The organism is Arcobacter sp. s6, from assembly GCF_040884245.1.
In the GTDB taxonomy this organism is placed as follows: domain Bacteria; phylum Campylobacterota; class Campylobacteria; order Campylobacterales; family Arcobacteraceae; genus Aliarcobacter.
Genome location: NZ_JBEVTN010000001.1, coordinates 57,672 through 115,342 on the forward strand (window position 1 = coordinate 57,672; position 57,671 = coordinate 115,342).

General features: G+C 25.8%; 47 protein-coding genes (2 of these 47 cut by a window edge). 15 read left to right on the forward strand and 32 right to left on the reverse strand.

Going from position 1 to position 57,671, the window contains the following annotated elements; all coding sequences use genetic code 11:
- Together mfd and ABVS04_RS00295 are read right to left on the reverse strand one after the other, a co-directional pair.
- Window positions 1-1,370 carry the 5' portion of a transcription-repair coupling factor gene (mfd, locus tag ABVS04_RS00290; protein WP_368028647.1) on the reverse strand. The gene continues 1,618 nt to the left of window position 1, outside the view, so only the first 1,370 of its 2,988 coding nucleotides appear in the window; the start codon lies at window positions 1,368-1,370; the stop codon falls past the left edge of the window.
- The gene (locus ABVS04_RS00295; protein ID WP_368028648.1) at window positions 1,370-1,675 is read right to left on the reverse strand and encodes a hypothetical protein; all 306 of its coding nucleotides are present in this window, start codon (window positions 1,673-1,675) and stop codon (window positions 1,370-1,372) included. The genes mfd and ABVS04_RS00295 overlap by 1 nt, the downstream gene beginning before the upstream one ends.
- 147 nt (window positions 1,676-1,822) lie before the next feature.
- On the opposite strand from ABVS04_RS00295, the gene ABVS04_RS00300 reads away from it, so the two are divergent.
- Window positions 1,823-2,062 (forward strand): hypothetical protein, encoded by a 240-nt coding sequence (locus ABVS04_RS00300; RefSeq protein ID WP_368028649.1) that lies wholly within the window; start codon window positions 1,823-1,825, stop codon window positions 2,060-2,062.
- A gap of 5 nt (window positions 2,063-2,067) precedes the next feature.
- Here the strand turns inward: ABVS04_RS00300 and ABVS04_RS00305 are convergent, their stop codons facing one another.
- A complete protein-coding gene (locus ABVS04_RS00305; protein ID WP_368028650.1) occupies window positions 2,068-5,220 on the reverse strand; it encodes a DUF3427 domain-containing protein in 3,153 nt (1,050 codons plus the stop codon).
- 15 nt (window positions 5,221-5,235) lie between these two features.
- Window positions 5,236-5,946: a DUF445 domain-containing protein gene (locus ABVS04_RS00310; RefSeq protein ID WP_368028651.1), complete on the reverse strand. Its 711-nt coding sequence runs from the start codon at window positions 5,944-5,946 to the stop codon at window positions 5,236-5,238.
- Between the two features lie 123 nt (window positions 5,947-6,069).
- Here ABVS04_RS00310 and ABVS04_RS00315 point away from each other — a divergent pair, with 123 nt between their 5' ends.
- On the forward strand, window positions 6,070-7,782 hold the full coding sequence (locus tag ABVS04_RS00315; RefSeq protein ID WP_368028652.1) for a lysophospholipid acyltransferase family protein: 1,713 nt from the start codon (window positions 6,070-6,072) through the stop codon (window positions 7,780-7,782).
- Between the two features lie 2 nt (window positions 7,783-7,784).
- Here ABVS04_RS00315 and ABVS04_RS00320 read toward each other — a convergent pair whose 3' ends face one another.
- The 4 genes from ABVS04_RS00320 to ABVS04_RS00335 form a co-directional block, all read right to left on the reverse strand.
- Window positions 7,785-8,912, reverse strand: a complete 1,128-nt coding sequence (locus ABVS04_RS00320) for a PepSY-associated TM helix domain-containing protein (protein WP_368028653.1) — start codon at window positions 8,910-8,912, stop codon at window positions 7,785-7,787.
- A 108-nt stretch (window positions 8,913-9,020) separates the two neighbouring features.
- Complete coding sequence (locus ABVS04_RS00325; protein ID WP_368028654.1) at window positions 9,021-10,994, reverse strand: TonB-dependent receptor; 1,974 nt, start codon at window positions 10,992-10,994, stop codon at window positions 9,021-9,023.
- Window positions 10,995-11,074: 80 nt separating this feature from the next.
- Window positions 11,075-11,209, reverse strand: coding sequence for a hemin uptake protein HemP (gene hemP, locus ABVS04_RS00330; RefSeq protein WP_368028655.1), 135 nt, complete (start codon window positions 11,207-11,209; stop codon window positions 11,075-11,077).
- A gap of 214 nt (window positions 11,210-11,423) precedes the next feature.
- Complete coding sequence (locus ABVS04_RS00335; RefSeq protein ID WP_368028656.1) at window positions 11,424-12,059, reverse strand: Crp/Fnr family transcriptional regulator; 636 nt, start codon at window positions 12,057-12,059, stop codon at window positions 11,424-11,426.
- Between the two features lie 106 nt (window positions 12,060-12,165).
- On the opposite strand from ABVS04_RS00335, the gene ABVS04_RS00340 reads away from it, so the two are divergent.
- Genes ABVS04_RS00340 through ABVS04_RS00360 form a run of 5 tightly spaced genes read left to right on the forward strand, consistent with a single transcriptional unit; the run spans window position 12,166 to window position 18,009 of the window.
- Window positions 12,166-12,945, forward strand: a complete 780-nt coding sequence (locus tag ABVS04_RS00340; RefSeq protein ID WP_368028657.1) for an ABC transporter permease — start codon at window positions 12,166-12,168, stop codon at window positions 12,943-12,945.
- Window positions 12,936-13,685, forward strand: coding sequence for an ABC transporter ATP-binding protein (locus ABVS04_RS00345; protein WP_368028658.1), 750 nt, complete (start codon window positions 12,936-12,938; stop codon window positions 13,683-13,685). Before ABVS04_RS00340 ends, ABVS04_RS00345 begins: the two co-directional genes overlap by 10 nt.
- Window positions 13,682-14,923 carry an NnrS family protein gene (locus ABVS04_RS00350; protein WP_368028659.1) on the forward strand — a complete coding sequence of 414 codons (1,242 nt, stop codon included), beginning with the start codon at window positions 13,682-13,684 and terminating at the stop codon, window positions 14,921-14,923. The genes ABVS04_RS00345 and ABVS04_RS00350 overlap by 4 nt, the downstream gene beginning before the upstream one ends.
- Window positions 14,924-14,959: 36 nt before the next feature.
- Window positions 14,960-15,937 carry an ABC transporter substrate-binding protein gene (locus ABVS04_RS00355; protein ID WP_368028660.1) on the forward strand — a complete coding sequence of 326 codons (978 nt, stop codon included), beginning with the start codon at window positions 14,960-14,962 and terminating at the stop codon, window positions 15,935-15,937.
- Between the two features lie 11 nt (window positions 15,938-15,948).
- Entirely contained in the window at window positions 15,949-18,009 is a 2,061-nt protein-coding gene (locus tag ABVS04_RS00360; protein ID WP_368028661.1) for a TonB-dependent receptor plug domain-containing protein, read from the forward strand.
- Between the two features lie 78 nt (window positions 18,010-18,087).
- On the opposite strand, the gene ABVS04_RS00365 is transcribed toward ABVS04_RS00360, so the two are convergent.
- From ABVS04_RS00365 to ABVS04_RS00375, 3 genes are all read right to left on the reverse strand, one after another.
- Window positions 18,088-18,483, reverse strand: a complete 396-nt coding sequence (locus ABVS04_RS00365; protein ID WP_368028662.1) for a hypothetical protein — start codon at window positions 18,481-18,483, stop codon at window positions 18,088-18,090.
- The gene (locus ABVS04_RS00370; protein ID WP_368028663.1) at window positions 18,477-20,030 is read right to left on the reverse strand and encodes a PepSY-associated TM helix domain-containing protein; all 1,554 of its coding nucleotides are present in this window, start codon (window positions 20,028-20,030) and stop codon (window positions 18,477-18,479) included. The genes ABVS04_RS00365 and ABVS04_RS00370 overlap by 7 nt, the downstream gene beginning before the upstream one ends.
- A 308-nt stretch (window positions 20,031-20,338) precedes the next feature.
- Entirely contained in the window at window positions 20,339-22,300 is a 1,962-nt protein-coding gene (locus tag ABVS04_RS00375; RefSeq protein ID WP_368028664.1) for a TonB-dependent receptor, read from the reverse strand.
- Window positions 22,301-22,374: 74 nt separating this feature from the next.
- On the opposite strand from ABVS04_RS00375, the gene ABVS04_RS00380 reads away from it, so the two are divergent.
- The 4 genes from ABVS04_RS00380 (at window position 22,375) to ABVS04_RS00395 (ending at window position 26,547) form a co-directional block, all read left to right on the forward strand.
- Window positions 22,375-23,088: a DNA-binding response regulator gene (locus tag ABVS04_RS00380; RefSeq protein WP_368028665.1), complete on the forward strand. Its 714-nt coding sequence runs from the start codon at window positions 22,375-22,377 to the stop codon at window positions 23,086-23,088.
- Window position 23,089: 1 nt separating this feature from the next.
- Complete coding sequence (locus tag ABVS04_RS00385) at window positions 23,090-24,916, forward strand: histidine kinase dimerization/phosphoacceptor domain -containing protein (RefSeq protein WP_368028666.1); 1,827 nt, start codon at window positions 23,090-23,092, stop codon at window positions 24,914-24,916.
- 77 nt (window positions 24,917-24,993) lie between these two features.
- Window positions 24,994-25,971, forward strand: a complete 978-nt coding sequence (locus ABVS04_RS00390) for a DUF438 domain-containing protein (protein WP_368028667.1) — start codon at window positions 24,994-24,996, stop codon at window positions 25,969-25,971.
- Between the two features lie 12 nt (window positions 25,972-25,983).
- A complete protein-coding gene (locus ABVS04_RS00395) occupies window positions 25,984-26,547 on the forward strand; it encodes a hypothetical protein (RefSeq protein WP_368028668.1) in 564 nt (187 codons plus the stop codon).
- Here ABVS04_RS00395 and ABVS04_RS00400 read toward each other — a convergent pair.
- The gene (locus tag ABVS04_RS00400) at window positions 26,537-26,728 is read right to left on the reverse strand and encodes a hypothetical protein (RefSeq protein WP_368028669.1); all 192 of its coding nucleotides are present in this window, start codon (window positions 26,726-26,728) and stop codon (window positions 26,537-26,539) included. The genes ABVS04_RS00395 and ABVS04_RS00400 overlap by 11 nt on opposite strands.
- Before the next feature lie 143 nt (window positions 26,729-26,871).
- Between ABVS04_RS00400 and ABVS04_RS00405 the strand changes: the two genes are divergently transcribed.
- From ABVS04_RS00405 to ABVS04_RS00415, 3 genes are read left to right on the forward strand one after another with little or no spacing between them, the layout of a single operon-like run.
- Complete coding sequence (locus ABVS04_RS00405) at window positions 26,872-27,588, forward strand: TonB family protein (RefSeq protein ID WP_368028670.1); 717 nt, start codon at window positions 26,872-26,874, stop codon at window positions 27,586-27,588.
- A 5-nt stretch (window positions 27,589-27,593) separates the two neighbouring features.
- Entirely contained in the window at window positions 27,594-28,103 is a 510-nt protein-coding gene (locus ABVS04_RS00410) for a MotA/TolQ/ExbB proton channel family protein (RefSeq protein ID WP_368028671.1), read from the forward strand.
- The gene (locus tag ABVS04_RS00415; protein WP_368028672.1) at window positions 28,100-28,486 is read left to right on the forward strand and encodes an ExbD/TolR family protein; all 387 of its coding nucleotides are present in this window, start codon (window positions 28,100-28,102) and stop codon (window positions 28,484-28,486) included. Before ABVS04_RS00410 ends, ABVS04_RS00415 begins: the two co-directional genes overlap by 4 nt.
- Window positions 28,487-28,500: 14 nt before the next feature.
- On the opposite strand, the gene ABVS04_RS00420 is transcribed toward ABVS04_RS00415, so the two are convergent.
- The 16 genes from ABVS04_RS00420 to yajC all read right to left on the reverse strand — a co-directional run bounded on the left by ABVS04_RS00420 (window position 28,501) and on the right by yajC (window position 52,583).
- Entirely contained in the window at window positions 28,501-29,016 is a 516-nt protein-coding gene (locus ABVS04_RS00420) for a rhodanese-like domain-containing protein (RefSeq protein ID WP_368028673.1), read from the reverse strand.
- 103 nt (window positions 29,017-29,119) lie between these two features.
- Window positions 29,120-32,491, reverse strand: a complete 3,372-nt coding sequence (locus tag ABVS04_RS00425; protein ID WP_368028674.1) for an ATP-binding protein — start codon at window positions 32,489-32,491, stop codon at window positions 29,120-29,122.
- Between the two features lie 114 nt (window positions 32,492-32,605).
- Window positions 32,606-35,416 carry an ATP-binding protein gene (locus ABVS04_RS00430; RefSeq protein WP_368028675.1) on the reverse strand — a complete coding sequence of 937 codons (2,811 nt, stop codon included), beginning with the start codon at window positions 35,414-35,416 and terminating at the stop codon, window positions 32,606-32,608.
- 3 nt (window positions 35,417-35,419) lie between these two features.
- The gene (locus ABVS04_RS00435) at window positions 35,420-36,559 is read right to left on the reverse strand and encodes an FIST signal transduction protein (RefSeq protein ID WP_368028676.1); all 1,140 of its coding nucleotides are present in this window, start codon (window positions 36,557-36,559) and stop codon (window positions 35,420-35,422) included.
- A gap of 1 nt (window position 36,560) precedes the next feature.
- On the reverse strand, window positions 36,561-39,569 hold the full coding sequence (locus ABVS04_RS00440) for a response regulator (RefSeq protein ID WP_368028677.1): 3,009 nt from the start codon (window positions 39,567-39,569) through the stop codon (window positions 36,561-36,563).
- A gap of 5 nt (window positions 39,570-39,574) precedes the next feature.
- The gene (locus ABVS04_RS00445) at window positions 39,575-40,618 is read right to left on the reverse strand and encodes an HD domain-containing phosphohydrolase (RefSeq protein ID WP_368028678.1); all 1,044 of its coding nucleotides are present in this window, start codon (window positions 40,616-40,618) and stop codon (window positions 39,575-39,577) included.
- Between the two features lie 20 nt (window positions 40,619-40,638).
- The gene (locus tag ABVS04_RS00450) at window positions 40,639-42,255 is read right to left on the reverse strand and encodes a cation:proton antiporter (protein WP_368028679.1); all 1,617 of its coding nucleotides are present in this window, start codon (window positions 42,253-42,255) and stop codon (window positions 40,639-40,641) included.
- A 21-nt stretch (window positions 42,256-42,276) separates the two neighbouring features.
- On the reverse strand, window positions 42,277-44,400 hold the full coding sequence (locus ABVS04_RS00455; RefSeq protein WP_368028680.1) for a DEAD/DEAH box helicase family protein: 2,124 nt from the start codon (window positions 44,398-44,400) through the stop codon (window positions 42,277-42,279).
- The gene (locus tag ABVS04_RS00460) at window positions 44,387-45,559 is read right to left on the reverse strand and encodes a Mur ligase family protein (RefSeq protein ID WP_368028681.1); all 1,173 of its coding nucleotides are present in this window, start codon (window positions 45,557-45,559) and stop codon (window positions 44,387-44,389) included. Before ABVS04_RS00460 ends, ABVS04_RS00455 begins: the two co-directional genes overlap by 14 nt.
- Window positions 45,560-45,561: 2 nt before the next feature.
- Window positions 45,562-46,086 carry an LPS assembly lipoprotein LptE gene (gene lptE / locus ABVS04_RS00465; RefSeq protein WP_368028682.1) on the reverse strand — a complete coding sequence of 175 codons (525 nt, stop codon included), beginning with the start codon at window positions 46,084-46,086 and terminating at the stop codon, window positions 45,562-45,564.
- Between the two features lie 7 nt (window positions 46,087-46,093).
- Window positions 46,094-48,559, reverse strand: coding sequence for a leucine--tRNA ligase (gene leuS / locus ABVS04_RS00470; protein ID WP_368028683.1), 2,466 nt, complete (start codon window positions 48,557-48,559; stop codon window positions 46,094-46,096).
- Window positions 48,559-48,903, reverse strand: a complete 345-nt coding sequence (locus ABVS04_RS00475; RefSeq protein ID WP_368028684.1) for a DUF6394 family protein — start codon at window positions 48,901-48,903, stop codon at window positions 48,559-48,561. Before ABVS04_RS00475 ends, leuS begins: the two co-directional genes overlap by 1 nt.
- 86 nt (window positions 48,904-48,989) lie before the next feature.
- On the reverse strand, window positions 48,990-49,490 hold the full coding sequence (locus tag ABVS04_RS00480) for a hypothetical protein (protein WP_368028685.1): 501 nt from the start codon (window positions 49,488-49,490) through the stop codon (window positions 48,990-48,992).
- Between the two features lie 205 nt (window positions 49,491-49,695).
- The gene (gene secF / locus ABVS04_RS00485) at window positions 49,696-50,664 is read right to left on the reverse strand and encodes a protein translocase subunit SecF (RefSeq protein WP_368028686.1); all 969 of its coding nucleotides are present in this window, start codon (window positions 50,662-50,664) and stop codon (window positions 49,696-49,698) included.
- Window positions 50,664-52,229, reverse strand: coding sequence for a protein translocase subunit SecD (gene secD, locus ABVS04_RS00490; RefSeq protein ID WP_368028687.1), 1,566 nt, complete (start codon window positions 52,227-52,229; stop codon window positions 50,664-50,666). Before secD ends, secF begins: the two co-directional genes overlap by 1 nt.
- A gap of 78 nt (window positions 52,230-52,307) precedes the next feature.
- On the reverse strand, window positions 52,308-52,583 hold the full coding sequence (yajC, locus tag ABVS04_RS00495) for a preprotein translocase subunit YajC (protein ID WP_368028688.1): 276 nt from the start codon (window positions 52,581-52,583) through the stop codon (window positions 52,308-52,310).
- 28 nt (window positions 52,584-52,611) lie between these two features.
- Here yajC and ABVS04_RS00500 point away from each other — a divergent pair, with 28 nt between their 5' ends.
- Entirely contained in the window at window positions 52,612-53,844 is a 1,233-nt protein-coding gene (locus ABVS04_RS00500) for an apolipoprotein N-acyltransferase (protein WP_368028689.1), read from the forward strand.
- A gap of 51 nt (window positions 53,845-53,895) precedes the next feature.
- Here the strand turns inward: ABVS04_RS00500 and ABVS04_RS00505 are convergent, their stop codons facing one another.
- The 4 genes from ABVS04_RS00505 to ABVS04_RS00520 all read right to left on the reverse strand — a co-directional run.
- Window positions 53,896-55,698, reverse strand: a complete 1,803-nt coding sequence (locus ABVS04_RS00505) for a DUF4105 domain-containing protein (protein ID WP_368028690.1) — start codon at window positions 55,696-55,698, stop codon at window positions 53,896-53,898.
- Window positions 55,682-56,119: a DUF3015 family protein gene (locus ABVS04_RS00510; protein ID WP_368028691.1), complete on the reverse strand. Its 438-nt coding sequence runs from the start codon at window positions 56,117-56,119 to the stop codon at window positions 55,682-55,684. Before ABVS04_RS00510 ends, ABVS04_RS00505 begins: the two co-directional genes overlap by 17 nt.
- A 70-nt stretch (window positions 56,120-56,189) precedes the next feature.
- Entirely contained in the window at window positions 56,190-57,587 is a 1,398-nt protein-coding gene (locus ABVS04_RS00515) for a CCA tRNA nucleotidyltransferase (RefSeq protein ID WP_368028692.1), read from the reverse strand.
- On the reverse strand, window positions 57,562-57,671 hold the final stretch of the coding sequence (locus ABVS04_RS00520; protein ID WP_368028693.1) for a mechanosensitive ion channel family protein. It continues 751 nt past the right edge of the window; only the last 110 of its 861 coding nucleotides appear in the window; the start codon falls outside the window, past its right edge; it ends in the stop codon at window positions 57,562-57,564. The genes ABVS04_RS00515 and ABVS04_RS00520 overlap by 26 nt, the downstream gene beginning before the upstream one ends.

Genomic DNA, 57,671 nt, shown 5'->3' on the forward strand with positions numbered 1-57,671 from the left:
GCTAGTTTTATAATATCATTTGCAATTGCAAATAATCTATCTTTTACTTTCTCTTTTAACTTTGCAAAGCTTCCCTTACCAAGTTTATCAACAACCGCATAAGAGCTTCCATCAGCTACATATCTATCAATTAAATCTATGTTTTCAACTGGAATTAAAAGCTTGTCATCACCTGCATACATAACAATAACAAAGTCTCTTTTAGCTCCCATTACAGTAACAGGTTCTATTCCTTTGTATTGACCAATTCCATGTTTTTCATGTACTACATAGTCATTTAATTGAAGCTCATCAAGAACTAGTTTTACTTTTTTCTTTCTTCTTTTTTTTACTTCTTTGTTTAGTGAAATTATTACTTCGTTATTTCCAAGAAGATTTAAAATATAGTTTTCAAAAACATATTTAATATTTTTGTCATTTAAATCTAAGTCGTAACCTTTAACCTTAGCTTCAGTTCCTGAAATAATAGTAATTTTTTTCTCTTTGTGAAAAGATATAAATTCTTTTACATTTGCGGGTGCTATTTCTTGGTAACTTTTACTAGAATAAATTTGAGGTGTTAATAAAAACTTATCTTTGTTTATTCTTTTTTCTTCAAAAACATAAACTTCTTCAAGTTCATCTAAAGCATCTTGAGTGATAAATGAAGATAATCTTTGAGGTAAATACTCCCCTAAATCATTTAGATACCAAAATCCAAGTGAGTGAATATCTTTGATAAATGCATCACTTGATACGGTTTCTATTTGCTCATTTATTGCACCCATTGACTCTTCATCAAGAGCCAAAAATGCAGGGTTAATAGAAAAAGTTTCTATCTCTTCTTTTAGTGATTTTTGATCTTCAATATCAAACTTTCTAATACTCTCAACTTCATCATCAAAAAGTGAAACCCTAAATCCTAAATCACTTCCCAAAGGGCAAATATCAATAATATCTCCCCTAATAGAAACCTCACCTTCACTTGTAACAATATCTACAAAATAGTATCCCCAGTTGTAAAGTTTTGATTTAAATTCATCGATTTTAATAGTACCAGCGAAGTTAATAGTAAAGCTATCAAAGCACTTTTCTTTTGGAAGAGCATATGAAATAGTTCTAATAGGAGAAATAAGAATTTTATCTTGTTTTTTGTAGTTATAATAAGAGTTTAAAGCTTTTGTAATATCTTGAAGTTCGCTTGAGAATGATAATAAATCATCTCCAAAATTTGCTCTAAAATCAGCTAAAACAAAAGGAGTAAAACCTAAATATGAGATGATATCAGAAGCTACTTGAGCTTGTCTATCATCATTTACGATTAGAAGTTGACACTCTTTTACTCTTTTTTCATCTTTTAGATTCTTAAAAAAATCATAAATATTTTTCACTATTTTTCTACTTGTACTAACTCAAAATCATTTGTATCTTTATCATAATAATAAGTAGGATAAGGCGTTTCATTTAATAAAAAGATTAAATTTGCATCATTAAAACTGTTTTTTTGAAGACCTTTTCTAAACACTTCTAAAATATAAGCTTTTGTAGAAAATGTTGTAGTTGTTGAGTGTGCTGTATACACAAAGTCCTCACCTTCAACAGCTTTAAAGCCCTCTTTTTTTACATGTTTTTCAAACTTTTCTTTATCTTCTAAACCACCAACATCTAATAAAACTACTACTTCAATACCTTCCATCTTACCCTCAAAACTTTTTTGTGGTATTTTATCATATAAAAGTTTTGTTATTGATTTTAAATAAAAATAATTTTTTATTTATTATGATATAATCTAGTATTATTAAAGTTTATAAATAAACTCACTTTTTTTTAGAAAGGATTGAAAATGAATTATGAAATACTAAGTAAACTTGCAATGGAAGAAACAGATAAATTAAAAAGTGAAAAATCAATTTTAGCAAAAAGAAATGATATTTTACATATGGAAATTGAAAATCTAAAAAAAATGATAAGAGAATTACAAGCAGATAAAGAAGAGCTAACTAAAGAAATTGAATCTTTAAAAAGTGTTTTAGAGTTCAAAGAAGAAGAGAAAAAACAAGAGAGTTTTTCTTATTATTCGTAAACTTTTTAAGATATGGCCATTTTAGCAATATTTTTCCATAAAAACGCTGGTATTTTATTTTCTAACCCCCATGTTATACTCATAGGCAAAGAGCCATAATGACTTTTATATTTTACTTTTCCTAAACAAATATAAGTCATAGTATTTTTATTTTTATCATGATTTGATTCCCTAACAAATAGTATTATATTTTTACCATCTTTTTCATGATTTATATAACTTCTACCTTTTGGTGTATCTGGTTTTGTAGAGTTTTGTGATTGCCAATGAAATAAAGTATCACTTATTGCATAATCATCATACATAGTTGTAGGAGAATACTTATCTTCTGTTTTTTCCAAAGTTACAAATAGAAGTTCTGTATTTTTATCTTTTATATTTAAAACTCCTTCTCTACTACTCGATTTATTTTCAAAGATATTTTGTTCAAAAGCACATAATATTTGATCTCTTGTATATCTTGAATGAATTTTTAATGGGCAAGGATAGGGAAGTATTAAATCATTTTCTAGATAGTTTATTTTATTTATAAGTATTTTTAGAACTTCTTGCATTTCATTAACAAGCAATCTGTTTTTTCCTATATATTTTATTCCATTTTCAAAAGAATCAAACTTATTAGGCTCTTGCCAGAAATCATAATAAAGCATCATTAACATTAATCTTTCTTCTTCTAGTGAAATAAAGTCTAAATTAAAATCATTTTTAATCACTTTTAAAATAAATTCAAAATAACTAATAGATTTAGTTAATAACCATTTTTTAGAAACAATTCTAATTGTCTCTTTTTCATTTATTTCTTCAAACTCTTTTATAATTCCTGCTTCATAACAAAGTTTTGTAAAGGTATCATTTTTATATAAATTTTCAAAAGGAATATGATTTATTTTTGTAAAATTATCTATTGTTAATGGTAAAGTTGTATGATTTCTAAAATCTCGTATTTTTCCAATAAGTTGGCTTCTTCTATAGTTTGTTGCTTTTTTAATATTATTTAAAATATGTTCTTTTGCTTTTTTTTCTAAAACTATAGAACAACCTAATGGTAAATGAGGGAATTCATTTTCTATTTCATCTTTAACAGAACTTGATGTTTTACCTATTAAACTTCTAAATTTTCCTTCAAAATCATATTCATCTCTTGAATTACCTACAAAATCTAATACGGTTAGACAATCTTTATTATCAGCAAATCTAAGACCACGACCTAATTGCTGTAAAAAAACAGTTAAACTCTCAGTTGGTCGTAAAAATAGAATAGTATCAATTTGAGGGATATCCACCCCTTCATTAAAAATATCTACAACAAAAAGATAATTAATCTCTTTGTTTAATAATCTTGATTTTACACTATCTCTATTTGCACTTCCACTTATTAAATAATCTGCTTTTAATCCAGTTTCAATAAATTTTTCACTCATATATTTAGCATGTTCTTGTGTAACACAAAAACCTAAAGCCACAACTTCATTTATATTAGTTAAATATTCTTCACACTTTTGAATTATATCGTTAACTCTAGTTTCTGTTGTAAAAGCATCTGTTAATTCACTAGACTGGTATTTACCATTTTGCCATTTAATATTTTTTAAATCTACGTTATCACTTATTCCAAAATATTGAAAAGGACAAAGTAGTTTTCTATTTAATGCTTCAGGAAGTCTTATCTCAGAAGAGATGACTCCACAAAAGTCATCTAATATATCTTCATTATCCATTCTTTCAGGAGTTGCAGTAAGCCCTAAAAGTATTTGAGGCTCAAATTTTTGTAAAATTGGTCTATAACTTTTTGCAGTTATATGATGAACTTCATCAATAATTATAAAATCATAATAATCTTTACTTAGCAAAAGTTCATTAATATTGTTTTGTAAAGTCTGAACCGATGCAAAAACATATTCATTTGATGTGGGTGTAATTCCATCTACCCAAAGTTCTCCAAAATTATTATCTCTTAATATTCCTTGAAAAGTGGCTCTTGCTTGAAGTAAAATTTCTTTTCTATGTGCTATAAAAAGAAGTCTGGCGCTTTTATTTTCACTCTTTTTTATATTCCTAAATCTTTTATAATCAAATGCACTAATAACAGTTTTTCCAGTTCCTGTTGCAGCAACTAGAAGATTTTTATATCTATTATGGATTTGTCTTTGAACTTGTAACTCTTCTAATATTTCTTCTTGATAGTGAAATGGTTTTATTTCAAAATATGCACTTGCACTATTTTTATCAATTATAGAATCATTTTTTAATGCTTTTTGTAATTTTAAAGTATTTTCTTTTGTAAATAATTCGAACTCTTTATCTTCCCAATATGTTTCAAATGTTTTTTCAAACTTTTTGATTATATGCGATATTTCAGCTGTTGTTACTTTTAGATTCCATTCCAAACCACTTGTTAGTGCATTTCTTGAAATATTTGAAGAACCTATATATCCTGTATGAAAACCTGTATCTCTAAAAAATAAATATGATTTTGCATGTAATCTTTCATTTGCAGTATTGTAAGAAATTTTGACTTGAGTATTAGCTAAGCTTGATAAAAACTCAACTGCTTTTAAATCAGTTGCACCCATATATGAAGTTGTTATGATTTTAATTTCTTTACCTTTTGAAGTGAACTCTCTTAATTCTTTTTCAAATATTCTTATTCCTGACCATTTTATAAATGAAACTAAAAAGTAGATTTTATCAGAAGATAAAATCTCTTTTTTGATTTCACTTTCAAGGGAAATACCTGCATTACTTCCGGTAAAGAGTTCACTTTGAGTAAGCCCCGTATATGGTGTGATTTCTTTTATATAGTTATCGAAATTATTAATATTAGAATCAATTTTTGGTAAAACTGCTTTTAAAATAGAAGTATTTAATTCAAGTAAATTTTGTTTAAAATCTTGTTTATCTATCTCATTTTTAAGTAGAAGTAAGATTTTATTTATTAGTTCAACTTGCTTAGAAAAACTATTTTCACCAGTTATTAAATCTAAGGCAATTTTTAATATCTTAGATAAATATTGAGTTAAAATTAGGGAAGCTTCACTTTTTTCTAAAGGAATAGTTTTTAAATAAAATTTATCTTTATCCAAAGAATTTAGTTTTTCAACTATTAAACCATTTATTAGTTGCTCATAAATACCAAATTTTAACTCTTTATTTTCCATAAAATATTTTAATACTTATTTCATAACTAAAGTTGAAACAAATCCAATCAACCCACCAAAAACAGCTCCCCAAATAACTAACCATCCTAAATGTTCTTTTATCATATCTTGAACAATTTCTTTTACCATTGCTGGTGTTAATTCTTCTAATCTTACATTTACTATTTTGCTTAATTTACTATAAATATCTTCACTTAAATCTTCTGATTTTAAAGCTTCACTTAGAACTTCTTGGAAAGCATCACTTTGTGAAATTGTGATAATTGAAGCTTGTAGTTTTTTTGTAAATGGATCTCTTAATGGCTCTAAAGCTGCCTCTCCTCCAAACATTCCTAACATTCCACCAAAGCTTGATTGCATTACTGATTCTTTTAATGATTCATAAGCTGGTGAAAAATCTGTTTTGTTTAGGATTTTTTCAAAATCTACATTTTTCTTTGCACTATTTACCTCATCTTGGAAAAATCTTGTAAGGTTTTCACGTGTAAAAAATTGATTCATAAGTAAGTTATGTATTGATAATTTAAACTGTGAAAATTTACTTTCAATAACTCCACTTCCATATAAAAAAGGTACTTTTTCAAATAACATATGAATTGCTAAGGTATTTGTAACAGCTCCACTTAGAGCAAAAAGCCCTATCATAAATATTGTGTCATTTCCATTTGAATAACCATAAGCCATAATTAAAACTGTGATTAAATTTGTAATATCTGATTTGTTCATTTTGATAAATCCTTTATTTTTTTATTTTAGATTTTAGCATAAGTTTTTAAAACGTTTTATAAATAAAATCTGTCACCTCTTTGTAATCAAAGATACATATAATTTTATAAATTAGGAGTATAAATGATTGATATTCAAAAAGAGATAGAAAAAAAGTTCCCAAATATAAATAAAAAAGACAATTTTTTAAAAAAGTCTTTATTTAAAGTAGCAAAAAAAATAGTACATGAAGACTCTATAAACCAGTTTTTAATACAAAATGAACACTTAAAAGGTTTTGAGTTTGTTGATGCTGTATTAGATTATTTTGATTTTGATTATACTGTTTCAAGTAATGATCTACAAAATATTCCAACAAGTGGGAAAGTGGTAATCATTGCAAATCATCCTTTAGGTGGACTTGATGCACTTTGTTTATTAAGACTTATTTCTCAGGTGCGAAAGGATGTGAAAATTATAGCTAATGATTTTCTAGCTGGATTTGAAGCATTAAATTCTCTTCTAATTCCAATAGATAATTATAAATTAAGACAATCAAAAAATGATATAAAAAAGATTTATGAAGCACTAAATAACGAAGAAGCTATTATTATATTTCCAGCAGGGGAAGTTAGTCGTGCTACAACCAAAGGGATAAAAGATCCAGCTTGGAGTAAGGGATTTTTAAACTTTGCACAAAATGCAAATGCTCCTATTTTACCTGTATTTTTAGATGCAAAAAATTCTAAAACTTTCTATACAATTTCAGTAATAAATAAAACTTTTTCTACTCTTTTATTATCACATGAAATGTTTAATAAAAAATCAAAAAGAATTCCCATAAAAATTGGTCAAATAATACCAAATGAGAATATTGTTCCAAAAGGTATTGATAAAAAATATTTATTAAATCTTTATAGAAAACATTTATATAGCTTAAAAAAAGGGAAAAAATCTTTTTTTGAAACACAAAGTGCAATTGCTCATCCTGTTAGTAGAATTGATTTATTAAATGAATTAAAAAGATCAAAACTCATAGGTCAAACCTCAGATGGTAAAAAAATTTACTTATATGACTATGTTGAAGACTCAATTGTTTTAAAAGAGCTTGGAAGACTAAGAGAGTTATCTTTTAGAAAAGTAGGAGAAGGTGTAAATAAAAAAAGAGATACTGATAAGTATGATATTTATTACCAACATATTATTTTATGGGATGAAAATGATTTAGAAATTGTAGGTTCTTATAGAATTGGGAATTCTGATTTTATTTTCAAAAACATTGGAGTGAAAGGTTTTTATTCAAATAACCTTTTTAAATATAATGAAGAATTTACACCATATTTGAAAAACTCAATTGAGCTTGGACGAAGTTTTGTTCAACCTAAATATTGGGGAACAAGAGCTTTGGATTATCTTTGGTTTGGAATTGGCGCATATTTAAAAAATAATCCAAATATCAAATATATGTTTGGACCTGTTTCTATGAGTGCCTCTTTTCCAACGGTTGCAAAAGATATGATGATATTTTATTATAGTCATTATTACAAAGAAAATCAGAATTTAGTTGAGGGGAAAAATCCATATCAATACTCAAATAACATCAGCGAATTAAAAGAGCTTTTTGATTTAGAAGATAAGAAAAAAGACTTCAAATTTTTAAAGTCTGCCTTAGCAAATATTGGAGTTACAGTTCCAACTTTATATAAACAATATAGTGAAATCACCGAAGAAGATGGTGTTAAATTTTTAAGTTTTAATATTGATAAAAATTTTGGTGATTGTATTGATGGATTTATTTTAGTAGAAGTTGATAAAATCAAAGAGAGTGCAAAAAAACGATATATAGATAAAGAGTAGTTTTAAACTACTTCTTTATTCTTCTTTTTTCTTTTTCTTTGAATATACATCATAAAACCAGTAATTGTAAATAATGCCATTAAAGATGATGTTATAAACATAGCAATTTTTCCAATTATCCCAAAATATTCACCCGTATGTAAAGCTAAAATACTTTTTAATAATTGCTCTTTTAATGGCTTATCTTCAAATTTTTCATGTTTTAAAACTTCATTTGTTTCAATATTTAATTCTATTTTGTTCAAAGCTCTATCATGAGATGAATTTTTTGATAAATAATTTAAAGTATAAACACCTTTATCTGAATTAAATCTTATATTTGATTTTTCATAAGAGTCAACATTTTTATCAAATAACTCCACTGCTCTTTGAATATTTTCATATGAAACCTGTATATTTGCACCTTTATTCATATCATTTTTTTGATCAGAAGGAGGCATTCTTTTTTCTTTTTGTACCCCTGCAATTGAATACAAGCTATTGTTATACCATTCATAAGACCATGTTAATCCAGTAAGACTTGATAATAAATAAAAAGGAATTACCCATAAACCAAGAGCACTATGCATTGTAGATAAAAAAGCTCTTCCTTTATGTTTAAACTTAAATGTTAAGCTAGATAAAAAAGCATGCTTAATTCTAGGCCAATAAATATAAATTCCTGAAATCATAAGTAATAGCAAAGAAACAACACTAATAGCAACTATTTGCTTACCAACATCTCCAAGGGCAAGTCTTCTATGAATATTTTCTACAAATTTAAAAAAACCTTCACCTTTTATATTTGGTAAAATTTCTGCTGTATAAGGATTGATATAATAATTAACTCCCTTTCTTGCTTCTTTTCCTTCTCCTGCTACATTTATCACAAAAGATGATTCTTCATCTTGATAAAATGTCAATGCATTAATTTTAGAATTAGGTAATTTTTCTTGGAATTTTTCCAGTAAATCTTTAGTACTTAATTTAGTAGAATTTTTAGCTTCTACAACATAAGAATTCTTATTTATACTATTCAATATCTCTGTTTCAAAAGATAATATTGCTCCTGTAAGTCCAATAATAAGCAGTACAACCCCTGCTGTTAATCCTAAAATTAAATGTATTTTAAACAATAATTTTTTATGCATTTATAACTCTCTTTTTAAATTTTTGAAATGATAACTAATGAATTTTAATGGTTTATTAACGATAGTGATTATTAAAAAGAAGTAGTGAGTTCTACTTCTTTTTTTGTTTTAAAATCTATATGAAAGTTGAAGTTTTACGTTTCTACCTACATCATAATTTCTGTTTGTACTTGAGCTTTGAGAACCAAAACCATTATGACTAACATAATGTTTATCAAAAATATTTCCAACACCAAAATTAAATGTAGTGTTTTTCATAGAAGTCGGTTTATATGTAAAATCTACATCATGAGTCGCATATCCACCTCTTTCATACTCTACAAGTGCAGATGATGTATATTCAGTCCATGAATTTCCTGGTACAAATTGAGTTGAGTAACTTCCTTTTAATTCTTTTAATAATTGGTAATTTAAAGCTATTTTAAATAGGTGAATGTGAGCTGCTTTAGGATCATATGTAGTTCCTGATTCTAAATCTTTCTCTTTTCCATCAGTATAACTATGACTTGCATTTAAGCCAAATTTATCTTTTTCATATGAAAACATTGTTTCAAGTCCCCAAATAACAACATCACTTTCACTAGTTAGACTATTGTTTTTTGTTGGATATGAATAGTTATCTACATTATATCTATAAACATTAAATCCAAAGATTGAATAATCTGCATTTAAAGCATTTGTTAGATTATAATCAAATCCTACTTCAAAATTATTTCCAATTTGAGCACTTACTTCATCATCTTGTGTTGATGTACTAGTTAAAGCTGTTGTTTCACCAAGAGCAGGTCCTTTAAAAATATGTCCATATGCAGTTTTTAAAGATAATTCATCATTTACTTGATATTTTGCTTTTAATTTTGGAGACAATTCTTTAAAAGTTCCATCATAAATTCCACCTAATTCATGATAGTCATATCTTGCACCTAATGTTAAAGTAAGTCTATTTAGTGCCATCTCATCTTCAATATATAAACCTCTATTATCTATCTCACCACCACTTATATTTAAATCTTCTGTTACACCTGTTGTATAAACTCTATATCCATCAGCACTTCTTTCTTGTTCTTCATGAGTATAATCAGTACCATAGGTAATTTTATGAATTCCACTAAGAGAAGTATTTCTTAAGTCATATCCTACAGTAGTATTTTTATATTCTCTTTCAGGTTCTTCATAAGTTGCTTCACTTGTAGCTTCTCTTGTTAAATATTGCTCATTATAATAAGCATTTGCTTTTATATTTACAAGCTCATTATCAGGTTTATATTCATAGTTTAAATTAAAAGTATCTCTTGTTATTGAGTTATAATCTTCTTCATCATCAGTTCCTACCTTCTCACCTGAAAGTTGTCTATCTCCACCATCTTCATATTTATTATATGAAAGTTTGATTGTATTATAATCATTAGCTTTTATAACGATTTTTGCTAAACCACTTTTTAGTGTACTTTCTTTTGAAGTAAACTCTTCTCCACCACCTATTCGTAAAGTTCCATCATCTGAAATTGTACCCATTCCAACAAATTCTAACTTGTCATTTACTCTACCAAAAACTGCAACTGTACCTGTTTTTCTTTCATATCCACTTTGATAACCCAAAGTAACTTTTCCACCAAAAACTTCACCTGGCTCTAAAAAATCACTTGGATCTTTTGTTTCATAAACAAATGAACCATTAATAACACCTGAACCACTTAAAGCAGAGTTTGGGCCAAGTTCAACTGAAGTAATTTTTAATAATGATGGATCAATTGTTTGATCGCCTGAATGGTGAAATAATTGTCCACCAACTTTAGCACCATCAACTGTAATATTTGAAGATTTATCATCTAATCCTCTTACATATATTTTTTGTGCATATCTAGCATCACCTGATACATCTACACTTGGAATAGATTTTAAAACATCTTTCACATCACTTGCTTGCTTATCTTCTAATTCTTGTGAAGAAATAGATTTAATTTGAGCATCAAATGCTGTTGTTGTATTTACATTTACATCATCTAAGTGTGTAGATTCTGCCAGAACTGATACATTAGCCAGCAATAATGCTGCAACTGTTTTTGCAATTTTTAATTTCAATTTGTTTCCTTATAATTTTGAAAATATTGGCTGGCTATATGTAGGAGAACTTTACTGTTGCTGGCTAGATTATTTTATGTTTATTTTGTAAGTATTAATTTGTTCGCTTTTGTGATTTTTAGAAAATAAGATTGACCATCATGTTTGATTTCAATGCTTTTTTCTTTTCGAAAAATATCTTTACTTTCAATTTTTGTTTCTTTTGTTTCTTTCACTTTAATACCTATTTTAATTTATTTTGTTAATAAAAGTAAACCATTGTTAACAAAATATTAATGGGATATTAACCTAGAAAAACTTAATTATAAATAAAATTGATAATTGTTATCATTAAGTACATAATAATGGGACTTCTAAGTTACTTTGAAAGTTTAATTTTATAGAAAAACTATCATTTAAGCATCATTTTTTATATGAAAGAATTTTAATTTATATCAATAATTCATCAAAAGAATCATTAATAACATTATTGTTTTGATCTAAATAGCTTTTTTCTCTAAGTTTTCTTATATTTCGGGAAAGTGTTTCTGGTGCCATATTTAATATTTTTGCAACTAAAGAATGCTTTTTTTCAATTAAGATTTCAGGATTTTCTTTTAATAAGGAACAGAGTCTTTGAGCAGAATCATATACCAAATTTTTATGAATAGTTTGTTCTAGAGTTTTCATTTTACTTATTAATGAACCTATAATATGAAAAGATAAATTTCCATTATTTTGTAAAAGAGAAATAAATATTTCTTTTTCTAAAATAGCAACTTTTGTCGATGTAGACGTACTTATAGCTGTTGCAGGAAATGCTGAGTTTTGAAAAGTAGCCATTTCAGCTAGTATTGTAGGTTCTGTAAAATTATGCATAATAATCTCATTTCCAGAACTTCCTATTTTATATAACTTCAAATTTCCTTGAAGTAAAATATAAAATGATTTAGCAACTTCGCCCTCATAAAAAAGTATATTATCTTTATTTAATGTAATTATCTGACAAGAACTATTGATTTGCTCTATTTCATTTGCGCTTAATAAATTGAAAAATTCTATTTTTTTTAATATCTCGTTATACATAAGAAAATATTATCTTAATCACTCTTAAGAATTATTGACTTAAGTCAATGATAATTACTATCATTTTCATTATACTTCCATAAATTATATAAATGGATTATAAATAATGAACTTTTTCATAAAAATTATAAAAGATTTTCCTTCATATTTATGGAGTGGTTGGGGTGCGATTGCATCTATTTTCTTGTTTCTCGCATTTTGGGATATGGGAAATCAAATATATGGAAATCTGATATTACCAAGTCCAAAAGAGACTTTTTCTACACTTTTTGAAATGCTTAAAGATGAAAACATGATAAATGAAATATTAATTACTACAAAAAGAGCTCTTATTGGTTTTTCTATTTCTTTAGTATTTGGAACTATTTTAGGATTACTTTCAGGACTATTTGTAACAACTTCAATGATGAGTAGACCAATAGTAACTATTTTGATGGGAATGCCTCCAATTGCATGGATTGTTTTAGCAATGATTTGGTTTGGAATGGGAGATATGACTGTAATTTTTACTGTAATTGTAGCTTCTTTTCCCATCATATTTATAGGAGCACTACAAGGAACAAGAACACTTGAAGGAGATTTAAAAGAGATGGCTGATAGTTTTCATCTTCCATTTAGAATGAAACTATTAGATTTATATTTTCCTCATATTTTTTCTTATATTTTTCCAGCTTGGATTGGGGCTTTAGGAATGGCATGGAAGATTGTAGTTATGGCTGAATTATTATCAGCAAATGATGGTATAGGTTCAGCTTTAGCAATTGCTAGAAGTCAACTTGATACGCCAACAGCTTTAGCACTTGTTGTAATTATGATAGCAACTCTACTTCTAATCGAATATATTATTTTAGAACCTATAAAAAGAGAGGTTGAATCATGGAGATAATAGAAGAATTAAAAGTACAAAATGTTTCACACTCTTTTGGTTTTAGTGATATTTTAAAAGATGTCAGTTTTACTCTAGAAAAAGGAAAAGTTATTTCAATAGTTGGTCCAAGTGGTGGAGGAAAAACTACCCTACTTCATCTTTGTGCAAAATTACTAAAACTAGAAAGTGGAAAAATAAAAAATAGTTTTACAAGCTCATCTTTTGCTTTTCAAGAATCAAGACTACTTCCATGGAAAAATGTTCTTGATAATATTGCTTTAGGATTAAAAGCAAAAGGTATTTCAAAAGAAAAAAGAGAGAAAGATGCAAAAGAAATTGCATTAAAATTTGGTTTAGAAAAAGATGATTTTTATAAGTTTCCAAAAGATTTAAGTGGAGGAATGAAACAAAGAGTCTCTTTTGCAAGAGCACTTGTTACAAACCCTACTTTACTTTTTTTAGATGAACCATTTTCAGCATTGGATATTGGATTAAAAAAAGAGTTACAAACTTTACTTATAGAACAAATAGAAGAAAAAAAACTAAGTGTGCTTTTTATTACTCACGATTTGATGGAAGCTATAAAATTAAGTGATGAAATACTTGTTTTAAAAGCAGAACCTGTGGGGCACATCATTAAAAAATTTAATTTTGAATTTCCTAAAAAACAAAGAGATAATAAATTTGTTTATGAACAAACAGCAAAACTTTTAAGTGATGAAACTATTATAAATACATTTGAATTGGAATTAAGATGATAGAAGAAACAAAAAAACAATACGCAACTAGTCATTACACGCACTATCCAAAAGGAGAATATCCTTCATATTTAGCTTATGCTTTTAGACCTATGTTTTTAGTTCTTGCACCTTATATAGTGATTTCTATCATATTATGGTCTTTAACATTTGCGGGGTATATTTCTCTTCCTTTTATAAACAATATTTTAAATTGGCATATGTATGAAATGATATTTGGAATTGGAAGCGCAGGAATTGTTGCATTTTTTCTAACAGGTGCTCCTGAATTATTTCCAGGAACTGTTCCTATTATTGGTAAAAAATTGGCTCTTATTATTTTGTTATGGATAGCAGGACGAATAGGCTTTTGGTTTATGGATTATTTAGGTATTTATTTTGTTGGATTTTTAAATGTAGCTTTACTTATTTATATCACAGCTCTTATAATCAAACCATTATTTGCTGATGTTACAAAAAGACATATCTCACTTGGATTTTCACTTTTTTCTTTGATTTTTGCACAAGTATTATTTTTTGCAAGTGCTGGAAATTTAATCTCATTTGATACTCACTCTATCATGCTTTTATCACTTGGATTATTTATGGTACTTATTTTATTAGCACTTAGACGAGTTAATATGGAAGCTATAAATGAATTATTAGAACATGAGGGAATTGATGAAACTTTTTATGCAAGACCTCCTAGATACAATCTTGCAATTTTTTGTGTAACTCTTTATACACTTGTGGAATTTTTCTACCCGCAAAATACTATTTTAGCATATCTTGCACTTGCAAGTGCTGCTTCTATTTTAAATATCTTAAATGATTTTATTTTAAAAGATAACAATATTTTATTTAAACCTTTTATTATTTATTTAATGAGTATTTTGATTTTGATGGCTGTTGCTTATGGCTTTTTAGGATTTGATTATTTAAATGATAGCCTTTATGCTTTAAATCACTTTCGACATTTTCTTACAAGTGGTGTATTTGGAATGGTTTTTTACGTAGTTATGATAGTTATTTCAACTGTTCATACGGGAAGAACACTATTTACAAATATTTGGTTAAACATAGGATTTATTTTAATCATTTTATCAACTTTTATTAGAAGTTTTATTCCGTATTATGAAGAGTTTACAATGATGGCATATATTAGTTCATCAATCTTATGGGCTATTCCATTTATTATTTATATGAAAATATTTTTCCCATATTTACTTAATAAAAGAGCTGATGGAATACCTGGTTAAAACAAAAAATTAAACTATTAAAAACAAGGAAAATTTATGAAAAAAATATTAAGTATTTTATTTATGGCTATTGCACTATTTGCAAATGAAGTAAAAGAAGAAATTACTATAAAAGTAGCAGGCCCATTTGCAAGTGTATCTCACCCTATTATTCACATGGCAGAAAATAAATCTCTAAAAGATATGGGAATAAATATAGAGTTTGTTCTTTGGAAAAATCCAGATGAATTACGAGCTTTGATTTTGAATGGAGACATAAACTTTATTGCACTTCCTACAAATGTAGCTGCAAATTTATATAACAAAGGAGTAGATATAAAACTATTAAATGTATCTATTTGGGGAATATTAGGAATGATAAGCAGAGATCCTAATCTTAAATCATTAAAAGATTTTAAAGGAAAAGAAATAGCTGTTCCTTTTAGAGCTGATATGCCTGATATTGTTCTTAAAGAGCTTATCAAAAAACATGGTTTAGATCCTCAAAAAGATTTCAATTTTAGATATGTATCAAGCCCAATTGATGCTATGCAAATGCTGATTTTAAGAAGAGTTGATCACGCACTTTTAGCTGAACCTGCTATTTCTATAGCTTTGAGAAAAACGAAATCATTTCCTGTAAGTGTTGTTGCTCCTGATTTGTATAGAAGTGTTGATTTACAAAAAGAGTGGGGAGAATTATTTCAAACAAAAGCTAAATTACCACAAGCAGGAATAGCTTATATAGGAGATACAAAAGGAAAAGAAGAGTTAATAAATAAATTTTTACAAGAGTATTCAAAATCACTTGATTGGTACAAGAAAAATCCTGTTGAAGCTTCAAAATTAATAGTAAAAGAGCTTCCAATGTTAGAAGAAACTGGTTTAGCAGACTCAATTGAACATATTTCATTTGAAAGTGTAAATGCAAATGATGCAAAAGAAGATTTAGAATCTTTCTTTAATATCTTAAAAAACAGTGAACCAAAATCAATAGGTGGGAAGATTCCCGATACAAATTTATATTACAAATAAGGAAAAAAAACATGAAAAAATTAGTCTTGATATCTGCGATTACAAGTCTAGCATTAGTTCAAAATAGCTTTGCAAATACTGCTTTAGAAGAAGTTATGGTAACAACAGCTACGAAAACTGAAAAATCAATTGAGGGAGTTAGTGCTTCTGTTATTGTTATAAGTGAAGAAGAAATTCAAAAAACAGGTGCTTCAACTTTAGATAAGATTTTGGAAAAAATACCATCTATAAATGCTCAATATGGAAGATTCCCACATCCAAGTGCTTCTTCAAAAGCAGCTATTTCTTTAAGAGGAATGGGAGCAAATGGAACACTAATTTTAATTGATGGTAAAAGACTATCAGGAGAAACTGAAAGCCCATATGAAATGACTAGAATAACAGCTTCTATGATTGAAAGAATTGAAATAGTAAAAGGTTCAATGTCAACATTATATGGTTCTGATGCTATTGGTGGTGTAATTAATATTATTACAAAAAAAATAGATAAAAATATCTCAACATTAGATTTAAAATATGGATCAAATGGTGATGGCGATGCTGTAAATAAAAATATAAACTTCACAAATAGAGGAAGTGTAGATAAATTTAGATATAAAATTAATACTTCTATTGATGATACAACTCCTTATAAAGTAAATAAATCATATACACAACAAGCTATTAATCCAAGTTCTGGAGCAGATTTAAATGCAAATACATTAGATAATATTTCTGGAAACTATGATGTGACTTACAAAGATGAAGCAACAATTAAAACTATTGGGACAAGATTAGAATATGATTTTTCAGATAATTTTACAGCCGGTCTCGATTTAAGCTATTTTACAGAAGATAGAGAAGGACAATACCTAGGAAATGCAGCAGCTACAAGTGGAGGATTAATTACAAATACTCCTGTAAATTCAGAAGACAAAAACAGAAGAATAGATATTTCAAGTGATTTCAAATATCTTATAAATGATGACTTATCAATGAATACAAAAATATATAGATCATATTATAAAAAAAGAAATTATACAGATCCTTTAACTTTTACAGGTGCAACAAATACTAAATTTAGTGCAAATGTAACTATTGATACTTTAGAATCAGATTTAACTTATATTTTAAATGATTCAAATATTATTACAACAGGGCTTGAATATAGAAAAGAAACTAGAGATTCAGGAGCAATTAATCCTGATGCATCATCTAGTGAATTTATTACAAAAGTTGTAAATTATAAATCTTTATTTATACAAGATGAAATAGAAATCTCTGATACATTAAACGCAATAATTGGCACAAGATATGACAATATCTCAAATGCAGATAATAAAATTACTCTTCAAGCAGGACTTGTAAAAAAAATAGCTGAAGACACAAGTATTAGAGCTAATTATGCACAAGGATATAGAACTCCTGATATTGCTGAACTTTATGTTGTATCTATGTATTATAAGGGAGCTAAAAGATATGGTTCTGAAGTTATTAATACTATAAAAACTGAATCTTATGATTTAAAACCTGAACAATCTCAAACATTTGAACTTTCATTATCAAATAAATATGAAAATCTTTCATCTGTATTTACAATTTTTAATAATAAAGTTAAAGATAAAATTGATTTAGTATCTTACAATGATTCAAATTCTGCAACAAAATATTATACATCAGAAAATATTGACCAAGTTGATATAAAAGGTGCAGAAGTATCTTTTGATTATGACTTAAATAAAGATATTGATCTTGGATTAAATGCAACATATTTAAAAACTGAAGATGAGAGTACAAAAAAAGAGTTAACTTATACACCTGATATTTCTGCTTCATTTAATATAAATTATAAAATCACTAATGATTTAAATACAAATTTAATGCTTAGATACATAGGAGAACAATATACAAATTCAACTAATACAGAACAAACAAATGATTATACATTGGTTGATTTAGGTGCTCAATATCAAGTAAATAAAAATGTAGAATATTATGTAGGTATTGATAATATTTTTAATAAAGAAGTTGATGAAGAAATAGGTACTAATGTAGGAACTTATTATTTCACTGGTCTTAGAATTACTTTTTAGTACAAAAATAGAGAAATAATCAAAATCAGACTATTGATTTTGATTATTCCATAGCTCATTTTATTTATAGAACCAAAATTAAATTTTACTATATTTTCCTATTCTTAATAAATAATATATTATTGAAACAATAAAGATAAAACTACAAATTAAAATAAAAAAAATTTCATAAAAAGAATCTTTTTTATATATTAAATTATCACCAACTTTTACTAAGATAGAATATTCCTCTTTAGGAATATTTATAATTTGATTCTCTTTTGATAATAAAAATTCATCTAAAATCTCTCCATTTTTTAATGAAATTATTTTAACTTGATTTGAAAATATCTCTTTTTTTGTTCTTAATTCCAAAACTTCAATTTTAATAGTTTTTTCATCAATATTTGAGATATTTAATAAGGCATTTTCTGGCTGATGGGAAAAACAAAAAGTAAGAAATATTATATTTAATAAAAAAAGTTTCTTTAACATTTTAAACCCCTATCATAATCAAAATTACTCATAAAATTTAAACTTATTCTTTTTGCAGTAAAAAATAAAATAATAGAACTTAAAATCAAAATTAAATCCACATAAAAAATAACATCAATATTTTTTGCATAACTATCCCAAATAAACATTTGTGTTTGATATCCATGAATAAATACTGAAAAAAAGAAAAAAACACTACTTAAATATAAATTCACTTTTACTATTTTTGAGACTTTATTTTCAAAAAAACTATAAAAAAGTAACATAAAAAATATAATATAAAACATTCCTTTTATAAATAAATCTTTTTGCAAAAACTCATCACCTATGAGATAGTGAGTAAAAAATAAATACCCTACACAAGAGAATGAAGCTAAAACAATAGTTAACATAACTCTATTTATAAAATTTGAGAATCTAAAATCATCTATATTATGTAATTTCTTTTGTGCCCAAAGTAAATATCCAAAAACCAAACTAACAAGTAATAATACTCCTAAAACAAAAAATAAAACTCTCATACCTATTGTTTCATCTGGCATAAAATGTAAAAAGTAAAAGGCTGACAAAGTTTGTTTGATTCCATGGGTTTGTTCTAAATATGTTTTTGATAAAACTTCTGCATTTGTACTATTTAAAGTTATATTTATTCTATTTATATTTCCACTTAATGCTCTATTATTTCTTAAATATCCACTAAATACTGCTTGTGAGTTCTCTTTATTATAGTTATATATATTAATTTTTCTAATTTCTAGATTTTCATAATTTTCTTGTGCTTTTTTATATAAAATTGATAAATCTAACATTTGTGTATTTATTTCATTTTTTTCTAAATTGTCTTTTTGTTTAAATAATATTGGTGATACTAATTTTCTAAGATTAGACTCTTTATAATCTGTTGCATTTAAAGAAAAAATTGTTGATGTATTTAACATCATACCAATAAAAGCACCTGTAATTACAAATATTAAAAGAAAAGGAATTACAATTAAACTTAAATTTCTATGCCACTTAAACCAAAATCTTTTAGGTGTTTGATTCTGCTTTCTTTTTTTCTTATTTGAAATAAAAAGAATAATGCCTGATAATATTAAAAACAATATTGCAGTTGAAGCTAATCCCATTAAAAATGTTCCAATTAGAGGAATATTTTCTCCAAAATGTATTTCATTTATAAACTCAGCTATACTGTTATTTTCATAGAATGTATCTAATTCTTCATTTGTATTTGGATTTAAAAAAATTGTTGATTGATCTTTTGAAGAGATACTAATTCGTGGATCTTTAAAAGATGGTGGTGTTATTTCTATATTTTTCTCATCTAATTTGTATTTATTGATTATTTCATTTAATTTATTATCAATATTAAAAGTATAATTAAGAGTTTTTTCTATGTGTGTAGATGGTAATTCCCATTGATTTAAATAAGGTAAAAAAAAAGTGATACTACCAAAAAATGAACTTATATAAAAAAGAAATATACAAAATAAGCCTATAACCGTATGTGCGCGAATTAGGTATTTAATATTCAATTTTTCAAGCATAAAAGAATCCTTTTATAAAAAATATGAATAAAAGCAGACTTATCATGTAAAAAATCTTTTTTATGATTTCGAAATAAGATTTACAAAATAAAAGCCAAAAACTTATAATGCAAAGTAGTATAGGAGTGCCTATCATAGATGGAATTATTTTAAAAGCATAATCAGCATTTATAATTGAACTAATTAAGGCCATAGTTAAATAAGCTATAACAGCACTTCCTATACAGGCTAAAAATCCATGAACCCAACCAATTTTGGTTTTGGGTTCATTTATATATAAATAAAATTTATTTATCATTTTTTTTCTTTTAGAATTTATAAGCTAAAGTAACTTTAAAATTTCTTCCTGCTTCATAATCTGTCATATCACCATATCTTGAACTAACTGCATAATAAGATGAATGTGCTGCATAATGCTTATCAAAAATATTATCAATTCCTGCAATAACTTTTAAACCTTTAAAGGCACTTGGTTGATAATTAAGTGCTACATCATGTACATTATAACCATCTTTTTTATCTAATCCACTGCTAGATGTAACATCATGTTCATCTAATACTAAGATTGATTTCCAAGAAGCTTCAAGTTCAGGATTTACTTGATAATTTAGATTTAAACTAATTTTATCTCCTGCTTGTACATCAAGTGCTTCTCCTGTATATTTTACCTCTGAATCCATATGAGAATATGATAATAAAGCATTAAATTTTCTTAAGTTATATGCAAAACTAGCTTCTACACCTTTTGTTTGTGTTTCACCTAGGTTTACCATATTATAAGAAGTATCATATCCAATATCATTATCCATATCTGTTACATAATATTTTACTAAGAAACCTATATTATCAGCTGCTAAAACATTATCTTGTAAATATCTAAATCCTATTTCTTTATTATTTCCTGTTTCTGATTTAATATCATTATTTTCCTCTAACCAAGTTCTATATGATGCAAAAACTTCTTGCATAGGAACACCTTTAAAAAGTGTTGTATAACTTGCTAATAAAGAAAGATTTTCAGTTAATGCATACTCTGTTGCTAAAGAATAAGTTAACTCATTTTCAGTAAATTCTCCAACTATTCCATCAAGTTTATAATTTGTAAATCTAACACCAGGAGTAACTAAGAAACCATTATCAAAATCAATTGTATCCTCAATATAAAGAGCTATCGTTTTTGCTGACTCATCCTCTCCATATGCAACACCATCTGTTGTTACTTCACTTGTTTGATGATCATATTCTGCACCATAAGTTAAAGTATTTAAAATAGAACCTGATTCAATATTTGTTTGTCCTTTTGATGTTAATCCTTTATTTTCAACTATTGCATTAAGAACATCACCTCTATTATTATCTCCATTTTCTTCTCTTGTTAAATCCATTTTATTCATATAAAGTGATGTATTTAAAAGAAGAGCATCTCCTTTGTCAACACTATGTTTTATTGTATAAGTATCTCTTACGTATTCAGTAGGTTGAATATCACCTCTACCAATTGCAACGTTTGCAGCTGTACTAAAGTTTGGTCTAGGTAAATAATCACCCTCATCAGTTAATTTATCATATGTAACAGATATTCTTTGAGAATCATCTATATCAACACCATATTTTAAAATAATATCATCGATTTCTCCATCTCTACCCTCTTCTTTTGTTCCATCTCCTGTTTTCCAATTTTCATTATCAACGTAGCTGTAATAAACAAATAAATCTGAACTATCAGTTACTTTTCCAGCAAGAGCTAAAGAAGCACCAATACTTTTATTACTATTATAATTTGTAGAAACTATACCTCCAAAATTTTTTCCATCTTCTAATAAATCTTTACCATCTTTTGTTTCAAATTCAAGTGAACCGCCAAGTCCTCCATGTACAACTGAATTTGCTCCAACTTCAATATTTACTTTTTTTAAAATATCTGGATTAAGTTTTAAAGTACTTTGATGGTGAAACATATCAACACTTGGTTGTTTTGCACCATCTATTCTAACGTCAAGATTTTCATCTTTTACACCTCTAATAACTATTTTATTGTTCATAGAGTGACTTCCACCAACATCAACACCTGGTAAATCCCTTAAAAGATCACTTAAATGATCTGCTTGTCTAGTTTCAATTGTATCTTTACCTAAATTTAATGAAGAACTAACTACTTGAGTTTCCCAAACATTTACATCATCCAATAAAGTTGTTTCCTCTGCACTTAAATGATTTGTTGATATAACTAACGCAGCTAGTGAACTTAATAATATTTTATTTTTTTTCATGTTTAACCTTTTTATAAATTGATATTGAGTATCATAACTAATAAAAATCACAATAAAATCACAAAAGGTAAAAAATGTGCAAAAATTCAATAAAAACAACTTCTATACTAATAATTGAAGATGAAATTATTTTAGCATTAGGTTTACAAGAAACTTTAAAAAATTTTGGATATGACATTTTAGGAATTGAATCAACCTTGCAAGGCACAATACAACAACTTAATAAATCTTTACCAACTCTTGCTATAGTAGATATTAAATTAAAAGGATTAAATGACGGAATAGAAATCGCTAAATATCTTTGGCAAACAAAAAGAATTCCTATTATATTTTTAAGTTCATATTGTGATGAAAAAACAATCGAAAGAACTTTATTATGTGAACCATATGCATATTTAATTAAACCTTGTAAAGACAAAGAGTTGCATACTACAATACAAACTTCTTTAAATAAACACAACTATTTTTTTAGAAATAAAGATGTAATACAAAACGATGGTAATTTTATTTATTTAGAAAATAATCTTAAATTTCACAAAGCAAAAACTATTTTATATAAAAATGATGAACCAATAAAGCTTACAAAAAATGAAACAAAAATAATACAATTACTTAGTGATTATCCTAAGGAATCTGTATCTTTTGAAAGAATTAGCAGTTATATTTGGAGAGAAGATATTTATGATTTAGGGCGATTAAGAACATTAATTTATAGATTAAAACAAAAAATTGGAAGTGAGATTATTGAAAGTGTTTTTGAATCTGGCTATAAACTAAAAGTACAATAACTTGGCAAATATAAAAAATATACCAATTAGCTTTAAAATTGGTTTTTCTTTTTTATTAATTTCTTTATTTCTATTAACTATTTTATTTATTTTATTAATTCCAAAAATAGAGAAAGAGCAATATAACAATGCTTTATTACAAACTGAAAAGATAGTTTTATTAACTAAATATCAAATTGACCTTGTAGTTGATTATTTTAAATATTATAATATCTTTGAGAAAAATGAATCAAAAATTAAAATTTCAAACCAAATAGAACAAATAAAATTAAAATCTGAATTTGATACAAAATATATCGAGAAAAATTTAATAGAAGATTTAAGAAATATAAATACAAACTATAATTGCCAAATAACTCTTAGCAAAAATAGTGAAAATATTCTAAATTTAAAAAATGATAAAGTAAAAAAAAGCTTTGATTTTAAAAATACAAAATATGATGAATGGGAAAATATATCCCTTAAAAACAATCTATGTCCAGCACCTAGTTATTATCTATTTAAAACTATCATAAACAATAATGAATTAAAACTAACTTGTAGTTCATACTTTGAAAACTCTTATACAAATATAGAAAATGATGTGAAAGAAATAGTACAAAATGGCTTTAGTTTAAGTGAAAATATTCATAAGGGTAAAATCTATTTAATGTGGATAAATAAAGAAATAGATAAAAATAATTTAGATAAATCATTAGACACAATCAATAATGACAATAATCAAAACTATTGTGTTAGCAAAATCTCAAATTATAGAGTACCTAAAAGTGGTGAATTAACTATAAATGATATTTTAGAAGTTAAAAATACAAAAAATATAAAACACAAAATTGATAATAAAGATACACTTACATGGATTAGTAAAATATATGAAAATGAAAATGAGAAATTTGTTTTTGTACTAAGTGCATTTGAAGATGATTTTATAAATGATATAAATAGTCCTATTGTAAAAATTTTGCCTATATCAATTTTAGCATTAATATTATCAATTTTATTTGGATACTTTTTATTTAAAAAATGGATAAAAGATATTGAAAAACTATCAACAACTGCCAAACAAGTTTGTTTAGGAAAACTTAATTTTAGAAGTAATATAAAAGGAAATGATGATATAGGAATACTTGGAATTGCTTTTGATTCTATGCTTGATAAAATTGAAGATAATATTAAAACACTTGACTATAAAGTTGAGGAAAGAACAACAGAACTTACAAATTCACTCCAATCAAAAGAGTTACTTTTAAAAGAAATACACCATAGGGTTAAAAACAATCTTGCATTAACAATAAATTTTATTAAATTACAGAAATTTAAAATTAATGATAAAAATATTGTAAATGCATTAACTAGTATTGAAAATAGAGTTTATACAATGGCCCTACTTCACACTAAACTTTATGAATCTACCAATCTTGATTCTATTAATTTTAATATTTATATTAATCAATTAATAAAAGATATTAAAACTACCTTTGAAGAAAATCTAGATGTTAGCATTATTATAGATGTTGAAGATATATTTTTGGACATAGATCAAGCTATGCCTTGTGGATTAATAATAAATGAATGTGTAGTCAATGCATTGAAATACGCATTTATTGATAATAATGGAATTCTAGAAATAAGATTCAAAAAATCAAATTCTGAGTATATTTTAGAGATAAAAGATAATGGAATAGGATTAAAAAAAGATTTCAAAATAGAAGAACTAACAAGTTTAGGACTTAGCTTAGTAAACTCAATTGCAAATACACAATTATATGGTAATTTAGAAATTAAAAAAGAAATAGGAACACATTTGATTATAAAGTTTCCATTAATATAAAATATTTCTTGATTAATATCATTGTCAAAAATTGTCATTTTGATATATTTTGTCCAAATAAAAAGGAATATATTATTATGGATAATTTAGTTAATAACATAGAAAGATTTCCTCAAGGTCACCCTGTAAGAGTTTACCTTGAAGAAAATATACTAATAAGAAAACTTTTTGAAGAGATTTTTAAAGTAGATGTAAATACAGATTTTCAACTATTTTTTAATCTTTTTAATCAAATAAGCCAAGTTGAAAAACATTTTTCAAGAAAAGAGAATCAACTTTTTCCATATCTTGAAAAATATGGTTGGACAAGTCCAAGCCAAGGAATGTGGGCTTTTCATGATCAAATTAGAACTGAAATAAAAGTTGTTAGAAAAAGAATTGAAGATAAAAATTTTGAAAATATTTTAAATGATTTAATTGTAGTCTTCAATAGCCTATCACAACTTATGTTGGTTGAAGAAAATAGACTTCTACCAAATGCAATGAATTTATTAAATGAAGACGATTGGAAAGAGATGTATGAAGGTGATTGTGAAATTGGTTGGATGTTTGCAAATGCACCTCAAAGATATCCTGAAAAAATAGAAGAAGAGTATATTCATCCAAGTTTAGATACAAAAAAAAGAAAATTATCTTTTTCACTAGAAGATAGAACTCATTTTGATGAGGGTTATTTAACAATGGAGCAAGTAAATTTTATATTTAAATTCTTACCTATTGATATAACTTATGTGGATGAAAATGATAAAGTCGTTTTCTATAATAGAGGAGATGAAAGAGTATTCCCAAGAAGTGCTGGAATTATTGGACGTGAAGTTAAATTCTGCCATCCTCCTAAAAGTGTAGATCAAGTTTTAAAAATACTAGAAGAGTTTAAAGCGGGACGACAAGATACAGCTGAGTTTTGGATTCAATTTAAAGGTAAATTTATTCATATTAGATATTTTGCAATTAGAGATGATGAAAAAAACTACAAAGGTGTTATTGAAATGTCTCAAGATGTTACAGAAATAAAAGCACTTGAAGGCGAAAAAAGACTTCTGGATTGGAATTAAAAAGGATAAATTATGACAAATGAAAAACTCATGGTACAGCTTTTTGGTTTTTCATCACCCACTTATTACAAGTGGTCAAAACATGAAAAAAGAAAGATTTTTGATTTAATAAATTATGCTTTTTCAAATAATGAACTTGCAGAGTTTTTAGAAACAGGTAAAATAAGAAAAATTGAAAATCTTGCGAATGAAAGTCAATTATTAGAACATGCAATAAAATTTTATAAAAAATGTAAGCATGTCACAAACTATAAAATTGCGAAAAATTTATTACTTTTATTAGAGAAAAATTACAAAGAAAATCAAAGTGTAAATATTGAAAAAATTGCTGAAGATATTTATTGCAGCAGTGATGAATTATTTGATATTGACAATGAAAACACTTCATTGAAACAGCAAGATGAAGTGCTTACTTCAATGAAATTTGTACTATTTAATTTAATTCAAAAACAGGAGTGTTCAGTATTAGAGTATATTTGCAAAAATAGAAATATTATAGAAAAGAAAAGTAATCTTCCAAGTAAAAGCCTATCAAATAAGTATTTAAATAAGATTTATCACTTATCTACTGTTTAGCTTCTTTTTCTTGCAGATTTGTTTTTCCACACTTAGGACAAGGATTTCCAGGATTTGAATAACATGAGTAACAAAATCTTGTATCACATCCTTCGCAAGTATATTTACAATGCTTACATACAAAAGTTCTAGGTCGAGCTACTTTACTCTTATCTTTATTCTTAAATAACCAATTAAACATATTTTTTTCTCTTCCTTTGAAATAAACTCAAAGGAAGTATATTTGATAAAAATTATATAAACAATGATGTATATCAAAAATTTAATATACATTCAAATTTCAATTAAGATAATTATTATCAATATTGTATTAAGATTCGATTTATGGAAAATAAAAAAAGTTTACTAATCATATTTACTCTAATTATCTCAGCTCATTTATTACTATTTGCAAACATAGTAGTTGAAGAAAAAATAGTAGTTGCACAAAATAAACCAGCAAGTACAATTTCAAAAATAAATCTAAAAAATGTAGTAATAAAAAAACCTGAACCAAAAGTAGAACCTGTTGTCGAGCCTATTGTTGAGAAAATCATAGAAAAACCTTTACCAGAAACTAAAAGTAAAAATATAGTAAAGCAAGAAAAGAAAAAAGAAGTAAAAAAAGATGAGAGAAAATTTTTTGAAAAAGTAGAAAAAACGGAAGAAGTAAAAGTTGAACAAAGAGCTGAAGCAATAGTTCAAGAAATAGCTTCAAAAGAAGTAATTAAACAAGAAAATACAATAGATCCAAGCCAAATAGAAGCTCTAGAAAACGAATACTTATCAAAACTAAGATATGTAATTGAAAAAAATAAGATTTATCCAAATGCTGCCAAAAGATTAAATCAAATGGGGAAAGTTCATGTTAGTTTTATTATTTCAAAAGATGGGGAAATTAAAGATATAAAAATCATAAAAGATTCTAATTATAAAAGATTAAATGAAGCAGCTTTGGAAATTCTTGGGAAAATTAATCGATTTGAGCCAATACCTGAAAAACTAAATAAAAATTCTTGGGAAATTACAGTTCCAATTATTTACGAAATAACAAGGAGTTAAGAATTATGGGAGTTGATTTAATCAATTATATTGATAGAGGTGGAATAATAGTATATATCCTTATTTTTTTAAATATTATTGGTTTTACTATTATGTTTTGGAAATTAGTTGTAATTGCATTGTCAAGTAATAAAAGAGAGTTTTTAATAAATGAGATAATCCTTTTTGCAAAAGAAAACTCAAGTGAATTTAAAAAAGATTCAATTGAAAATTTTATTAATAGAAAAATAAGAAAACTAGAGTTTGGATTAAATACAGTTAAAATAATCGCTTCAATTGCTCCACTACTTGGACTTTTAGGAACTGTAATTGGTGTTTTAGAATCATTTGATTCTATTACAAAAAGTGGATTAGGTGATCCTTCTATTTTTTCAAGTGGTATTTCAGTGGCTTTAATTACTACAATTGCTGGATTAATTGTAGCAATTCCTCACTACATTGGTTATAACTATATTGTTGGTATTTTAGATGATATTGAGCTAAAGATTCAAAAAGAGGTTCTTAAAAAAATATGAAAAAAAGAGAGATATTAACTCCTGATATTACACCACTTATTGATGTTGTTTTTATTCTTTTGATATTTTTTATAGTATCTTCTGTATTTAAAAAAGATGAGTTGGCTTTGGTTTTAAATCTTCCAACATCAAGTGCTCAAGAAATCGAACTTAAACAAAAAGAATTGATTATTGAATTAAATAATGAGAACTTAGCTCTTTACGGAAAAGAAATTACAAAAGAATCATTAGAAATTGAAATTTCAAAAATTGAAGAAAAAGAAAAAAATATAATCTTTAGAATTGACAAAGAAGTAAAATATGAAAAAATAATTGAAGTTTTAGAAATCTTACAAAAACATCAACTATTTAACATATCTTTAATAACTGATACTAAAAAATAGATAAATAAATTTATCTATTTTTTACAATGTTCTGCGTAATATTCACCAAATTTTTTATTTGTACCATCTTTATCTTCATGTGAAGAATATTTAGTTGTAATTGGATTACATTCATCTATCCAGCTATATAAATCATAAATTTTTACTGTTTTAAATCCCATTTGTCTAAAAGTTTGAGCTTCAATTACTGCTCTTGATGCTGAATTGCAAATTACAATTAAATTTTCTTTTACAAACTTATTATTATCATCAAGAACGATACTTTCTAATGCTTTCTCTGGAGATTCTCTTCCTACTCTTTGTGTTCCTTTTATAAAACCAGCTGACCATTCTTCAAGAGTTCTAACATCTACAACTGCCCATTTTTCATCTTTTAATGCAGCTTTTACTTCATCAGTACTTGCATATAAACCATTTTTTTTAGCATCAGCTTTTAATGACTTTGATAATGTACTATAGTCAATAAACTCACCAGCAAATAAAGTACTAGCTATTAGCCCCATAGACAAAACAATTTTTGAAAATTTCATAAAGTATCCTTTTGTTATTTTATATAAAAATTAGTTTATATAAAAAAAGATTAATACTCTATAAAATTATAATTATAATTTATATATTAAATATAAGTATATATTATACTTTTACTTTTACTTTCTCGAAAATTTCTTTTAATTCTTCTAAATTAAAATCAGTTTCACCCATCTTTGATTTACTTTCAATATCTTGTAAAATATTTACTGCATCATTTATTACTAAATTTGCACAAGAACCTTTTAAATAATGTGCAGTTTGTGATATTTTATTACTATCTCTTGAATTTATAGCTTCTTGTATATTATTAATATCACTATCTAAAGTTAGAAAGAAATTATCAAGTAACATATCAATAGTAATTTCATCTAATCCTAATTGATTAATTGCATCATTTTTATTAAAGGTAATAACTATTTCTTCCTTTACTATTTTAAATTCTTCACTAGTAGCATTTGTTTCATTTATATGCATTTTAGGATCCCTTGTATTATCATTTAAAGTTAAATAAATAGTAAATATTTCTTTTAATTTATTCATATTAATTGGTTTTGTTAAATAGGCATTCATTCCTAGATCTAAAAATTTCTCTTTATCACCTTTTATTACATTTGCAGTTAATGCAACTATTGGAATATTTACTAAGCTATTGTTTTTTTCATATTCTCTTATTTGATTGAAGGCATTTACACCATCAACAATAGGCATATTAATATCCATTAAAATTAAATTATAAATATCATTTTTATATTCATTTATAGCTTCTTGACCATTTGAAACTATTTTATAATCTAAATTTAAATTTTCAAGAATATATTTTATTAATTCTTGATTCAAAGTATTATCTTCAGCAACTAGAATCTTTCCAGAATATGAATTATTAAAAATTATTTCTTCTTTTTTTTCTTCAATATTATTTGCATTATCAGCACATTTTTCTAATTCTAAGTCAAACCAAAAAGAACTTCCAAAATCAATTTGACTTGAAACTTCAATTTTTGAGCCTAAAAGTTTAATTATATGACTACTAATACTTAATCCTAAACCCGTTCCTTCATATTGTCTATTTGATTCATTATCAACTTGAATAAAAGGCTCAAAGATATTTAACAACTTATTTGATGGTATCCCAATACCATTATCTTTTACTAAAAATCTTAATTTTATAAAATTATCTTTTTCTTGAATAAATGATATTTTAAAATCAATTTTACCATTTTCTTTAGTAAATTTAATTGCATTATTCAGAAGATTCGATAAAACTTGCCTAATTCTAATTCCATCACTTAAAACACAATTTGGAATATCTTTATTAACATTAAAATTAATATCAATATTCTTTTCATTTGCTTTAGTAGAAAAAAGCTCATATACATTTCTAGAAATTTCATGGATATTTGTTTGCCTAATATTAATATCAAAATTTCCACTTTCTATTTTTGAAATATCTAAAATATCATTAATAATTGCCAATAAAGATTTTGCACTATCTTCAATTATTGAAGAGTATTTTTTAGAAGATTCATCAATATTAGAATTATTTGTTAAAAGTTCTGAAAAACCTATAATTGAATTAAGAGGAGTTCTAATTTCATGACTCATATTTGCTAAGAATGTTGATTTTACTTTATCAGAATTTTGAGCTTTTAAAAGAGCCTCTTTTAAAGATTCTGTTCGATTTTCCACTTCTTTTTCTAGTGTTTCATTTATTTGTAATAACTCTTTAGTTTTTTCATCAACCTTATCTTCAAGATGTTCATTTAACTCTTTTTGAGTAGAAATAAGAGTGCTAATCTCTTTTGCCATATCATTAAATGAACTTTCAAGTTCACCTATTTCATCTTTTGAAGAAACTTCAATTCTATAATCTAACTCATTATTAGTAAATTTCTTCGTACCAATTAGAAGGTTATTTATTTTTGATATTATATAATCTGACATCCAAATAGCTATAAATATAATTATTAAAACTAGTGTTAATGTAATAATAGTTAATTCATTAATCAACATATTTATAAAACTTTCAATTTCAATTTGATTTGCATTTACTATTGCTTGCATACTATTAGTTTGACTTCCTAATATTAATAAAACATCTTCTTTTGTTTTATTTGCAGCTGAGTGGAAATCATCAACACTAGCACCTATTGATACAAATCCAAATCCACGTTTTGTATTACCATATTTACCAGTGTAGTATGGAATTGTAGCTGCCGTTGTTAATTTCCAAACGTTACTCCAATTTATAATAAAAGAACCATATCCACCATTTTGTGTCAATTGCATCCAACCTTCACATTGTGGTGCAAAGTTCAAATATCTACAATCTAAACCAACATTTCCATTTTCTTTTAGTTGTCTTAAATTTGGTTTTTTACTAAGACTTTGTTCTTCAAATATTGGATAATCTTTTAGAAATTCATTTATATCTTTATTTGAAGCATAAAATTTTTCTGCTAAATCAGCACTAAGCCAAGGCATTGCTTTTTGCCCTGTATTTTTGTCATATCCAACAATTGAATAATCCCTTGGATGTGAAATATTTTTTCCCTCATAATCCCACATAAAAGCATAATTACCCAGTCTTGCATCTGAAATATTTTGCTTTACACTATTTCCTGTAGGATTTGAAGTATCTGTAAATTCTCTTATGTGTCTATGATCTAAAGCCATTGAAACATATCCAGTTTTTATTCCATCTTTATATACAGGAGTTATAAATCTAATTATTCCTTCAAATCTTTCTCCTAATGGATTCTCAATTCCTGCATATCCATATTTTTGTGGTTCAAACTCAATACCTGCTTTTTTTGCCTTATCTTTTGTAAAAGTACCTAATATTTTTGAACCTACATATTCACCAATTACATCAGAAACATATATTTCATTTTGCTTCAAATTAGCTATTTCATCAAAATAAGTTTCAGAATTTACATAAGTATTTTTTTTATCAGATAAATCTAATTTATTTGAATTAATAGAAGATACTTTATATATCTCTTTTCCATCTAAATCAAAATAACTAAGTTCTTTGTAAATAGGAATAGATTTTACATTGTACTGCATTGGATCAATATAGTTAAACTCTTTTTCATTATCTTTTAAATTAGCTTTTGTATTAGCTCTTTGCTCTTTCATTACTTGTTCATCAGTTTTATATTCGTCACTACTATTATCATAATAATAGATACCATGAGTAGTAATATTTTTATTTTTTGTATTATAAAAATCTTCTAGTGTTTGTTGATTTATTTCAAGTTTTGATAAAAAAAGTAAATCATTATCTCTTTCATATAAAAAATCAGCAACTTTATTTGCAATTTCATATGAAGTTTTTTCTAAATTTTCTTGTGATTTCTTATCCAAATTTCTTATACTATCTTCAATAGATAAATTTGCAGTGTTTTGAATAATATTTTTACTTTGATCAAATAATAATTTTGTACTATTATTTAAATACAAATCTAATTTCATTACCCCATTATAAGCTATGTAAGATATCGCTAAAAGAGGGATAACCTTTATAATAATAAAAAGAAATATTAGCTTTACTTTTATCCTAAAATTTTTCATTTTTCTTCCTCTTTTCTATAAATCACATGAATATGAAATTATTTTATTTAGTTTTCTTATTAATTCATCTTTATTTTCTATTAATTGATTTTGCATATTCTGTAAAATTTCAACAGCCTCATCTAAACCAACAATTAAGCAAGAGTTTTTTATATAATAAAGTTTTTGAGCTATTTCATCTTTATTATTGTTTATTATAAAATATTCTAATTGTTTTAGATCTTCCATTATTTCTTTTTTAAATAATGAATAAAGTTTTTGAACTACTTCATAGGGTAATTCAAGTTTTTTCGAAATATTAATTAGATCTATTTTACTTGGAACAACCTGTATAGAAGAGTCATTTAGTAAATATTTTTCCAAAATATTTACTAAAATATCAAATTCAATAGGCTTTGATAAATAGTCATCCATTCCTTGTGATAAATATTTTTCCTTATCCCCTGCTATAGAATTTGCAGTTAATGCAATAATTGGAATATTATAATTTAAATATTTTTCAAAATTTCTAATCTCTTTTGTTGCACTTAATCCATCCATTATTGGCATATTAATATCCATTAATATTAAATCATACTTTTCTCTTTTATACTCAAAAAAGGCTTCTTCCCCATTTGAGACAATAGTGGATTCTAATCCTAATTTATTCAATAATATTTGTATTAATTTTTGATTATTTAGATTATCTTCTGCAATTAATATTTTCCCTTTGAATGTAACATTAGCTGTTGAAACTTTTTTAATTACAATACTATTTAATTTTAAATTTTCTGAAATTATATTAAATAATTTAGAACCATAAATAGGTAAATTTAGATAGTGATTTATATAATTTTTTGAACTGCATTCATTAATATTATTCTCATCTCCTATAAAAATAATAAATGATTTCTGATTATTTTGTTTAAATTCTTTCAAAATAAATTCTAAATTTCCATTACCACAACAAAATAAGATATCACCTTTTTTATCACTTTTATCATAATCAAAAACTTGTCCTAATTTATTGATATGATTTTCAACATTTTCTTTTAATATATTATTATTACCTTCACTACAATATAATAAAAATTTAAAATTATTATCTAAAGTTTTTTTGTCATTTTTAAATTTATCTATTTCAAAATCAAGATTAAAACTAAACTCACTTCCTTCATTGATATTTGAAATTAATTCAATTTTAGAGTTCATTAATTTTATAATATCTGAACAAATTGATAGTCCTAGTCCTGTTCCACCAAACTTTCTACTAATACCATCATCAGCTTGGGAAAAAGGATTAAAAATTATTCTTTGTTGTTCTTGGCTCATTCCTATTCCATTATCTTTTATAGAAAATCTAATTTTTGCTTTATTTTCAATTCTTTCTATAAACTTTACAGTAAAAATAATTTCTCCATATTCAGGAGTAAATTTAATTGCGTTACTTAAAAGGTTTGATAAGATTTGTTGTAATCTAATTGAATCTGATACTAATGAGTAAGGTAAAATAGAATCAGGACTATATATAAATCGGATTCTTTTTTCTTTTGATGCTACAGAAAAAAGCTCCACAATATTTTCAAGAAAAGATTCAAAAAGAAAAGATTCATTAAAAAGATCTAATTTTCCACTTTCAATTTTTGAAATATCTAAAACATCATTTATAATTCCTAAAAGAGATTTTGCACTTCTTGATATTATTTTTGCATTTTCTTTATGTTCGATATCAATATTTGATTCTGATAATATATTAGAAAATCCCATTATTGCATTTAAAGGAGTTCTTATTTCATGACTCATATTTGCTAAAAATATTGATTTCGCTTTTTGTGCAATTTCAGCTTTTTGTCTAGCATTTTCAAGTTCTGTAATATCTATTAAAGTACATAAATAGTGTGGTTTACTACTTAATATTGTTTTTGTACAACGTATTGAAAATATTTGGTTATTTCCATCTTTATCTATTCTTGAAATTTTATATAATGTTTCTGATTTTTCTACAAACTGTTGAAACCATAAAGATTCATCTAAAGCTGAATTAGAATATTCATTATTTATATCAAATAATTTAGAGAAATTATCAATTTTTCTCTTGTACTCATCTAAATTTAGAAAATTAAAAGTCTCAAAAAATCTTTTATTTGCATCAACAATTCCATTTTTTTCATCAACAATAACTACTATATTTTCTTGATTATTAAAAACTGTACTAATTCTTTCTCTTTGGGATTTTAATTCTTCTTGATAAACTATTTGTTGAGTAACATCAACACTTAGAGAAATTACTTCATTTATATTTTTATTTCTATCTAAAAGTGGAACAAATGTCATATTCAAATAATAAATCTCACCGCTTTTTTTCATATTTGAAACTATTGCATTCCATGTTTTCTTACTCTTGATGGTAAGTAGCATATTTTCAAATATGCTATTATCATTAATCTCATCTTTTACAATATTGTGGGATTTACCAATAAGTTCTTCTTTTGCATATTCACTGATTTTACAAAAATTTTCATTTACATATCTAATAATTCCATCTAAATCTATTGTACTTACAATTAATGATTCATCGATGGCATTTTTGTATTGATGAAGAAGATTTATAACATCTTGATTTTCTTGGGTTCTTGATTCAAGTAAAGATGATCTTTCTTTTAAAAGTGTATTTAATTCTTCCGTATTTACTGTAATTGTATGTTCTAAAAACTTTCTATCATTATCATTATCATCATATGTTGAAGAGATATCTTTTAATAGATTTATTATTGTTTCATCTAAAGTTGGAAAGTGGAAATCTTTACCTAGATTTCGTTTTAATTGTCTTTGTAATAAACGATGCATTGCTTATGACTCATAAATAGTTGTTAAAGTAATCGTCTGATTATGTAATTGACAATTTAATAAGTCATCTTGAAATGGAGCTATTTCACCATACGAATAAAAACCTGTCAAATGAACACTATCTCCTAATACTTCTTGTATTATTTCAAGCTCATCATCTATTAATTGATTCATTACTATTTTTCTTCCAACGCAGCTTACTATTAATCCAAGAGCTGTTTTGTCATTTATTTTATTAATTACCTCAGCTGCTTTTCCAGCTCCATTTATTAACTCATCAATATCAGGTTTCATAAGTCTTGCTATATAACCCTCAGGGACATCTCCTGCAAAAGTAATACTCTTTTCTTCTTCATTTATACCTAATAGTGTTCTTATTACTTCATGAGAATGCTCATTTTCTTTTATGTTCAAAGGAAATCTAAGACCACTATTTGGAAGATTTGATGAATGTTCTCCTAGGTATTTTTTATATAGATTTAAAGCTGGTTGATTGTCAATTTCAAAAAGTACGTTTCCCTTTGATTTTGTAATAATTCTTTGGGCACCAAATTCACTCCAACCTGCAAAACAACCACTTTGAATATTTAAAGAATCTCCATAAAAACCAACTGCAACAATAGTTCTTTTAGAAGGAAAATTATTTGCTATGACAAAAGTTTCTAGAAATCTTGCACCATCTCCTGCCATTCCTCCAGTTATAGGAGTAAACTTATTTATTTTATTTATACCATTAACTAATTTTGAACCATTAATCAATAATCCATCACTAATTAAAAAGATATGTTTTAAATTATCTTTAGGAAGATTATTTATTAAATCCTCTGAAAGTTTTTCAATATTATCATTATCAGAAAAATTAATAGTAGAAAGCTCAATCCAAGCACTATCAAAACAAACAGCAGTTGCAACTACTGGATATTTACTAACTTGTGAATTCATAATATTACCAGATGAAGAACAACCTACAATTTTAGCATTTGAGTATCGAGTTAGCATTTCAGAATATATTTTTTCATCTTTAATAATATCTGTATCACCAAATAAAAAAACTATATTTACTTTTGAATAATCATCACTTTGCAATTCACTATTTACTAAAGACCAATTTTCATTATTGTAAGTTAAATTTTCTAATTTCATTTTACTTCTCCTGCAAATCTTTTTTAATTTTTTCAAATAGATTATTTAATTTTTCTAAACTAAAATTATATTCTAAATTTTTAGCACGACTTTCAATATCATCTAATATTTCAGTACACTTATCCATTCCAAGATTCGAACAAGCTCCTTTTATATAGTGTGCTATTTTTGATATCTCATCACAATTTTTAGAATTAATTGCATTTTGTAATTTTTTTATATCACCATCTAATGTAAGAAAAAAATTATCCAAAAGCATATCTATTGTTAAATCATCCAAAAATAGACGCTCTTTAATAATATTCTTATTAAACTTCTCATCTAAGTCATCACTTTTAGTTCCAAGTTCATTTTCTGCAATAATTATCTTATTTTTATCCATTTGTAAATATTTTTTTAATACATTTGTTAAACTATTAAAATCAATTGGTTTTGATAAATAATCATCCATTCCTTGTGATAAATATTTCTCTTTATCTCCTGCTATTGAATTTGCAGTTAGGGCAATAATAGGAATTTTATAATAATCATTTTGTATTTCTCTTATGAGTTTTGTAGCATTTAAACCGTCAACAATTGGCATATTAATATCCATTAATATTAAATTAAACTGCTTTGTTTTATACATGTCAATAGCTTCTTGACCATTTGAAACAATAGTACTTTGTAAACCTAATTTAGAAAGTAATATCTCAATTAGTTTTTGATTATTTAAATTATCTTCAGCTACTAAAATATTTCCTTGTAAATCTTGAATTTTTGAAGATTTATCTAAAATACTTCTATTAATATTTGAGTTATCCGCAATTATATTATAAATTTTAGAGCCATAAATAGGTAAATCTATATAATAATCTATGTATGTTAAAACAGTTTTATCTAGATTTCTTTTTTCCCCCACATAAACTATCTTTGAATTTATATTGTATTCTTTGAACTCTAATAGTTTAATCAATAAATTATTAATATCAAAACAGAACAATATATCTATTTTTTGTGTTAAAGCCTCAGGAATATCATATACAGTACCTATTTTTTCTAAATAGTTTTTTACTATAGCTTTAATATTATCTTCATCATCTAAGCAATCGCAAATAGCAAATGAGATATCACTTCTTTTTATTTTCTCTTCACTTAGTGTTCCAATTCTAAAATCAACAGCAAATGAAAATTCACTTCCTTTATTTATCTCTGATTTTATTTTTATTTTAGAGTTTAATAAACTTACTATATCCCAACAAATAGCCAATCCCAAACCTGTTCCACCAAACTTTCTGCTAATTCCAGAATCTGCTTGTGCAAATGGCTTAAAAATTATCTCTTCTTGATCTTTACTAATTCCTATTCCTGTATCTTTAATTAAAAATAAGATTTTCACATTTTCATTATTCTTTTCTAAAACTTTTACTTCAAAATATACTCTTCCATTTTCAGGTGTAAATTTAATAGCATTACTTAAAAAATTTGATAAAACCTGTTGAAGTCTAAAAGAATCACTAATAATTAACTCTGGTAAAGTAGGATCAACTTTATATATAAATTTGATATCTTTATCTTTTATATTTACAGAAAAAAGCTCAACAATATGTTCTGTTAAATCAAATAATGAAAACTCTGTTTCTTCTAACTCAAACTTTCCATTCTCCATTTTTGATATATCTAAAACATCATTAATGATATTTAATAAAGATTTTGCACTTCTTGATATGATTTTTGCATTCTCTTTTTCTTCAATATTTATATTAGATTCACATAAAATATCTGAAAATCCTATTATTGCATTTAATGGTGTTCTTATTTCATGACTCATATTTGCCAAAAATGTTGATTTTGCTTTTTGTGCAATTTCAGCTTTTTCTTTTGCATCAACTAATTCTGTAATATCATATCTCAAAGATAAATATTCAATAATATCTCCATTATCATCTAAAATAGGAACAATAGTACTTGCAACATAATATGCTTGTCCATTTTTATTTCTATTTTTTAATATTCCTTTAAATATTTTTTTGGCTTTTATAGTTTGCCATAACTCTTGGAAAAACTCTTTTGGCATATCAGGATGTCGTACAATATTATGAGGTTTAGAAAGTAATTCCTCTCTTTTATATCCTGAAATCTCACAAAAAGTATCATTCACATAAATAATATTACCTTTTAAATCAGATTTTGAAACAATTGCACTTGAATCAACTGCTTTTTTATATTCAAGAAGTAAAAGATTACTGCTATTTAAATCTTTGGTTCTTTTTAAAACCTCATTTTCTAATAATGCAGTTTGAGATTTAATTTCTTTTTCTCTTCTTAAGAATAAAATTGTATAGTGAAGTATAAATGAAGTAATTACCAAAATCATAAAAGCTATACTCAATTTTATTTGAATAGGATTTAATAAAAACTGTTCTTCAAGAGGCATGATAACTTCAAAAGCACCTCTCACTTCTCCTATTTTCCAATCATTCTTTGGAGTATCTATTCTATTATTATGACAATTAAGGCATTCTTGAGAAGTTAAAACATCAGATACGGTAACTCTTAATACTTTTTTATTATCAATAAAATCCTCTTTAACAAATGTTTCAGAAGGATTCTTTCTTAAATACGACAAAGATTCTTTTTGATGTCCATCTAAAATTCTTTTTTGTCTATTCGGAAAAGGATAATCACTAAAAAAATTTACGGTAATTCCTCTTTCATTATTTAATCTTTCACTTAAATTATAAATTACAGTAGCAGGAAGAGGAATAGTATTTGAAGCAATTTCATGGTTATAATCAATTGCAATATCTGTTTTTGATTTTAATTTTTTTACAATTGCTTCATTATAGTAAGTTCTAAATATTTTTAAGTGATCAATTAAAGTCAATGATTCTAAAACAACCTTATCTTTTTGATTTTGTAAAGATAAAGTTGGTAAATAAAATATTACAAGCAGAGATAAAATAACAGAAGATACTGCTACTGGACCAATTATTGGATTTGTAATGGTTTTATAAATAAATTTAAACATAAAATTTAAGCTTCTTTAAATTTATTATGAATGTTAATTACCTCATTCCTATTTTCTATAAATAAATCAACAAGATTTGGATCAAAATGAAGTGATTTTTCTCTAATTAAAAAATCAAAAGCATCCTCTAAAGACCAAGCATTTTTATAAGGTCTTGAAGAAGTAAGGGCATCAAATACATCTGCAACCGCAGTGATTCTGCCAAAAATTGGAATATTTTCACCTTTTAATCCATTTGGATAACCTGTTCCATCATATTTTTCATGATGATTATATGCTATTACTCCACCTGCTTTTAAATATTTACTTTTAGAACCTTTCAAAATTTCATAACCTATTTTGGCATGATTTTTCATTATTGAAAATTCATCATCATCCAATTTTCCAGGCTTTAAAAGTATATTATCAGGTATTCCAATTTTCCCTAAATCATGAAAAGGAGAAGCATAAAAAATTATATCTTGTAAACTTTCATCTAAGCCATATGCACGTGCAAGTAGCTTACAATAGTGAGCAACTCTTTGGGTATGTGCGTTTGTTTCAGGGTCTTTGTATTCTGCACTTTTACCCAACATTTGTAAAGTTTCATACTCTGATTCTTTTAACCTAAAAGTTGCAGCTTCAACCTCATTTTGTAGTAATAACGCTTTGTCTTGTAATAAAAGTTGAGATTTTCTAAGTTTTAACATATTTATAATTCTTGCTTTAAAAGCAGGCGCATTAATTGGTTTACTTAAAAAATCATTAGCTCCATACTCTAAGGCTTTTATTTGGAGATTCATATCATCACCAACAGCTGTTAACATTATAATAGGAGTATTTTGATTTTTCTCTCTAAATACTTGAATAAACTCTAAACCATTTATTTCAGGCATCATATAATCAACGATAACTAAATCATAATCTTTTTGAAAGGAAGCTTCTAAAGCCTCTTTTGGATTTAAAAAACTCTCAATTTCTAAATTAAGAATTTTTGCATAACTTTCAATAATTAAAAGATTCGTTTTATTATCATCAATAGAAATAATTTTCATATTCTCAAGATTCATAACTTACTCCTAAATAAACATTAATTATCTAATCTACAATATAATACTTCATCAACAACTGCTCTTGCAATTTGATTAGTTTCCACAACCACATGCTCTAAATGTAAACCTTGTAAAGCTTCTTTATCAGCTTCACTTGTAACCGTTACAATAGTTTTACTATTATGTGTTAAATCACCAACTGCTTCACAAATTAGATGTAATACTTCTGGATTATTAACAGCAACAATAACTGCTGATGCTTTTGTAATATTTACAGAATTTAAAATATGTCTTTGTGCTGCATTTCCAAATACAATTGGTTCATTTCGCTCTTTACCTAGTTGATAAAATTTAACATTGTGCTCTAAAATTACATATTTTTGTCCAAAAGTTTTTAATTCTTTTACAATAGCTTGTCCAAATCTTCCATATCCTAATACTACAACATGATTTTCTGTATCTTCAGAAACATTATGAGTATTTGTTATCATCATCACATCTTCAGGTATTAATTTAGCTGCTGCTTTTGATAGATTTTTTAAAATTATTGGAGTTAAAATCATTGAAATAACAATTGTTACAATAAGAATTTGAGAATGTGTAGGATCAACTAAGTTTTTACTTCTAGCTAATTCTAAAATTGCCAAAGAAAATTCTCCAATTTGGATCAAAGATAATGCAGTTTTAAAAGCTACTCTTTTATTATCTTCATATCTAACTAATCCATATATAACAGCAAATTTTATACCCATAACTACTGGTAATAGTAAAATAATCACAAAGAAATAATCATAAATTATTTTAAAACTTATTTGCATTCCAACCGTAATAAAAAATACACCTAATAAAATATTTCTAAAAGGTATAAGGTCAGCTTCAACTTGATGCTTAAACTTTGTTTCAGCTATCATCATACCTGCAATAAATGCTCCAAGAGAGTATGAAAACCCAAAATAATATGCTAAATATGCAGAACCCATAGCAAGAAGTAAAACAGAAGCAACAAAAAGCTCATCTGATTTAGTTTGTGAAACATATTTTAAAAAAGGTTCTAATAAATATTTACCGCTAAAATATAATAACCCAAGTAAAACTGCAGCTGCAAAAACTGTTTTACCAATTGTTAAAGTTAAATTTCCTTCTTCTGTCATAGAAAAAAATGAAATCATTAATAAAATAGGAATAACAGCAATATCTTGCATAATTAAAATACCAAGAACTCTACGTCCATAAGGTTTATTTATTTCTTTTGTTTCATTAAATGTTTTTAATACAATTGCGGTTGAAGATAGGGCAAGGGCTGTTCCTATAATCATAGCTGTTTGTGTTTCTAAGCCAATTACAAATTTTGCAATTAAAAAAACAAACATTGTCGTAATAATAATTTGTAAACTTCCTGTTAAAAAAACTTCTCTTTTCATTTTTTTTAAATGAGCTATAGAAAATTCTAAACCTATTGTAAACATTAAAAAAACAACTCCAAACTCAGCTATTTCTCTTAATTCATGGTTATTAACCGCAGTATGAAGATTAAAAGTATAAGCTATAATTGTACCTGTTAATATATATCCAATGATTGTAGGTAAGTGTACTTTTTTTAAAATTAAATTTAAAATTAATGCAATAAGTGTAGTAGATACAATAATTCCTAACATTTATTTAACTCCTTCATAATTTTATTTATAATGCATTTGTTTATAGCCTTCAAGCCTTTTTTTATAGGCTGAATTTAACATTGCATTATTTGAGTCTAGAAAATCAATTGCTAAGCATTCTTGATTACCACGCCCTATTCTTCCTAAATATTGAACTAATCTTCCATAATAAGAAATGGGAGTAACGAACATAATTGTATTTAAGTGTGGAAAATCTATACCTTCACCAAAATATGAAGTAGTAGCAATTATCAAAGACTTATTTTTTACTAAATTCATATTCTCCACTTGCTCTTTTTTATTTAAGCTTCCATGAACACAAATATAATCAAGGTTTTCTTTTTCTAATAAATTTTCTAGAATATTTATATGCTCTATTCTATCAGTTAAAACTAAAATTTTTCTTTCAATATTAGTTTTTATTGCATCAATTATTAAATTATTTCTATTTTCATCAAGACAGAGTTCATTTATGATTGTAGCATAATTATCAGCATTAGTTTGAAACTGTGTTCTAATTATTTGTAGTTTATTTGTATGTGTTCTTTTCTTTTTATATTCATAAGAAATTTCACCCAATTGTTGATATAAAATTGGTTGTAATTCATCTTTCCTATTTGGTGTTGCACTTAAACCCAAAAGATATTTACCTTTAAAATTCTTAATAATTTGTTCAAAGGTAATTGCTGGGATATGATGACACTCATCAACTATTACAAAAGAATAGTTATTTATTATATCAGGATCATTTTTTAAACTTTGCATTGTTGCCACATCAATACTTCCATTTAATTTATTATGACCCTTACCTAAATAACCAATATCTTTTTTTTCATAGCCAAAGTAATCAACAAATCTTTCAATCCATTGATTTAAAAGCATATTTTTATTTACTACAATGATAGTTGAACAAGCTCTTATTTCAAATATTTTTGCCCCTAAAAGTGTTTTTCCAAAACCAGGTGGAGCAACACAAATAGATAAGTCTGTTTTTTTTATCTCTTTTATAGCATCATTTTGTTCAGGTCTTAAATTAAAAGTTACTTTTTTTGTTTCAATTTTTTTGTAAAATCTATTATCTGTAAAAGAAAAATTTACAGCATTAATATTGAAAAAATCAACTATTTGTTCTTTTAAACCACGAGGTAAAATTAAATATTTTTCATTCTCTTCAAAAGATTTTATATATTTGGGTGTATTATATAAAGGCTTTCGTAAACTCAATAAAGTTTTAATTTGAGGATTCTCAAAAGTTGCAAAAGATTTGAGTTTATTTATTAATGATTTTGATAAATTTAATGTTGGGATATAAATAGAATCAAATAAAACAATTTCTATTTTATTAAGAGGAAAAACTATTTTTTTATACTCTTTTTCTTGATTTAAAGAATTTGGACTTTCTCCAAAACTACAAACTAATTGTGATGAAATCTTTTGAACATTATTTAAAATTTGCCATTGATCTTCATATATTTTATTTGTATTAACATCAATAAATACTGTTTTATTTTTATCTCTAAATTTTAAATTTAGTGGAAGTTCAAGTGAAATTCCTAAGCTTTCTCTTGTTGCAAACTCTTTATTTGGATAAATTTTTGCTGAAACGTTTGCTTTTCTTAAAATATAAGAAGCAAAATTAAAAACAATTTTAGAAGAAATTTCTTCTTCTAAAAAAATCCATACAAATAAAGAGTTATGAGAATTTAATTCATAGTATGCTTTTATATTTAGTGAATTTAATACTATTTGTAATTTAAATTTATCTTCGTCTAAAATTTCAAATACCACAAATTTTGACATGTTTTTTTGATTTATACAATAAGTAGCTAAAAAAGAGATACCTCTTAAATGTTCTTCAATCTCTTTATTTGTAAAAGGTAAATAATCTTCACCTTTAAAAGTAGCAGTAACGGGATAAAAACCTTGTTTAGAACCATCTTGACTAATCCATTTTTTAGCAAAAATATCAAATCTTCCTATAAATAATGATTTAAAAAGTTCTATTTTATCATTTTTTGAAAATTTTCTTTTTACAAAAAAAGACTCTTTTTCTGCTTTTATCTGAAGTTTTAGAAGCTCTATTTCTTCTTCTATTTTATTTCTTTGAATATAAAGATTTTCTAATTGTTGTTCAAGATTTGTCATTATAACCAATCAAAGTTAAAAATTTTTCAACAACTAAAAATGAGCCAAAAACTAAGTATTCTTCATTTTCATCTATTTTTATTGTATCATCACTTAGTAAACTCAATTGCTTTATAACTTTTTTTAAACTATTCTTTTCAACTATTCTTTTATCTTCTAAAGGAATTATTATTATCTTTTTAATAATTGGCTTTAATATTTTTAAAACTTCTTCATAATCTTTATCTTTGTATGAATTATAAATAAGTGTAATTTTTTTATTTTCAAACTCTTTTACGATAACTTGTGCAGCAAGTGGATTATGTCCCACATCTATAGTTATATTTGAAGTTAATTTTTGATATCTTCCAAAAAGTTTTACATCATCAAATAAGTTTAGGTCAATATCAATTTTTAATTCATTTAAACAAGCAATTACTAAATGTAAATTTCTTTTCAAGTATGATGCAAACTTATCATTTAACTTATATTTATCAAACTCTTTTAGTTCAATTATTTCAATACTTCTATTTCTTTGTTCTAATATTTGTTTTTTTACTTCTTGGGCTGTTTTACTAACATCATCAAAAACTTGATAACCTATAAGCATCTTATTATCAACTGAACGCATCTTTGTAGCTGCAATTTCACTTACAGTATTTCCAAGAAAACTTTGATGATCAAGACCAATTGTAGTAATTAAAGATAGATTATTTTCAACAACATTAGTTGCATCAAACTCACCACCAAGACCTGCTTCTAAAACTAAATAATCAAAATCTTTTGATAAATAAAAAGCTAATAATGTTGTATATTCAAAATAAGTTAATTTATTTAGCAATTCTATTGGAAGTAACTCTTGTAAAAACTTATGTGCTATTTGTAAATTTTCATCACTTACATCACTTCCATTTATCCAAATTCTTTCATTGAATTTCATAATATGAGGAGAGCTATAATGTAAAACTTTATAATCTTTTTTATGTAAATAGTGAGCTAGAAATCTTCCAGTACTTCCTTTTCCATTTGTCCCAACAATATGAATAACAAAAGGAAGAAATATTTTTTGTGATAATAAATCCCAAGAAGATTTTACAATTGTAAAATCTATCTTGTCGTAGTAGAGAGTTTTATGTTCTAAAAACTCTTCTAAAGTAGCTTTTTTTAAATCAACTTGCATATTTATTTAAATGAAGATACTGCAATTTTCGATAAAACTTCGTCAAAAGCATTTTTTGCTGATTGTGTAATAGCATCATATCTTTTTGTTTCAGTAATAGTTGTTCCATCATCAATAGAGAAATCATACTCACCATCAACTGTAAAAGATTTTCTTATTCCATTATCTTTTCTAAAATATTTAACTCCTAGAACAACAACTACATTATATAATTTATTATAACCATCAGTTGTATATGATAAGGTTTGAAAGCTTATCGAATTTATAGAAATATCCATTACAACATCTGCATTTTCTTCACTATTAACTAAATTAGAACCTAATTTTTGAATTAATAATTTATTCATCTCATCTTTTACAATAACGGAGTTTTTTGGATCAGTTAAACTAATCATTGTTCTTACATAAACATTACCTTCCATCTCTTTTTTCGCATAATAACTTGATGGCTTATATCCACAAGATACTAAAGAAAAAGATATGACAAAAGTAAAAACTACAAATAGCATTTTTTTTAAAATATGCATATTTTGATTATCCTTTTATTACAAAGTTCACAAGTTTATTTGGAACTACAATTTCTTTTACAAGCTCACTAGTACCCAACCATTTAGCAGCTGCAACTTTTGCAAGAGCTAAAATTTCTTCTTTAGAAGTATCAGGAGCCACTTCGATTTCACATCTTTTTTTACCATTTACAGTTACAGCTAAGATAATTGAATCAAGTGTAAATACCTCTTCTTTTATTTCTAACTTTTTATCAAAATTTGAAAGCTTGAATAATTGATTTGATAATTCCCAACAAGCATGAGGAATAATAGGTTCTAAAATATTTGTTAATACATAATAACCTTCAGACCAAACAGCCTCATTTTTTTGTGCTTGTAATGCATTTAAAGCTTCCATACAAGAAGCAATTAAAGTATTAAAAGTGTAAGTTTTTGTAAATACTTCATTTGATTTTACAAGAGCTTCATAAACTTTCTTTCTAGCTTCTTTTTCCTCTTTATTTAAAGAAGAGTGATTAATTGATGTAAAAGTATCTAAACCATTAGAAGTTACATTAGCAGCTCTTTCATAGAATTTTTTAATAAATCTATATGCTCCATCAACTGCACTATCATTCCACTCTAATTCTTTTGTTGGAGGTGCAGCAAACATCATAAATAATCTTGCAGTATCTGCTCCATATTTTTCAACAATTAAATCAGGATCAACAACATTTCCTTTTGATTTTGACATCTTAGCACCATCTTTTAAAACCATACCTTGAGTAAGTAGTTTTTTAAAGGGTTCTCTTGAATTTGTATAACCTAAATCATTTAATACTTTTGTAAAGAATCTTGCATATAAAAGGTGTAAAATTGCATGTTCAATTCCACCAATATATTGATCAACATTCATCCAATAATCACTATCAGATTTTGAAATACCAACTTCATTCCAAGATTTTGGATTTGTTGCATATCTTAAGAAATACCAAGAAGATTGAACAAAAGTATCTAAAGTATCTGTTTCTCTAATGGCTTCTTTTCCACAAGATGGACAAGCACAGTGTTTCCAAGTTGGATGTAAATCTAAAGGATTCCCTTCACCTGTGATTTCAACATCTTCAGGTAATGCAATTGGTAAATTTTCAATTTTTTCTGCAACTAATCCACAATCATCACAATGAACAAAAGGAATTGGAGCTCCCCAATATCTTTGTCTTGAAACTCCCCAATCTCTTAGTTTAAAGTTGATTTGTTTAGTTCCAAGTGAATTTTGTTCAAAATGATAAATAATTGCTTTTTTAGCTTTAGTATTTGGAAGTCCTGTAAAACTTTCACTATCTATTAATTTACCTTCAGCTGTATATGCTTCACTTTGATTTTCAATAATTCCAGCCTCACCAATAATTACTTGTTTGATTGGTAAATCATATTTTTTTGCGAATTCAAAATCTCTTTGATCATGAGCAGGAACTGCCATAACAGCACCACCACCATAAGATCCAAGAACAAAGTTTGCTACCCAAACAGGAATTTTTTCACCAGTTAATGGATGCATAACATCAATTTCAAGAGAGATACCTTCCTTATCTTGTGTTGCTCTATCTCGCTCACTTACTTTCTGCATATCTTTTATAGCTTTTATCTTTTTTTCTGGTAAAAGATTATTATCAACTATATATTTTACAATTGGATGCTCAGGTGCAAGTGCAGAATAAGAAACTCCATAAATAGTATCAGGTCTTGTTGTAAATACGAAATATTTAGTGAATTCTCTTTCAAGTTTTGCTTTAGAATCTTTTGATAATTCAAATTTAAATTCTAAACCTTCGCTTCTTCCAATCCAATTTTCTTGCATTGTTAAAACTTGTGATGGCCAGTCATTTTTTAATAAATCTAAATCATCTAATAATTCTTGAGCATACTTAGTAATCCCAACATAATATCCAGGCATCTCTTTTTGTTGAACTTCATTATCACATCTCCAACAACATCCTTCTTCCACTTGCTCATTTGCTAAAACTGTATGACATTCTTCACACCAGTTTACTGTTGTAGATTTTCTATAAAGAAGTTTTTCCTCATACATTTTAATGATAAATTCTTGTTCCCATTTTGTATATAATTCATCTGAAGTTGCAAATTCTCTAGTTTCAGAAAAAGATAAACCTAGAGCTTTTAATTCATCTCTCATATAATCAATATTTTCATAAGTCCATTTTTTTGGATGTAGTTTATTTTTTATTGCTGCATTTTCAGCAGGCATTCCAAAACTATCCCATCCAATTGGATGTAAAACATTAAAATCTGATTTTCTAAAATGTCTTGCAAAAGCATCACCTAAGCAGTAATTCCTAACATGACCCATATGAATTCTTCCACTTGGATATGGAAACATACTTAGTATATATTTTTTTTCTTTTGTTTGATCATCACTTGGCTCAAAAGATTGATTCTCGCTCCAAAAATTCTGCCATTTTTTTTCAATATCTTTTGAATTATATTCCATTAAAACTCTTCCTTGTCTTGACTTTTTGCACTCTCTATTAAGGCCAATGCTATAGAGAAAACATTAGCAACAACTGCACCTATTGCTAAAGATATAGCTAATGGTAAATCATTTGTAAATGTAAGTACCAAAAACGCTGGGATTAAGTGTAAGTCAGCAACTAACGAGCTAGCTAATAATTCAGCTGCAAGAAGATTTTTAACACCAAGTTTAAGTATTGTTGAAATTACGTTAACACCTGCTGCTACAAATAATGCAATTGCATTTGGCTCATATAAAAACCCTGCTGTTGTTGTTAAAGACATTAGTGAAAAGAAAATATAGGTTACTTTACCCCAATCCATTTTTATCCTTTAGATATAATTTTTGCTTTTGTTAAAGCAAATATAATAGCTAAAAAATGATAAAAAATTGCTTTTCGCTTTTTTGTTTAATCCATCTTATTTCTATTTTTAAAAGCTATTAACATTTTATAGATTAAATAAAATATTATAAGTTTTAATAAAAGTTGACTTATCATATAAAAACCAAAACCACCTAATGTAACTTCAAAAATATTCAAATTATGAAGTAAAAGATTAAAAGATAAATCACTTGTAGATAAAAGATAAATACAAATTGAAACATAAAGTGTAAAAGTAAAGAATTTTTGTTTTTGCATAAATATAAAATTATAAATACTATACCAAATAAATAAAACTATTAAAATTGCTATTAATAATTCTTTAAATATTCCATTCGGTATATATTCAACATAGCCTTTTGCTACGTCTAAAAATTGGTATTCAATAAAAGATGAAAAAAATTCTAATACTAAAATCCAATTTAAAGCTAAAAGCCAATTTTTACCATTCTCTGATGTTATTAAATCAAATTTATTTTTCATTTCTTTTATTGAAAAATTATTCTTATTTATTGAATCTTCTTGCATATTTTTTCCTATTTTATAAATAGAATTAATTTAGTCGAATTATTTTTTATTGTATCAAATTTCTCAATAAAATATATTATTTTTTATTGTTTGATGGGATCTTTTTTTTATGATATTTTTAATTTTTAATAAAAAAAAGGAAAGGGCAAAAGCCCTTTCCTTTTCATAAAAACATAATTTAATTGATTCAAACTAAAAAAATAAATCAAACTGTACCTTGTTCATACATAGCTCTCATTTTTTCTTTTTCTCTTTGTTTTTTTATTTTATCAGCCTCTTTAGCTCTAAAATCATCTACAGAGAATTTTAATTGAACTAAAAATGAAGCTGCAACAAAGATTGATGAATAAGTTCCTACAATAACTCCTACAAATAAAGTGAATGAGAAGCCATAAATAATTTCTCCACCAAAAAGTAATAAAGTCGTAACCACAAACATAACAGTTAAAGACGTAAGTGTAGTTCGAGATAAAGTTCTAGTAACAGATAGATTTATCACATTTTCTAAAAGATTATCTTTTGTATTTTGAATATTTTCTCTAATTCTATCAAATACAATAATAGTATCATTAATTGAATATCCAAGAAGTGTCAAAATTGCAGCTAAAATATCTAAATTAACTTCAATATTAAATAAACTAACAGCTCCCATAGCAATTGTAGCATCATGTAATAAAGCCAAAATTGAAGCTACTGCAAATCTCCATTCAAATCTAAATGATACGTAAATTAGCATAGCAATCAAAGATAAACCTAGAGCCATTAAACCTTTTTCTCTAAGTTCTCCACCAACTTTAGGACCAACCATATCAACTCTTCTAATTTCAAAATCACCTGTTGAAACTAAAATTTTATGCATCTCATCACCAATATCATTTACTAAATCAGCTGAGCTTCCAGTAATTCTAATAACAACTTCTTCATCACTTCCAAATTTTGTTATAGAAGCATTATTGTATTTTGTAGCCTTTAATGTATCTCTAATCTCATTAATTGGTGCTGCTTTTTCATATTTTACTTGAATAATTGTTCCACCAGCAAAATCAATTCCAAAATTTAAACCTTTTGTTAAAAGCAAAATAATTGATGCTATTACTAAAATACCAGACAGACCTAAAAAGGCTGTTCTTTTACCCATAAGATCATATATTTTTTCTGTTTTAAATATTTCCATTATTTCACTCCAAACCATTTATTTAGATTTTTATCTCTAGTAATTTTAGGTAATAATGCTTCATACATACCGTGAGTTCCCAGAATTGCTGTTAACATTGAAGTTAAAATTCCAATAGAAATAGTAATAGCAAACCCTTTAATAGGACCTGTTCCATAAGCATATAAAATCATTGCAGCTAAAAGTGTAGTAATATTTGAATCTACAATTGCTCTAATTGCATTTGAATAACCATCTTCTACAGCTTTTGCAATGGATGCACCCTCATGTAAAGCTTCTCTAATTCTTTCAGTAATAATTACATTTGAATCAACCGCCATACCAATAGTAAGTACAATTCCTGCCATTCCAGGAAGTGTTAATGTAGCTCCAAACATTGCCATAACAGCTATAATTATAAATACATTTGCAATAAGAGCAACATTTGAAATAACTCCTGCTCTTCTATAATAAATTATCATAAATACAAATACTATAAAAAAACCAGAAACTAAAGCAATAGTTGATGATCTAATTGAATCAGCTCCCAATGATGGACCAACACTTCTTTTTTCAAGTAAATTAACAGTTGCAGGTAATGCTCCACTTCGAAGGGCAATTGCCACATTTCCAGCTTCAGCAACTGTAAATCCACCTGAAATTTGACCACTTCCCCCACCTATTCTCTCTCGTATATTTGGTGCTGAATAAACTTTTCCATCTAATACAACAGCTAATCTTTTTCCTACACTTTTACCTGTAAATTCACCGAAAATTCTAGCACCAGTTGAGTTAAGTGTAAAATTAATAATTGCTTGATTTGATTGATCAAAAGCAACTTGTGCATCAATAACTTGGGAACCATTTAAAATAGGAATCTCTTTTACAAGATATTTGATATTAGGATTATTTGTATCTTCTAAAATAACATTACCATAAGCTGCTGCTTGTGATGATGTCATAGTATTAACTTGATCAGCCCTTTCCTCATCAACCGCCATTAATTCTAAATTAGCTGGTTTTGAAATAAGTTCACGTGCTGCTTTTTCATCCTCTACTGTTTTAATTCCTGGAAGTTCAACTACAATTGCCTCTTCTCCTTGTCTTAAAACACTTGGTTCTGATAAACCAAATTGATCAAGTCTATTTCTAATAGTTTCTACGGCTTGATCTACTGCTAAATCTTTTGTTTTAGCAATATCTTCACTTGTTAATTTTAAAGTATATTTTAATTCTTCTTTTGAAATATCCAAACCTTTGATTTGTTTTAACATTTCATCCATTTTTGGAATTTCATCAGCATCTAATACTGTAAAAGTAACACTATCTTCATTTATTGATAAGCCATCTATTAAAAGCTCTTCATCATCTGAAAAATATTTCACTGATGTAGCAATTGTTTTTATTTTTGAACTTACAGCTTCATGAGTATTAACCCCTAAAAGCATATGCAATCCACCTTGTAAATCAAGGCCTAGTGATATTTTTTTACCTGAATCTGTTTGTAATAAAGAAGGTATTGAAAGTACAACACCAAAAATAATACTTAATATAAATATTATGAGTCTATAATTAAAGATTTTCAATTCTTTTCCTTGAGTTAGGGTTATAATTTGAAGTAAATAAGATATGTAAAAATTACATATCTTAGAATTTGAAGAATATTACTCTTCTAAAAGTTTTGCAACAAACTCTTTAATAAGCTTCATTTCAGTGCCATCACTGTTTTTTACTACAAAATATGTATCTTCTACTTTTGCAACTTCTACCATTAAGCCACCATTTGTTACAATCTTATCACCTTTTTTCAAATTAGAAACCATTTCTTTATGAGCTTTCGCTTGTTTTTGTTGTGGTCTAATAATTAAAAAGTAAAAAATTGCAAATAATGCAACTAGAGGTAACAATGAGCTTATTAAATCTGTACTCGAACCTTCCATCAAATTTCCTTTTAAAAAGTAGTTTATTATGTTTTTACTAAAACGCGATTATTCTAACAAAAACTTCATAATAAAAGGCTTCATCACTGCAATTTTATTAGCTTCTTTTATGTACTTGAGCTATTTTAACATTGAATATAAAATTTTAAATACTATTTTAGGTCTATTAGCTATTTATTTATTATTGGTAATTCCAAAAAAAGCACTATTTGTTGCTGGTTTCCTATCAGGTGTTTTATGGTGTAATTGGATGGCTGTAAGCATGCAATATTATGACTTAACTTACTTAGCTCCTGTTTTTATAACTGGAATTAGTCTTGTTTATGCTTTAATTTTTTATCTATTTGCACTTTATGATAGATTAGTTTTTAGAATAATAGCAATTTTTGCATTTACTTTTTTTGCACCTTTAGGTTTTAATTGGATGAAGTTTGAATTAATATTTGTTGATTCTTATATAGATATTTCTAAAGTAGCTTTTTTTCTTGTTCTAGTTTCTTTTTATTTTATAATAAAACTAAAAAGATTTAAAATTATTGGAATAATACCTATTTTATTTGCATTAAATCTAGGAAAAGGTGTTTATATCCAAAACCCAGAAGCTAGTATATATATGCCACAAATGAATATAAAACAAGAACTAAAATGGGAAAAAGATTACCAAAAGATTTTACATGAAAACAATTTTGAAGAAATAGCAAAAGCAATTGAATCAAAAAAAGATTTAGTAGTATTGCCTGAAACTGCTTTTACAACAGTTTTAAATAGAAATGCTGAATTACTAGAAAGACTAAAAGAGCTTTCAATGGATATTGATATAATTACAGGTGCTTTATATGTAGAGGATAAACAAATTTATAATGCTTCTTATCACTTTACTAAAGGTGAAATAAAAGTTGCTAAAAAAGTTGTGTTAGTTCCTTTTGGTGAAGAGATTCCCCTTCCAAAATTTTTCGTTGATTTAATAAATAAAGTATTTTATAATGGTGCACAAGATTATTCAAAAGCATCAGCACCAACTGATTTTATAATCAAGGGAGAAAAAATTAGAAATGCTATTTGTTATGAAGCAACTACAGATAAAATTTTTGAAAACTTAGGTGATACAAAGTATATGATAGCAATATCAAATAATGCATGGTTTACTCCATCTATTGAGCCAACACTACAACATCTTTTACTAAAATTTTATTCAAGAACATATGGTGTTACTATTTTTCATGTTGTAAATGGAAGTCAAAATAGAATATATAGACCTTAATTTAAATTATAAAGGCTAAACTCTAATGTAAATCTTTAGGGTTTAGTTCACTTAGAAATAATAAGAAACTCCAACTTTTACTTTCTCATCATTTTCTTTATACAAATTATCATTTATATATTTTAAAGTCAGAGAAGCATTTTGATCTAATTTATAAGTTCCAAAAACTTCAAACTCATTATTTTCAAGACTCTTATTATATTTATCATATGAATATTTTAATCCAAGTTTTATGTTATCAAATCTATTTGTTACTAAACCAATACTTGAACCAATTGAATATAATTGATCTGAATTTTTATAATATACATTTGAACCTATCATTAAATATACAAAATCTTTATTATTTCCATAAGTAAGACCTGTTTCTGGCTTAATTTTGAAATAATCACTTTGGTCTTTAAAATGTTCATATCCCAAATCAATTCCCCATGATAGTGGTTTAAAAAACATATCTCTAGGGGCTAAAGATTTTATTTTAAGTAAGGTAAATCTATCTAATTTTATATTTTCATCTTTTTCTTTTTTTAAGTTAGCCTCAAAGAAATCAATATAAGCCCCTTGTAAATATCCATCACTTATGTCATATATATCATTGTAAACAGGCTTTGCTGATAATTCAAAGCTATCATCTGAACTATAATAGAAAGAAACTCTTGCTGAACCGTGAGAATCTAAAGGATTTTTAGGAGCTTTAATATCATAATCTGAACTTTGACTATAGGTACTTCTTTGTTTTAAAAGCTCTAAATATTTACTTAAATACTCTTTTTTATCATAATCATTATTTGCTCTTTGATATTGTAAATAAGAGATTTTAAAATCTAGATAAGATACTTTATCATCTATACTTAATGCCTCTTGTAAAGGTTCATTATCATTTACAAAAGAGTTTAAATATTCTTTATTTTCTATTTTTTCTTCCAAAATATGTTTCATTTTTTTCATTGATGAATACCTAAACTTTGACTTTTTTATTAAATCATAAGGCTTTAAAATTTTAATAGTATCCAAAGGAACGGTTTTCAAAGTAAAATGACTAACTAAATCTAAATCACTTCTTGCAATTTCAAGTAACCACAAAATATTATATGAGCAATTTTCTTTAAAAAAGAAATAATCAGAATATACATCTTTTAATTCATATGCATGTAAAACCAATCTATTTATTTCATCTTGTTTTAAATCTAAATCATATTCCCAAATATCTCTTTGCTCAAGATTATTATATTCTTTGATTTTCTCATAATAAGGTAAAATTGAATATCTTCCTTCATATTCTCCAAATAAACCTTTATAAGCAAAAATAAATCCATTTGTATCTGTTGTTTTAGCTGCATAATTTATTGCATTTGATATTAAAGGAGTTTCTTCATCTGAGGAAACTCGTAAAAAAGTATGACCATACATTGAAGCGGGTGAATTTATATGAGCCGTTGGGAAAACCATTGTTACTTGCTTTGCATCAATTGCTCCTAAATATTCATTTAATTTTGGACAAGAGTAAGAAACAATATCTTTTTCTAATTGGGGAATGTTTTGCTTTAGCCACTTTACTCTTAAAGGAAATCTGCATAAAACATCATTTTGTCCACTTTTTAAAGAGTTTATAGTTTCAAATAATTCTTTTTTTTTATTTGTTTTACCATCTTTTGAGATAAAAAAATTATTTGAATCTATTTCACTTGTACCATTTCTATAGTGTAATAATTTTAACCAATAAGAGTTTTCATAAAGTTTGTTTTGTTCTATAAAAGAGTTTATTTCAGATGAAGAAAAGCACGAAGTTGAAAATAGAAAAGTAAGTAATAAATACTTACTTTTTCTATTAGAGATATTACATATATTTAGCAATTGAATCAATAACAGTAGCTGAAGTTACATTTTCACTTGTATAAATATTTGAGAAATTTGCTTGTAGTTTCGCAGAAAATGCAGGAGTATTTTCAACATTCATAAGTTTTGCAACAGTTGCTAAAGTTTCACCCTTACCTGCTGAAATATCTAATGCTAATTCATCCATATTTTCACCAACAAATTGATTTAATTTATCATTTGCAACAAAATTAGATGGTTTATTACAATTTGATGTACCACTTGTGATTCCAAAAGTTTGGCTTCCTGATGTTCCATTTGTAGTTGCTGCTAATACTTGTAGCATAACTGTACTTTGATCTTTAATTACAAGAGAACCTAAACCACAACCTGTATTATCATTTGCATACATTGATGTTGTTAAACCAATTGCTGCGATTAAACTAATTATTTTTTTCATATTTATCTCCTCTAAATTTTGATTCATTCTAGTATCTTTTTTTTAAATAATTACTTAAAAAATAATTATTCTAATACTTTTTTAAAATTTCTTTTATAATAGTTTCTTTTCCTAAGTGTTCATCTAGTTGTAAATCAAAAGCAAAATCTAGTATTTCTTTAAATTTTTGAGATGGCTTAAATCCTAAAGCTATTAAATCACGCCCTTGAACTAAAGCTTTAATAGGCTCATTATGAATTTCAAGCTCTTTTGCTTTTTCTAAAAGCCAAGAAGTTGCATTATAACATTTATCTTTATTGGGAATATCTCGACCTAAACAATCAGCTAAGCATACTAAACATAAATCTTCTATATTTACTTTTAAAGAGAGTCTTTTGATAGCTTTTAATGATGATTCTGCGAGATAAAGTTGAAAAGGAGTTAAATGATTTTTTACTAAAGAGCAAACAATTTCTGTAAATTTTTTTTCATTTGTAAGTTTTGATAAAAAAGATATTGTAGGTTCTATTCCTAAATTTTCATGTTTATAAGAAGTGATTTTACCATTTATTTCTTGTGTACAAAAAGGCTTTCCAAAATCATGACAAAGAACTCCATAAAATAAATACAATTTTTTGTATTCATCTTCTATATTTTCTTCTTTAATTATTTTTGATAATTCATCAAGACACATCATTGTATGAATCCAAACATCACCTTCAGGATGATATTCTTTATCTTGAACACATCCAATTAATGCTTTTAACTCAGGGAAATATTTTAAAATTCCTAATTCATAAATAAGTTCAAATCCAATTGAAGGTTTAATTGATTTTAAAAAAAGCTTTTTTAACTCTTCAAAAATCCTCTCTTTTGGTAAATATTTTAACTCATCTTTTAAAACTATTTGTTTACAAAGCTCTTTTGTTTTTTCTTCAAATTTAAAATTAAACCTACTAGCAAACTGAACAGCTCTATAAACTCTTAAGGAATCTTCTATAAAAGTATTATCATCTATGTGTCTTATAATCTTATTTTCTAAGTCATTTATCCCACTATAAGGATCTATAAACTCTTTTTTTGAAAAATCATATCCTATTGCATTAATTGTAAAATCTCTTCTAATAGCTGCTTGTTCAAAACTTAAATTAGCATTTGTTATAACTTCAAAGTCCTGATGAGTATTTCCAATTTTTTTCTCAGTTCGGGGAAGTGCAAAATCAAAATCATAAGAATCAACTCTTAAAGTTAATACTCCAAATGATTTTCCAACCAGTTTAACAGAACCAAATTTTTGCAGGGATTTTTCAATAGTTTCATAAGAGTCTATTCCAAAGATTTCAACATCATAATCTTTTACAGGAATATTTAAAAAATAATCACGAACACAACCACCTACAAGAACGGGAGCAGCCCCTAAATCTTGTAAATCATTTAATATATCTTCTAATATCTTAGGTATACTAAATTTTGTTGTAGTGGTGTACATCTTGTTGTGGGAATGGTATAGAAATACCTTCTTCATCAAATCTTAATTTTATTGTCTCTGTTAAATTAAATTTAACATCCCAAT

Bases quoted from the DNA above. Each gene is read 5' to 3' on its own strand.
- yajC (WP_368028688.1), bottom strand. From the start codon at position 52,583: ATGGAAGGTTCGAGTACAGATTTAATAAGCTCATTGTTACCTCTAGTT.
- lptE (WP_368028682.1), bottom strand. From the start codon at position 46,086: ATGCATATTTTAAAAAAAATGCTATTTGTAGTTTTTACTTTTGTCATA.
- ABVS04_RS00445 (WP_368028678.1), bottom strand. From the start codon at position 40,618: ATGAATCTTGAGAATATGAAAATTATTTCTATTGATGATAATAAAACG.
- ABVS04_RS00355 (WP_368028660.1), top strand. From the start codon at position 14,960: ATGAAAAAAATATTAAGTATTTTATTTATGGCTATTGCACTATTTGCA.
- ABVS04_RS00420 (WP_368028673.1), bottom strand. From the start codon at position 29,016: ATGAAATTTTCAAAAATTGTTTTGTCTATGGGGCTAATAGCTAGTACT.
- ABVS04_RS00315 (WP_368028652.1), top strand. From the start codon at position 6,070: ATGATTGATATTCAAAAAGAGATAGAAAAAAAGTTCCCAAATATAAAT.
- ABVS04_RS00460 (WP_368028681.1), bottom strand. From the start codon at position 45,559: ATGCAAGTTGATTTAAAAAAAGCTACTTTAGAAGAGTTTTTAGAACAT.
- ABVS04_RS00345 (WP_368028658.1), top strand. From the start codon at position 12,936: ATGGAGATAATAGAAGAATTAAAAGTACAAAATGTTTCACACTCTTTT.
- ABVS04_RS00395 (WP_368028668.1), top strand. From the start codon at position 25,984: ATGACAAATGAAAAACTCATGGTACAGCTTTTTGGTTTTTCATCACCC.
- ABVS04_RS00515 (WP_368028692.1), bottom strand. From the start codon at position 57,587: ATGTACACCACTACAACAAAATTTAGTATACCTAAGATATTAGAAGAT.
- ABVS04_RS00510 (WP_368028691.1), bottom strand. From the start codon at position 56,119: ATGAAAAAAATAATTAGTTTAATCGCAGCAATTGGTTTAACAACATCA.
- ABVS04_RS00375 (WP_368028664.1), bottom strand. From the start codon at position 22,300: ATGAAAAAAAATAAAATATTATTAAGTTCACTAGCTGCGTTAGTTATA.
- ABVS04_RS00365 (WP_368028662.1), bottom strand. From the start codon at position 18,483: ATGTTAAAGAAACTTTTTTTATTAAATATAATATTTCTTACTTTTTGT.
- ABVS04_RS00500 (WP_368028689.1), top strand. From the start codon at position 52,612: ATGTTTTTACTAAAACGCGATTATTCTAACAAAAACTTCATAATAAAA.
- leuS (WP_368028683.1), bottom strand. From the start codon at position 48,559: ATGGAATATAATTCAAAAGATATTGAAAAAAAATGGCAGAATTTTTGG.
- ABVS04_RS00405 (WP_368028670.1), top strand. From the start codon at position 26,872: ATGGAAAATAAAAAAAGTTTACTAATCATATTTACTCTAATTATCTCA.
- ABVS04_RS00380 (WP_368028665.1), top strand. From the start codon at position 22,375: ATGTGCAAAAATTCAATAAAAACAACTTCTATACTAATAATTGAAGAT.
- ABVS04_RS00440 (WP_368028677.1), bottom strand. From the start codon at position 39,569: ATGTTTAAATTTATTTATAAAACCATTACAAATCCAATAATTGGTCCA.
- secF (WP_368028686.1), bottom strand. From the start codon at position 50,664: ATGGAAATATTTAAAACAGAAAAAATATATGATCTTATGGGTAAAAGA.
- ABVS04_RS00480 (WP_368028685.1), bottom strand. From the start codon at position 49,490: ATGCAAGAAGATTCAATAAATAAGAATAATTTTTCAATAAAAGAAATG.
- ABVS04_RS00350 (WP_368028659.1), top strand. From the start codon at position 13,682: ATGATAGAAGAAACAAAAAAACAATACGCAACTAGTCATTACACGCAC.
- ABVS04_RS00370 (WP_368028663.1), bottom strand. From the start codon at position 20,030: ATGCTTGAAAAATTGAATATTAAATACCTAATTCGCGCACATACGGTT.
- ABVS04_RS00430 (WP_368028675.1), bottom strand. From the start codon at position 35,416: ATGCATCGTTTATTACAAAGACAATTAAAACGAAATCTAGGTAAAGAT.
- ABVS04_RS00475 (WP_368028684.1), bottom strand. From the start codon at position 48,903: ATGGATTGGGGTAAAGTAACCTATATTTTCTTTTCACTAATGTCTTTA.
- ABVS04_RS00455 (WP_368028680.1), bottom strand. From the start codon at position 44,400: ATGACAAATCTTGAACAACAATTAGAAAATCTTTATATTCAAAGAAAT.
- ABVS04_RS00340 (WP_368028657.1), top strand. From the start codon at position 12,166: ATGAACTTTTTCATAAAAATTATAAAAGATTTTCCTTCATATTTATGG.
- ABVS04_RS00410 (WP_368028671.1), top strand. From the start codon at position 27,594: ATGGGAGTTGATTTAATCAATTATATTGATAGAGGTGGAATAATAGTA.
- ABVS04_RS00310 (WP_368028651.1), bottom strand. From the start codon at position 5,946: ATGAACAAATCAGATATTACAAATTTAATCACAGTTTTAATTATGGCT.
- ABVS04_RS00300 (WP_368028649.1), top strand. From the start codon at position 1,823: ATGAATTATGAAATACTAAGTAAACTTGCAATGGAAGAAACAGATAAA.
- ABVS04_RS00400 (WP_368028669.1), bottom strand. From the start codon at position 26,728: ATGTTTAATTGGTTATTTAAGAATAAAGATAAGAGTAAAGTAGCTCGA.
- ABVS04_RS00360 (WP_368028661.1), top strand. From the start codon at position 15,949: ATGAAAAAATTAGTCTTGATATCTGCGATTACAAGTCTAGCATTAGTT.
- ABVS04_RS00425 (WP_368028674.1), bottom strand. From the start codon at position 32,491: ATGAAATTAGATTTGTATTTAAATAATAGTACAAAATTATTATTTGAT.
- ABVS04_RS00415 (WP_368028672.1), top strand. From the start codon at position 28,100: ATGAAAAAAAGAGAGATATTAACTCCTGATATTACACCACTTATTGAT.
- ABVS04_RS00390 (WP_368028667.1), top strand. From the start codon at position 24,994: ATGGATAATTTAGTTAATAACATAGAAAGATTTCCTCAAGGTCACCCT.
- ABVS04_RS00435 (WP_368028676.1), bottom strand. From the start codon at position 36,559: ATGAAATTAGAAAATTTAACTTACAATAATGAAAATTGGTCTTTAGTA.
- ABVS04_RS00450 (WP_368028679.1), bottom strand. From the start codon at position 42,255: ATGTTAGGAATTATTGTATCTACTACACTTATTGCATTAATTTTAAAT.
- ABVS04_RS00320 (WP_368028653.1), bottom strand. From the start codon at position 8,912: ATGCATAAAAAATTATTGTTTAAAATACATTTAATTTTAGGATTAACA.
- ABVS04_RS00335 (WP_368028656.1), bottom strand. From the start codon at position 12,059: ATGTATAACGAGATATTAAAAAAAATAGAATTTTTCAATTTATTAAGC.
- ABVS04_RS00295 (WP_368028648.1), bottom strand. From the start codon at position 1,675: ATGGAAGGTATTGAAGTAGTAGTTTTATTAGATGTTGGTGGTTTAGAA.
- ABVS04_RS00305 (WP_368028650.1), bottom strand. From the start codon at position 5,220: ATGGAAAATAAAGAGTTAAAATTTGGTATTTATGAGCAACTAATAAAT.